This window comes from Paenisporosarcina sp. (genome assembly GCF_057785155.1).
On the sequence record NZ_JBYNRN010000035.1, the window covers coordinates 1 to 57,671 of the forward strand.

The 57,671-nt window shown below is 37.3% G+C and carries 56 protein-coding genes and 1 pseudogene; 25 read left to right on the top strand and 32 right to left on the bottom strand.

Features of this window, described 5'->3' with window-relative positions; translation table 11 throughout:
- Positions 1-235, bottom strand: a pseudogene (locus tag AC3EA5_RS12905) (reverse transcriptase domain-containing protein); the annotation flags it as partial.
- A 172-nt stretch (positions 236-407) separates the two neighbouring features.
- On the opposite strand from AC3EA5_RS12905, the gene AC3EA5_RS12910 reads away from it, so the two are divergent.
- The gene (locus tag AC3EA5_RS12910; RefSeq protein WP_488608708.1) at positions 408-575 is read left to right on the top strand and encodes a hypothetical protein; all 168 of its coding nucleotides are present in this window, start codon (positions 408-410) and stop codon (positions 573-575) included.
- Between the two features lie 395 nt (positions 576-970).
- Here AC3EA5_RS12910 and AC3EA5_RS12915 read toward each other — a convergent pair whose 3' ends face one another.
- The 4 genes from AC3EA5_RS12915 to AC3EA5_RS12930 form a co-directional block, all read right to left on the bottom strand.
- Positions 971-1,759 (bottom strand): alpha/beta fold hydrolase, encoded by a 789-nt coding sequence (locus tag AC3EA5_RS12915; protein WP_488608709.1) that lies wholly within the window; start codon positions 1,757-1,759, stop codon positions 971-973.
- Positions 1,760-2,020: 261 nt separating this feature from the next.
- Complete coding sequence (locus tag AC3EA5_RS12920) at positions 2,021-2,446, bottom strand: hypothetical protein (protein ID WP_394191420.1); 426 nt, start codon at positions 2,444-2,446, stop codon at positions 2,021-2,023.
- A 151-nt stretch (positions 2,447-2,597) separates the two neighbouring features.
- A complete protein-coding gene (locus tag AC3EA5_RS12925; protein WP_488608710.1) occupies positions 2,598-3,020 on the bottom strand; it encodes a protein-tyrosine phosphatase family protein in 423 nt (140 codons plus the stop codon).
- Positions 3,021-3,031: 11 nt separating this feature from the next.
- Entirely contained in the window at positions 3,032-5,149 is a 2,118-nt protein-coding gene (locus AC3EA5_RS12930) for a type IA DNA topoisomerase (protein WP_488608711.1), read from the bottom strand.
- 171 nt (positions 5,150-5,320) lie between these two features.
- On the opposite strand from AC3EA5_RS12930, the gene AC3EA5_RS12935 reads away from it, so the two are divergent.
- Positions 5,321-5,773 (top strand): DUF305 domain-containing protein, encoded by a 453-nt coding sequence (locus AC3EA5_RS12935; RefSeq protein ID WP_488608712.1) that lies wholly within the window; start codon positions 5,321-5,323, stop codon positions 5,771-5,773.
- Positions 5,774-5,867: 94 nt separating this feature from the next.
- Here the strand turns inward: AC3EA5_RS12935 and mbcS are convergent, their stop codons facing one another.
- The 3 genes from mbcS to AC3EA5_RS12950 form a co-directional block, all read right to left on the bottom strand.
- Positions 5,868-7,445, bottom strand: coding sequence for an acyl-CoA synthetase MbcS (mbcS, locus tag AC3EA5_RS12940; protein ID WP_488608713.1), 1,578 nt, complete (start codon positions 7,443-7,445; stop codon positions 5,868-5,870).
- 283 nt (positions 7,446-7,728) lie between these two features.
- Positions 7,729-10,101, bottom strand: a complete 2,373-nt coding sequence (locus tag AC3EA5_RS12945; RefSeq protein WP_488608714.1) for a PAS domain S-box protein — start codon at positions 10,099-10,101, stop codon at positions 7,729-7,731.
- Positions 10,102-10,208: 107 nt separating this feature from the next.
- Positions 10,209-11,417, bottom strand: a complete 1,209-nt coding sequence (locus AC3EA5_RS12950; protein ID WP_488608715.1) for an alanyl-tRNA editing protein — start codon at positions 11,415-11,417, stop codon at positions 10,209-10,211.
- A 241-nt stretch (positions 11,418-11,658) separates the two neighbouring features.
- Between AC3EA5_RS12950 and AC3EA5_RS12955 the strand changes: the two genes are divergently transcribed.
- From AC3EA5_RS12955 to AC3EA5_RS12970, 4 genes are read left to right on the top strand one after another with little or no spacing between them, the layout of a single operon-like run.
- The gene (locus AC3EA5_RS12955) at positions 11,659-12,120 is read left to right on the top strand and encodes a hypothetical protein (RefSeq protein ID WP_488608716.1); all 462 of its coding nucleotides are present in this window, start codon (positions 11,659-11,661) and stop codon (positions 12,118-12,120) included.
- A gap of 1 nt (position 12,121) precedes the next feature.
- Positions 12,122-12,433, top strand: coding sequence for a hypothetical protein (locus AC3EA5_RS12960; protein ID WP_488608717.1), 312 nt, complete (start codon positions 12,122-12,124; stop codon positions 12,431-12,433).
- Positions 12,430-13,719 carry a glutathionylspermidine synthase family protein gene (locus tag AC3EA5_RS12965; protein ID WP_488608718.1) on the top strand — a complete coding sequence of 430 codons (1,290 nt, stop codon included), beginning with the start codon at positions 12,430-12,432 and terminating at the stop codon, positions 13,717-13,719. The genes AC3EA5_RS12960 and AC3EA5_RS12965 overlap by 4 nt, the downstream gene beginning before the upstream one ends.
- 1 nt (position 13,720) lies before the next feature.
- The gene (locus AC3EA5_RS12970; RefSeq protein WP_488608719.1) at positions 13,721-14,134 is read left to right on the top strand and encodes a DUF350 domain-containing protein; all 414 of its coding nucleotides are present in this window, start codon (positions 13,721-13,723) and stop codon (positions 14,132-14,134) included.
- Positions 14,135-14,269: 135 nt separating this feature from the next.
- On the opposite strand, the gene AC3EA5_RS12975 is transcribed toward AC3EA5_RS12970, so the two are convergent.
- Positions 14,270-14,989 carry a 3-ketoacyl-ACP reductase gene (locus tag AC3EA5_RS12975; protein ID WP_488608720.1) on the bottom strand — a complete coding sequence of 240 codons (720 nt, stop codon included), beginning with the start codon at positions 14,987-14,989 and terminating at the stop codon, positions 14,270-14,272.
- A gap of 257 nt (positions 14,990-15,246) precedes the next feature.
- Between AC3EA5_RS12975 and AC3EA5_RS12980 the strand changes: the two genes are divergently transcribed.
- Positions 15,247-15,588: a P-II family nitrogen regulator gene (locus tag AC3EA5_RS12980; protein WP_488608721.1), complete on the top strand. Its 342-nt coding sequence runs from the start codon at positions 15,247-15,249 to the stop codon at positions 15,586-15,588.
- Positions 15,589-15,600: 12 nt separating this feature from the next.
- Positions 15,601-16,884: an ammonium transporter gene (locus tag AC3EA5_RS12985; protein ID WP_488608722.1), complete on the top strand. Its 1,284-nt coding sequence runs from the start codon at positions 15,601-15,603 to the stop codon at positions 16,882-16,884.
- Between the two features lie 74 nt (positions 16,885-16,958).
- Here AC3EA5_RS12985 and AC3EA5_RS12990 read toward each other — a convergent pair whose 3' ends face one another.
- From AC3EA5_RS12990 to AC3EA5_RS13005, 4 genes are all read right to left on the bottom strand, one after another.
- Complete coding sequence (locus tag AC3EA5_RS12990) at positions 16,959-17,783, bottom strand: squalene/phytoene synthase family protein (RefSeq protein WP_394191126.1); 825 nt, start codon at positions 17,781-17,783, stop codon at positions 16,959-16,961.
- Positions 17,784-17,925: 142 nt separating this feature from the next.
- On the bottom strand, positions 17,926-18,984 hold the full coding sequence (cax, locus tag AC3EA5_RS12995; protein WP_488608723.1) for a calcium/proton exchanger: 1,059 nt from the start codon (positions 18,982-18,984) through the stop codon (positions 17,926-17,928).
- 148 nt (positions 18,985-19,132) lie between these two features.
- The gene (locus AC3EA5_RS13000; RefSeq protein WP_488608724.1) at positions 19,133-19,678 is read right to left on the bottom strand and encodes a flavodoxin family protein; all 546 of its coding nucleotides are present in this window, start codon (positions 19,676-19,678) and stop codon (positions 19,133-19,135) included.
- Between the two features lie 424 nt (positions 19,679-20,102).
- A complete protein-coding gene (locus AC3EA5_RS13005; protein WP_488608725.1) occupies positions 20,103-21,032 on the bottom strand; it encodes a catalase family peroxidase in 930 nt (309 codons plus the stop codon).
- A 133-nt stretch (positions 21,033-21,165) separates the two neighbouring features.
- On the opposite strand from AC3EA5_RS13005, the gene AC3EA5_RS13010 reads away from it, so the two are divergent.
- The 4 genes from AC3EA5_RS13010 (at position 21,166) to AC3EA5_RS13025 (ending at position 23,769) form a co-directional block, all read left to right on the top strand.
- On the top strand, positions 21,166-21,513 hold the full coding sequence (locus AC3EA5_RS13010; protein WP_488608726.1) for an ASCH domain-containing protein: 348 nt from the start codon (positions 21,166-21,168) through the stop codon (positions 21,511-21,513).
- Positions 21,514-21,515: 2 nt separating this feature from the next.
- Positions 21,516-21,956, top strand: coding sequence for a DUF2269 family protein (locus AC3EA5_RS13015; RefSeq protein WP_488608727.1), 441 nt, complete (start codon positions 21,516-21,518; stop codon positions 21,954-21,956).
- A 44-nt stretch (positions 21,957-22,000) separates the two neighbouring features.
- The gene (locus tag AC3EA5_RS13020; protein ID WP_488608728.1) at positions 22,001-22,288 is read left to right on the top strand and encodes a hypothetical protein; all 288 of its coding nucleotides are present in this window, start codon (positions 22,001-22,003) and stop codon (positions 22,286-22,288) included.
- A gap of 101 nt (positions 22,289-22,389) precedes the next feature.
- Positions 22,390-23,769: a Glu/Leu/Phe/Val family dehydrogenase gene (locus AC3EA5_RS13025; RefSeq protein ID WP_488608729.1), complete on the top strand. Its 1,380-nt coding sequence runs from the start codon at positions 22,390-22,392 to the stop codon at positions 23,767-23,769.
- A 472-nt stretch (positions 23,770-24,241) separates the two neighbouring features.
- On the opposite strand, the gene AC3EA5_RS13030 is transcribed toward AC3EA5_RS13025, so the two are convergent.
- The 3 genes from AC3EA5_RS13030 to fumC all read right to left on the bottom strand — a co-directional run bounded on the left by AC3EA5_RS13030 (position 24,242) and on the right by fumC (position 27,068).
- A complete protein-coding gene (locus tag AC3EA5_RS13030) occupies positions 24,242-24,493 on the bottom strand; it encodes a hypothetical protein (RefSeq protein ID WP_488608730.1) in 252 nt (83 codons plus the stop codon).
- 161 nt (positions 24,494-24,654) lie between these two features.
- Positions 24,655-25,671, bottom strand: a complete 1,017-nt coding sequence (locus AC3EA5_RS13035) for an NADP-dependent oxidoreductase (RefSeq protein ID WP_488608731.1) — start codon at positions 25,669-25,671, stop codon at positions 24,655-24,657.
- Positions 25,672-25,688: 17 nt separating this feature from the next.
- On the bottom strand, positions 25,689-27,068 hold the full coding sequence (gene fumC / locus AC3EA5_RS13040; protein WP_488608732.1) for a class II fumarate hydratase: 1,380 nt from the start codon (positions 27,066-27,068) through the stop codon (positions 25,689-25,691).
- Positions 27,069-27,304: 236 nt separating this feature from the next.
- Here fumC and desA point away from each other — a divergent pair, with 236 nt between their 5' ends.
- The 4 genes from desA (at position 27,305) to AC3EA5_RS13060 (ending at position 30,561) form a co-directional block, all read left to right on the top strand.
- A complete protein-coding gene (gene desA, locus AC3EA5_RS13045) occupies positions 27,305-28,345 on the top strand; it encodes a Delta(5) desaturase DesA (RefSeq protein ID WP_394191104.1) in 1,041 nt (346 codons plus the stop codon).
- Between the two features lie 144 nt (positions 28,346-28,489).
- Positions 28,490-29,626, top strand: a complete 1,137-nt coding sequence (locus AC3EA5_RS13050) for a sensor histidine kinase (protein ID WP_488608733.1) — start codon at positions 28,490-28,492, stop codon at positions 29,624-29,626.
- Positions 29,623-30,225: a response regulator gene (locus tag AC3EA5_RS13055; protein ID WP_488608734.1), complete on the top strand. Its 603-nt coding sequence runs from the start codon at positions 29,623-29,625 to the stop codon at positions 30,223-30,225. The genes AC3EA5_RS13050 and AC3EA5_RS13055 overlap by 4 nt, the downstream gene beginning before the upstream one ends.
- Positions 30,226-30,267: 42 nt before the next feature.
- On the top strand, positions 30,268-30,561 hold the full coding sequence (locus tag AC3EA5_RS13060; protein ID WP_488608735.1) for a hypothetical protein: 294 nt from the start codon (positions 30,268-30,270) through the stop codon (positions 30,559-30,561).
- A gap of 102 nt (positions 30,562-30,663) precedes the next feature.
- Here the strand turns inward: AC3EA5_RS13060 and AC3EA5_RS13065 are convergent, their stop codons facing one another.
- A complete protein-coding gene (locus tag AC3EA5_RS13065; protein ID WP_488608736.1) occupies positions 30,664-31,902 on the bottom strand; it encodes a hypothetical protein in 1,239 nt (412 codons plus the stop codon).
- Positions 31,903-31,932: 30 nt separating this feature from the next.
- Positions 31,933-32,817, bottom strand: a complete 885-nt coding sequence (locus AC3EA5_RS13070) for a hypothetical protein (protein ID WP_488608737.1) — start codon at positions 32,815-32,817, stop codon at positions 31,933-31,935.
- 226 nt (positions 32,818-33,043) lie between these two features.
- Here AC3EA5_RS13070 and AC3EA5_RS13075 point away from each other — a divergent pair, with 226 nt between their 5' ends.
- A complete protein-coding gene (locus tag AC3EA5_RS13075; RefSeq protein WP_488608738.1) occupies positions 33,044-34,006 on the top strand; it encodes a calcium/sodium antiporter in 963 nt (320 codons plus the stop codon).
- 71 nt (positions 34,007-34,077) lie between these two features.
- Here the strand turns inward: AC3EA5_RS13075 and AC3EA5_RS13080 are convergent, their stop codons facing one another.
- The 4 genes from AC3EA5_RS13080 to AC3EA5_RS13095 form a co-directional block, all read right to left on the bottom strand.
- The gene (locus AC3EA5_RS13080) at positions 34,078-34,818 is read right to left on the bottom strand and encodes an amino acid ABC transporter ATP-binding protein (protein ID WP_488608739.1); all 741 of its coding nucleotides are present in this window, start codon (positions 34,816-34,818) and stop codon (positions 34,078-34,080) included.
- Between the two features lie 35 nt (positions 34,819-34,853).
- On the bottom strand, positions 34,854-35,555 hold the full coding sequence (locus AC3EA5_RS13085) for an amino acid ABC transporter permease (protein ID WP_488608740.1): 702 nt from the start codon (positions 35,553-35,555) through the stop codon (positions 34,854-34,856).
- Entirely contained in the window at positions 35,542-36,366 is an 825-nt protein-coding gene (locus AC3EA5_RS13090; protein ID WP_488608741.1) for a transporter substrate-binding domain-containing protein, read from the bottom strand. The genes AC3EA5_RS13085 and AC3EA5_RS13090 overlap by 14 nt, the downstream gene beginning before the upstream one ends.
- A gap of 189 nt (positions 36,367-36,555) precedes the next feature.
- Positions 36,556-38,193 carry an acyl-CoA dehydrogenase family protein gene (locus tag AC3EA5_RS13095; protein ID WP_488608742.1) on the bottom strand — a complete coding sequence of 546 codons (1,638 nt, stop codon included), beginning with the start codon at positions 38,191-38,193 and terminating at the stop codon, positions 36,556-36,558.
- A gap of 165 nt (positions 38,194-38,358) precedes the next feature.
- Between AC3EA5_RS13095 and pepF the strand changes: the two genes are divergently transcribed.
- Positions 38,359-40,179, top strand: coding sequence for an oligoendopeptidase F (gene pepF, locus AC3EA5_RS13100; protein ID WP_488608743.1), 1,821 nt, complete (start codon positions 38,359-38,361; stop codon positions 40,177-40,179).
- A 42-nt stretch (positions 40,180-40,221) separates the two neighbouring features.
- Here the strand turns inward: pepF and AC3EA5_RS13105 are convergent, their stop codons facing one another.
- Entirely contained in the window at positions 40,222-41,175 is a 954-nt protein-coding gene (locus tag AC3EA5_RS13105) for a DMT family transporter (RefSeq protein WP_488608744.1), read from the bottom strand.
- 188 nt (positions 41,176-41,363) lie between these two features.
- Here AC3EA5_RS13105 and AC3EA5_RS13110 point away from each other — a divergent pair, with 188 nt between their 5' ends.
- Positions 41,364-41,846: an Lrp/AsnC family transcriptional regulator gene (locus AC3EA5_RS13110; RefSeq protein ID WP_488608745.1), complete on the top strand. Its 483-nt coding sequence runs from the start codon at positions 41,364-41,366 to the stop codon at positions 41,844-41,846.
- A 160-nt stretch (positions 41,847-42,006) separates the two neighbouring features.
- Here the strand turns inward: AC3EA5_RS13110 and AC3EA5_RS13115 are convergent, their stop codons facing one another.
- The 4 genes from AC3EA5_RS13115 to AC3EA5_RS13130 all read right to left on the bottom strand — a co-directional run bounded on the left by AC3EA5_RS13115 (position 42,007) and on the right by AC3EA5_RS13130 (position 45,936).
- The gene (locus AC3EA5_RS13115) at positions 42,007-42,633 is read right to left on the bottom strand and encodes a protein kinase family protein (protein WP_488608746.1); all 627 of its coding nucleotides are present in this window, start codon (positions 42,631-42,633) and stop codon (positions 42,007-42,009) included.
- Between the two features lie 305 nt (positions 42,634-42,938).
- On the bottom strand, positions 42,939-43,211 hold the full coding sequence (locus tag AC3EA5_RS13120) for a hypothetical protein (protein WP_488608747.1): 273 nt from the start codon (positions 43,209-43,211) through the stop codon (positions 42,939-42,941).
- 269 nt (positions 43,212-43,480) lie between these two features.
- Positions 43,481-44,125 carry a YczE/YyaS/YitT family protein gene (locus AC3EA5_RS13125; RefSeq protein ID WP_488608748.1) on the bottom strand — a complete coding sequence of 215 codons (645 nt, stop codon included), beginning with the start codon at positions 44,123-44,125 and terminating at the stop codon, positions 43,481-43,483.
- Between the two features lie 149 nt (positions 44,126-44,274).
- Positions 44,275-45,936, bottom strand: a complete 1,662-nt coding sequence (locus AC3EA5_RS13130) for an FAD-binding dehydrogenase (RefSeq protein ID WP_488608749.1) — start codon at positions 45,934-45,936, stop codon at positions 44,275-44,277.
- A 229-nt stretch (positions 45,937-46,165) separates the two neighbouring features.
- Between AC3EA5_RS13130 and AC3EA5_RS13135 the strand changes: the two genes are divergently transcribed.
- On the top strand, positions 46,166-47,149 hold the full coding sequence (locus AC3EA5_RS13135) for an NAD(P)/FAD-dependent oxidoreductase (RefSeq protein WP_394191068.1): 984 nt from the start codon (positions 46,166-46,168) through the stop codon (positions 47,147-47,149).
- Between the two features lie 194 nt (positions 47,150-47,343).
- Here the strand turns inward: AC3EA5_RS13135 and AC3EA5_RS13140 are convergent, their stop codons facing one another.
- Both AC3EA5_RS13140 and AC3EA5_RS13145 read right to left on the bottom strand, forming a co-directional pair.
- Positions 47,344-48,003 carry a type 1 glutamine amidotransferase domain-containing protein gene (locus AC3EA5_RS13140; protein WP_488608750.1) on the bottom strand — a complete coding sequence of 220 codons (660 nt, stop codon included), beginning with the start codon at positions 48,001-48,003 and terminating at the stop codon, positions 47,344-47,346.
- A gap of 109 nt (positions 48,004-48,112) precedes the next feature.
- Positions 48,113-48,595 (bottom strand): hypothetical protein, encoded by a 483-nt coding sequence (locus AC3EA5_RS13145; protein ID WP_488608751.1) that lies wholly within the window; start codon positions 48,593-48,595, stop codon positions 48,113-48,115.
- A gap of 305 nt (positions 48,596-48,900) precedes the next feature.
- Here AC3EA5_RS13145 and AC3EA5_RS13150 point away from each other — a divergent pair, with 305 nt between their 5' ends.
- The 4 genes from AC3EA5_RS13150 (at position 48,901) to AC3EA5_RS13165 (ending at position 54,093) form a co-directional block, all read left to right on the top strand.
- A complete protein-coding gene (locus AC3EA5_RS13150) occupies positions 48,901-49,956 on the top strand; it encodes a YkvI family membrane protein (protein ID WP_488608752.1) in 1,056 nt (351 codons plus the stop codon).
- Between the two features lie 92 nt (positions 49,957-50,048).
- On the top strand, positions 50,049-51,023 hold the full coding sequence (trhO, locus tag AC3EA5_RS13155) for an oxygen-dependent tRNA uridine(34) hydroxylase TrhO (RefSeq protein WP_488608753.1): 975 nt from the start codon (positions 50,049-50,051) through the stop codon (positions 51,021-51,023).
- A gap of 301 nt (positions 51,024-51,324) precedes the next feature.
- Positions 51,325-52,614: an MFS transporter gene (locus AC3EA5_RS13160; protein WP_488608754.1), complete on the top strand. Its 1,290-nt coding sequence runs from the start codon at positions 51,325-51,327 to the stop codon at positions 52,612-52,614.
- Between the two features lie 151 nt (positions 52,615-52,765).
- Positions 52,766-54,093 (top strand): IS3 family transposase gene (locus AC3EA5_RS13165; RefSeq protein ID WP_488608755.1). Its coding sequence is split into 2 segments (ribosomal slippage): positions 52,766-53,165 and positions 53,165-54,093, totalling 1,329 coding nucleotides; the frame shifts between segments, so codons are not numbered across the junction.
- An 83-nt stretch (positions 54,094-54,176) separates the two neighbouring features.
- Here the strand turns inward: AC3EA5_RS13165 and AC3EA5_RS13170 are convergent.
- Positions 54,177-54,596 carry a universal stress protein gene (locus AC3EA5_RS13170; RefSeq protein WP_488608756.1) on the bottom strand — a complete coding sequence of 140 codons (420 nt, stop codon included), beginning with the start codon at positions 54,594-54,596 and terminating at the stop codon, positions 54,177-54,179.
- Between the two features lie 19 nt (positions 54,597-54,615).
- The gene (locus AC3EA5_RS13175; RefSeq protein ID WP_488608757.1) at positions 54,616-56,079 is read right to left on the bottom strand and encodes a SulP family inorganic anion transporter; all 1,464 of its coding nucleotides are present in this window, start codon (positions 56,077-56,079) and stop codon (positions 54,616-54,618) included.
- A 174-nt stretch (positions 56,080-56,253) separates the two neighbouring features.
- Between AC3EA5_RS13175 and AC3EA5_RS13180 the strand changes: the two genes are divergently transcribed.
- Entirely contained in the window at positions 56,254-56,796 is a 543-nt protein-coding gene (locus tag AC3EA5_RS13180; RefSeq protein WP_488608758.1) for a recombinase family protein, read from the top strand.
- 67 nt (positions 56,797-56,863) lie between these two features.
- Here AC3EA5_RS13180 and AC3EA5_RS13185 read toward each other — a convergent pair whose 3' ends face one another.
- The gene (locus AC3EA5_RS13185) at positions 56,864-57,283 is read right to left on the bottom strand and encodes a universal stress protein (RefSeq protein ID WP_488608759.1); all 420 of its coding nucleotides are present in this window, start codon (positions 57,281-57,283) and stop codon (positions 56,864-56,866) included.
- Positions 57,284-57,671: the final 388 nt, after the last annotated feature.

The following is a 57,671-nucleotide window of genomic DNA, read 5'->3' on the forward strand; positions in this document are numbered from 1 at the left end:
CCACTTTGCTCTTCTTACGGTTTATAGTCAAACCGAGCTTGCCCTCGACGAATTTTGTGGTTGTCTCAAACACTCTCTGTCCAGCACGTATACTCTTCACAAAGATGACGAAGTCATCTGCGTAACGGATGAAACGATGTCCTCTCTGTTCGAGTTCCCGGTCTAATCTGTTAAGATAAACATTAGCCAGGAGCGGAGAGAGTGGGCCTCCTTGCGGAGCACCCTCCGTCGTGTTCGTCAGTTCGAGAGTTTGCGTCAGACTTCCTTCAGATTCCTCCTCACGGAGGACACCCTTGTCTTTCGCTAACAGTTCCTACTGCCAAGCCTGTAGTGGACTTTCACCACCGAGTTATCGCCCATGCCGGGCACACAATAGAAAAACCTCCTATATATAAGGAGGTTTCGGAATGATGACAAATAAAAATGTTGATTTCCATTTTAGCGGACGCTTTCCGCGGGGCAAGGCTTTAGCCGCTTCCCTCGCGGTGCTCAGTCCAGGGTCTAAATCTCTTGCTGTTCCCTCTGTAGTCGCCGCCTCCATTCCATTCAACTGTAATCCCTATAACTATGTATGAGATATTCTTCATATTGTTCATATTGTTCATATAAAGGTATACGAATTTGGAAATACAGTTGTATATAGACCTGGTTAATCAAGTAAAAGCTATCATAACTACACTTCAAGAAAGTTGTAAAGGCACTATCATTTTCCACCTTAAATCAACACTCTTAATCGCTTATGAAAGCATAGACACTGCATACTTTTTTTTCCAAAAAAGCGGTCGACTATTTCTGAAGACTCCTACGGAAAACCGAAACACGCTAGACCCCACAGACTTGCGTTACGGCCGCGGAAAGCGAAAGAAATAGCCGACCACCTTGTTTTTTTATCAGAGGAAATAATATTAAAAAGTCGAATTTTATGCAGTCTGAAAACTCCTACATAAAAGGAGGTTTTTTCAAATAGATTTTATGATTTTAAAAAGTGTTGAATTTCAGATATTAGCGCTTCAGGTTTTTCCATCATACTCATGTGCCCTGCTCCTTTAATTAAAGCTTGAGAAATAGAGTCTTTACGGACAGAAAACGTCTTTTCCGGAGGAATGACTTGATCCTTTTCTCCAGCAATTAATAAAGCCGGAAGTCTACTGTTTTTTAAGACATGATTACGGTCTGGTCGCTCTTTCATCGCTTGTAACATGCCAATTGCGCCTTCTTCAGATGTACCATATCCAATTTCTTTGGTCTTTTGAACATCTGCAGCATTCGTTTCTAAATTTTCTTCAGCAAATAACTTTGGTATTAATCCATCAACGAATTCAGTAATTCCCTCTTTCTGCACTTTTTCAATTGAAGCAACTCGGCCATCCTTTGCTTCTTCTGAATCCGCATGAGCTGTTGAGTGAATTAGTGAAAATCCTAGCAAACGTTCTTCATATTTTTCTGCAAACGCTAAAGTTATATAACCACCTAATGAATGTCCAAATAATGTTACTTTTTCAATGCCTAACTTATCTAAAAGCTCTTTTAACGTATCCGCCATATACTCTAACTGGTAATTTCCTTTTGGAAATGTTGAGTCACCATGCCCTGGTAAATCAGGTACAATAACACGATTTTTCTTTGACAGAACCGGCATAACTTCATCCCAATAGGCGTGACTTCCACAAAAACCATGAAGTAAGACAACGACTTCTCCATCGCCTCGATCTTGATATGATAATGAAAGGTTAGATAATTCGATTTGACGTAGACTCATTCAAACAACTCCCGTATTCTTGATTTCTTAATGTTTACCCTTTTTTGACAAAAGATAAGCATGAATTCACGACTTGAGACAAAATGAACACAAAGTGAATGAAAACACACCAAACTATACTCCTTTTTCCCTAGAGCAGTAGAAAACATAGCTTAAAAATGGTGGAAGGTATGTTTCTTCTTATACTGATATCCCAAACCCGATACTTTTTAATCAGCACAAAAAAAGCATACGTAAAATTTCTACGTATGCTTTCGCTTATTATGAGAAGAATTTAATTAACTGGTTGCTTGATGGTTCTTGTAAAGGATATGACTCTTCAGGGTCAGCTTGACAAACCACATGAGGAGTTGGAGTTTCTTTTACGATAAACTTCCAATGGGAAGACTTAGAAGTACTTGCTGCTTTTAATTCCTCACGCATCATTTTCTTTCTGAAATTCGCAAGTTTGGCAATTAAGAAACGTTCTTTATAACGAATCAATAAATAACCATTGTGTGCAATACGGTTATATTTGTTCAAACTAACTTCTCGTAGGTCAAAAACATTTGTTTTGTTTTGGACAGAAGGAGAAAGAACAAAAAAGTCGCGTTTCTTAAAGATGGTTGTATTTAAATGTTGAATAAGCCCTAATTCATTTGTCAAAAAGTCCTTGTTAACGGCATTTGGTACTTGAGTATTTTCCATTCTTCACCTCTTCTTAAAAGTTCTCTTGTTTTAAGTATACTCCTATTTGACGAAAATTGCACTTTGTCAAAAAATGTCACTAGTATTGTTTAGTTCAAATGAAAAAAGGAAGCCACCTTTTCATAAGGTCGCTTCCTTTAGTTTATGCGGATTAGGCTTCGTATATTCGCTTTAATGCTTCTTTTAATTGAGGTTTTACATCAATTTCAGGGCGTATCATCTTCACTTTTGCTTCAGCTTCATCAATCGTATTTGCTAAACGGAGTTCCATTAAGGTTGCTACAGCCATAGTTCCTGCTCTTCCACGACCTGTATTGCAATGAAAGAAAACTTTTTTGCCATCTTGATAATCCTGCACAATTTGTTTGACACCAGTACGTATGGATTCATCTTGAAACTCACCATCATCCACAATCGGTTGATGCTTACTAATATCACTTGATGATGCAGAAACTTCCGCTCTCAAATCGTACACAACATCTATTTCTTCATTTTCAATTGCATTAGGAACATCTGTTACGCCACCAATAAAAATCCGATCATCGACCAATGACTGATATGTTTTTGTGCTCATGCGTTTTCCTCCTAAAGAAAATTTAATGTTATCTTACCATTTGTTAATTCCAATTTCACATTAAAGGTCTTTCCGGATTTTGCTACAAAACCGTTTAAAACGTCCGTTGAACCTTTCACACACAAGTCTTCTATATGCTTTGCACTTATCCTTTTCTTCAAAAAAATCGCAGGGAATGTTTGTTTACAGCCCGTTTTATAAGCTGAACATCCATAAAAATTCTTCCTTAAAATGATCGTACCTTTTTTACAAGTTGGACATGGAGCAACTTCTTTTCTTGTTACGGGATTTTCAATGGTCATGTGAAAGGTTTTTTCATTTAATTGAGTCGGCACATCTAGAATGAGTTGGTTTAAATACTTAGCAATACTTCCTAAAAAGAGCTCAGATGATCCTTGACCATTACCAATTTTCCGTAAATAGGTCTCCCACTTCGCAGTCATCACTGGACTAGCTAATAAATTGCCATCAATGGCTTCGCAAAGGACTCTTCCCTTTTCAGTAATATTCACAATATTTCTTTTCACTTCAATATAGCCGTGTCGTTTGATTGTTTCAATTATTCCGCTTCGTGTAGCTTCCGTGCCTAGTCCTTCCACCTCTTTTAATATGTCCGTATCTATTTGGTCTTCAACAAATTTCCCACAAGTTTTCATCATGGCAATCAGTTGCCCTTCGGTATATGGCTTCGGCGGGGAAGTTTTACCTTCTTGAATAGTTGCTTTACTTTTTACTTCTTCATGAAGTTTCAATTGAGGTAAAGTTGGTTCTTTAATTGATGCAGATTCCTTTTCATTTGAAAATAAAGATTTCCAGCCTTTATCAATTTCTGTTTTTCCAGTGGAATGAAAAGCCAGTCCATTTACGTCTGTTTGAACTGTTGTTTCTTGATATAAATAATTGGTATGGAACATCGCGAGAGTCGTTCGAACCACTTCTTCGTATAAATTACGTTCGTCAGGTGCCAATCCAGCTAAAACTTTGTCACTTGGAATTTTTTTGGTGGGGATAATGGCGTAATGTTCTTGAACTTTCGTATTGTCGACATATCTACTATTTGCTTTTCTCGATGCCACTTCAAATGGTTGTTGGATTAATTTTTGATAAGATTCTAATTGGTTTTCGAGATATGCAAACTCATTTAGTGTTATAAATTGTGTGTCAGTTCTCGGGTAAGTCACTAATTTCTTTTCATACAATTTTTGCATCGTTGAAAGAACTTTTGCTGGACTATACTTCCACTTGCGATTTGCCGTTGCCTGCAAAGTAGACAATGCATGCAATTTTGGTGGAAGTATTCTTTTATCTTCCGTTTTAAGTTTTGTAATCACACCAGGAATTGTTCCATCAATTACGTGTTTTGTTAATAGTTCTTGGGCTTCTTCCCGCGTCTTATACTTACCTTTGACTTTACCTTTAAATACACCGTGTTGGGCTTTAAAGACTCCCTCTAATTCAAAAAATGGCTCTGGATTAAAACGTTCGATTTCTAAGGCACGTTGATATATCAAATAAACAGTAGGTGATTGCACTCTTCCAATTGAAAAAACTTCCCGAATTCCTTTTTTCTGAATGAGCAGTGTATACAATCTCGACCCATTCATGCCAACTAGCCAATCGCTAATTTGTCGAGCTTTTGCTTCTTCATACATCAGTAAGTCTTTGTGGTTATCTTGCAGATTTAAAAAACCCTTGCGTACTTCATCTACTTCCAATGAATTAATCCACAATCTTTTAATGGTTTTATTACGAGCACGCGTATAATCGAAAATGCTGTAAAAAATATTCGACCCTTCACGATCCACGTCACAAGCATTTATGACCGTATCTGTTTCATGTATTAACTTTTTAATAATCCCATATTGCTTCGCTTTTCCTTTAGCGATTTGAAACTGAAATTCATCAGGAATAATCGGCAATGTCTGTAAAGACCATTTCGTCCACTTTGCGTTATGAGCCTTCGGATCTCGGAGCTCAACTAGATGCCCGATTCCCCAAGTAATAAAAGCTCCACTCGGAAAAATATCGCAAGGCTGCACGTCAAAAAAACCTTCCTGTTTCTTGACTTTGAAGGCGTCTGCATATGCTTTTGCTTGGCTCGGCTTTTCTGCAACAATTACTGGTTTCATGTGAACACCTCAATTATTTATCTTTATATTTTCGCACATACGTTCCCATTCTATCAACTTTAACAAGAAAAAATTAACTAAAATTAAATCTCATAAAAAAGAGAATAACGGTTTACAAGTAAGATTTTAGGTAAAAGTAATTATAGTACACAAAATCAAGGAGGTTTTCAAATGAACAATTATGCAAAATTTGGAGTAATGATTTTAACATCGACCGTTATTATGTTTGGACTTATGTACTTAAATACTTACCAAGTGAATCATCTATTCTTTAGTGAAACGCGTCTATATATGGCACTTATGATGGGCGCTGCAATGGCGATCATTATGTTGGCCTTCATGTTAAAAATGTACACAAACCGCAAAGTAAATATGGCTATATTCGCTGGAAGTGCTTTAGTATTCATCATTGCTATTTCACTAGTACGCAGTCAATCTACAATAGATGATACTTCATGGATGAAAGCAATGATTCCTCATCACTCTATAGCTATTCTAACTAGTGAACGTGCCAACATTTCCGATCCACGTGTTCGTGATTTAGCGGATAGTATAATCGAGGCTCAACGAAAAGAAATAAAAGAGATGAAGGCACTTATAGAAGAATTAGAGGAGAAAGAATAACCATTTAGATTAATAATTACTGATTGTAAGAAATGAAAAGCAGGCAAAAATCTTAATTGATTCTTGCCTGCTTTTATTCTATTTTCAAAAGCCTTTAAGCATTAAATTTTCGAAGCTCGACTCGACGAATTTTGCCTGAAGCTGTTTTTGGTAGCTCATCTAAAAATTCGATTATTCTAGGATATTTATATGGAGCTGTAATTTCTTTTGTATGATTTTGCAAATCCTTAATCAATGCTTCCTTATCTCCAAGAGCACTGGAATCACGTAACACAATATAAGCTTTGACTACATTCCCTCTAATTTCATCAGGAGCTGCTACAACTGCACATTCTTGAACCGCACTATGTTTCATTAGTGCATCTTCCACTTCAAATGGTCCAATCGTATAACCCGAACTGATGATAATATCATCGCTGCGGCCTTCAAACCAGAAGTAACCATCTTCATCTTTAGAAGCTTGGTCACCCGTTAAATACCAGTCTCCACGGAACGCCGCATTTGTACGTTCAGGGTCACGGTAATACTCTTTGAATAAAGCAGGACAGCTTCTGTGAACAGCGATGTCTCCAACTTCACCTACAGCAGTTGATACACCATCTTCATTAATAATATCGACCGGGTTTCCTGGCGTAGGTTTCCCCATTGAACCCGGCTTCACTTCCATGTCTTGAAGAGTTCCAACTAGTAATGTATTTTCTGTTTGACCATAGCCGTCTCGAACATTAATGTCAAATGCGTTTTGGAAAGCTTCAATTACTTGTCTATTTAGAGGTTCACCAGCAGACACAGCACTTCGCAGATCTTTTAATTCATACGAATTCAAGTTTTCCACTTTGGCAATAATTCGATATTCAGTTGGTGTACAACATAAAACATTCACTTTTTCTTCTTTTAAAATACTTAAATACTTAAGAGGATCGAATGCACCATTATAAACTAATGCAGTCGCGCCTAACGTTATGGTCGATAAGAAAGGACTCCAAATCCATTTTTGCCAACCAGGTGCTGCCGTTGCCCAAACGATATCTCCACTTTTAACACCTAACCATTGAGTGGCAGCTGTACGAACGTGAGCATAGCCCCATCCATGAACATGCACGGCGCCTTTAGGATTTCCAGTTGTGCCGGAGGTATAAGATAGAAATGCCATATCGTCGCGATGTGTGTCCACAGCTTCAAAAGATGTACTTTCGTGTTCCGCCAACTCTTCAAAAGATTGCCAACCGTCTTCTTTTCCTCCAACGATCAACTTATTATGTAAAGCTTCTACATCTTCATCAATAGAGTTCGTTTCAGTAGTCGTTTTGTAGTGAGCAACGATTCCTTTAGCTCCCGAATGATGCATGCGATATAGTAAATCTTTTTTTCGCAGCATTTCTGAACATGGAATAGCGACAATCCCTGCCCTTAAACAAGCTAGGTATGTCATGTATGCCTCTGGAATTCTTGGAAGAATGATCATTAAACGGTCACCTTTTTTAATTCCAAGTTTTAATAATGCTTGTGCATATTGATTCGTTTTTTCAATCAACTCTTTGTATGAAATGTCTCTTCTATTATTTGTATCATCAATCCAACGAATAGCTAGGCGTGTATCATCATTTTTGTACTGTTCTAATTCTGAAGTAATATTATATAGTTCGGGTGCTAGTAAATTTTCGAAAGTCAATTTCCATTCCTCCCAATGATTGTTTAAGAAGTCGGTGACAATAAACTCGACAATTTCCGCTTTGACTAAGCATTCGCTCAGTTATTGAATCCTATTACGAAATAACTCTTTGATTGTAAACGTTTACAAGTTTAGTAGTCAACTGAATTTTCTAATAATTACTCCTATTTGAGTCTTTTGAAGTAAAAAACGCCGAAAAAGATTTGATTTAAAGAAGGCTAATCCGTCTTAAATCTAAATTTTTTAGGCGTCTTTTCATGTATTTATTTTTCTAATAAAACATTCAACTGATGCTCATTCGATTTTTTCCTTGTTGTTTCGAATCATACATCGCCATGTCCGCGTGTTTTAAAATTTCAATATAATCGTTTCCAGTCTGCGGATAATAGGCTATCCCAATACTCGTAGATGTTTGAATTAAATGGCCTCTAACTTCCCACGGCTCATCAAACAACTCTAAAATTCGCTCAGCACAGACAACAGCATCATTTTCTTCATTAATATTTGGTATTAATAAAGTAAATTCATCTCCGCCTTGTCGAGCAATCGTGTCTGTTTTTCTTAAACAAGTTTGCACTTTTTCAGCAAATTGAATTAATACCTGATCACCAATCGCATGTCCATATTGGTCATTAATATCCTTAAACTTGTCCAAATCCATATATAACAACGCAAACATCTCATTGTTCTTTAAACTATGCTTTATGGTTTCTTCCACTTTATCTTGGAAGTACATTCGATTCGGTAAATCTGTCAATGCATCATGATAAGCCATATGATTTAGTTTTTCTTGTAATGCTTTTCTTTCCATTACATCCCGAGAAACGATAATAATCCGTCTCTCCGATGTTTTTTGATCCATAAATATTTTCCCTTTTGCCTCTACCCATATCCAGCTACCATCTGCATGCTTATGTCTAAATTCCGCAACTCGACTTTCATTGGAACGAAGAATTTGTTCAAACTCTGACAGCATATAGGGTAAGTCCTCAGGATGAACGACTTCAAAAGCACTCTTGCCTAAATAAAAATCGGGAGAGTGTCCAAGAACGGCCGCATGAGATGGTGAAGCATACCTCATAAGACCTGACTCATCAACAATTGAGACTAAGTCCGTCATGTTATCTGCCATCAATCGATAATTTTCTTCGCTTGCACGAAGAGCTTCCTCTGCCTGTTTACGATCCGTTATATCTCTAAAAATAACTTGTATGGCTGGTGAGCCAAAGAACTTAGTGACTGTAGCTGACACTTCAGTCGCAAATTCCGTACCATTTGCTCGAATCATTTGATGCTCAAATCGATCATCTTCATCAAATCCGTGGAGGAAGGCACGTTTCATACGTTCTTCTACCTTTTGACGCGAATCAGGATGATAATAATCTAAAATGGACTTACCAATTAACTCTTTTGGATGGTTAAAGCCCAATGCTTTTGCCCCTGCTTCGTTCATATATTTGATAATGCCTTCACACTGAACATAAATAGGTAATGGAGACATTTTCAATAATTCACTATAAGAATTTCGACTATCTTGTAAGTCTCTTTTCATTTTTTTATATTCAGTTACATCATGAAACATCGCTAAATAGGCTGTTTCATTGTCATAAGGTATTTTCATAGTCCCAATATTGGCGTAAAGATGTTCGCCATCTTTTCGAACTAACTTCAAATTAACAAACTCAATTGGAGAACCTTCTGCTATTCGAGATAATCGTAACTCAGTAAATTCTTGAAAACGCGGATGGATGTAATCGAAAATAGAACTTCCTACAGCATTGTCTACTGCAAATAATTTTTGTACCGCATCATTTGCATACAGAATTTCGTTATTGCGATGTACCACTATACCTGTTGGAGACAGTTCAACCAATTTCCGATATCGTTCTTCACTAATTTTTAATAAGCGTTCAAGATTTTTACGCTTGGAAATATCTCGAGTGATTCCTGAAAATCCTACAAGATCGCCGTTTTTATTATGTATAGGTGACAAAGTAAGACTAATTTCTAGTAATTCCTCATTCTTTTTTACACAAACAGTTTCATATTGAACGACAGAATCGCCTGCCTTAATTTGTTCAATTAAGCTTTTGGCTTCCAAAAATCTGTTTTGTGGAATAGTCGGCAAAAATTGACCCTTAATTTCATCAATAGACCATCCGTACAATCCCTCAAAAGCCGGATTGACATCTATCACATGTCCTTCTAAATCAAGAATTTCAATCGCATCCGCTGTGGACTCAAACAAGGCACTTAGTCGGTCAGTCGTTTCATTTAAAGTTTCCCTCATATTAACAAGCTCCGTTATATTTCGCGCGACACATAAAACACCTTTTACTTGTTCCTCTTCTATTAATGGATTTAGGGTTACTTGAATGTGAAACAAATTCCCATTTTTATGTTGGGCTTCTGCTTTAAACGTATTGCTAGTTCCTTGTAAAGCTAGCTCAATTTGTTTCATCACCATCTCCATGTGAGTGGGAAGTAACATATCCGAGTATTTTTTTGATTTCAACTCTTCTTTTGTGTAGCCAAACATATGAAAAACAGCTTGATTCATTTCAATTGCATCTCCGTTTAATGGGATTAATACAATTGCATCAGGACTATTTTCAATAAATGTTTGATACATGTCTAACGACACCATTTCCCACATGAAGTGGATGACCTCCTCCATTACTCAACTTCCGAACCGTTTACCTTTACACATTCATACCATATTTCATCGTATATTTCTATATTACTTTTTTGAACGTTTTCATTTTAATTAACTAGGTGATTCTTTATCAGATTGACGCACATATCTTCGAATAAAACGACGTCCATCTCATCAATTCCTCCACCTTGCACAAAGCTTTCCGAGCCTCCACCTTTTCCATTAATCAAAGGTAAAATTTCCGATAAAACCTCTTTCATATTCACATTCAAATTTTGACCCCGACCTAACACCACTTGTAGACGTTGCTCATTTCTCGCAATGAGTAAAACAATAACACTCGGAGACTCCGCTACCACAAGTTGAGCAAGCTTTTGCAGATCTTGAATGGTCCTATCATGATAATGTGCATGAATTAAAGGAAAAGCCTGTTGCTGTGATCCAACTAATTCACGTGATTCATATTCGATTAACAGCTGTTGTTTTTCTGCCAACTGTTTCTCAAGTATTTTTTTATGATTGAGCAGAACTTTAACCGTATCTCCCAATTTTTCTTCAGACGAACTTAATAAATGGACCATCTCTAAAATTGTTTTTTGTTTTTTGTGAAGTTGTTTTCGAATTCGATTTCCACACACAAAATGAATTCGTATTTGACCATTTTGTTTTTCAACTTTCAATATTTTTAACATGGCAATTTCAGCTGTATTTCGCGGATGCGTCCCGCCACATCCGTTGTAGTCAAATTCAGGTATAATCACTAGACGAATGTCTTGATCCACTTTTACTTTTTTACGAAGAGGATATTGCTCCAGTTGTTCCTTCGTCACCCACTTTGTCTCAATCGGTCTGTTTTCCATTATAATTCGATTAGCCAACTCTTCGGCAGCCAGTAATTGAGCGTCGTCAATTTCAGAACAATTCAAGTCAATCGTTACGGTTTCTTCGCCTAAGTGGAAACTGGTTGTCTGAATATCAAAAAGTTCAACAAAAGCTGCTGTTAGTACATGTTGTCCAGCATGCTGTTGCATAAAATCGTAGCGTCGACTCCAATCGATTTTCCCATTAATCTCATTATGATTGGTGAAAACTGGGTTTTGGATATAGTGTCGAATTTCGCCATCTACTTCTACAACGTTCGTAACCAATTCTTCATTTATAAATCCGATATCATGAGGTTGACCCCCACCTGTGGGATAGAAAGCTGTTTGCTCGAGCGTTACATACCAGTTCCCCTCTAAATCATGGTGCTGCTCTTTTACGCGTGAAGAAAAATGTTCGATGTATGCATCTTGATAGTATAATTTGTGTTCCATTTCCCAACTTCCTTCCGCTCGTCATTTCCTTATATTGTAATCTTTTTTTCGTATCATGTCAGAAAAATATATGAATTTAACTAAAATAATTAGATAATGAATTATGCTTGTTTTCGCCAAACCAATTCTTATAATCTTTTCTATCGTTTACTTAGAGAACTTGAAAAAGTGTGAATGTGATTGAAACCTTACAATACTTCAATCGTATTATATTTTGCGCGAATGAAAGGATGATATAGAGTTGGCAACAGCCTCATTAGAATACCGATTATACAAAGGTCTACACTCTTTTGAACCACTTTTTCATTACGATTCAATTGAACTCGATCAAATACTTACTCGTAGAGAATGCGAGTTCTTTGTTAAGGGTGGAATTACGTATCAACAAACTTCTTCAGCAATTGAAGGAAATCTACATTTGATTTATGTAAAGAAAGTAGAAGAATCCGAAAAAGAAAAAGAAGTATTTAATTTGAATGGTAGACTCACATTAGAAATTCGAGAATTTAATTTAAGAGAAAACCACCCAATCATTCAGAAACATGAGTTCGATCAGCATTTGGAGATTCTGAGCCAAATCGGAAGTGTTTACTTGTACATCGATCAGATGGAATGGGAACGTGACTCTGCAGAGATCGATGAGGATCGCCTTGTATATGTACTTTATATGATTAAAACTGGTTACAAATTGGAGGGATATTAAGATGAGTAAAACCAAGAAGCTAATGGCAGGAGTTGCCACATCTGTTTTAGCACTAGGCATGACTGGCTGCAGTCAAAATGAATCTTATCAAGACGAGCCAACAGGCTATGATTGCGATGACTGGGAATGGGATGATGACGAAGGAACGTACTATTGCGATGACACACGCTCTGCTCATTATGGAGGTTATTACTTCCTTGGTAATATGTTTAGCAGTAAAAGTGCATTTAAGAAATCGAGTGGGTACTCTAACCATATTTCAAGCTACAAATCCGGCATAGGAAGCGGCACTAAAGGAGGATTTGGAGGGTGATTAACTCTTCATTTTCTAAAGAAAGAAATCAAGTATATAGCGAAATCCCTTATTTTTATCCCGATTTAGAAAAAGAAGAATATGCTTTATTGGATATTCATGTGCAAACCAAAGAATATTGGGAGAATGTTCGACAGGCTGCAAGAGAAGTCGGACTTATTTTCGAAAAGATAGCACCTCTTCTTCGGACCCTTGAGGATTCAACGTTATTGCAATTAGGCTTTCCAAAGGAAACACTTGCCTATATCAAAGTGAAATCTATTCCTCAGGAATACATTATTGGAAGACTCGATTTCGTCATAAACGGGTCATCCATTAAGCTTCTTGAATTTAATGCAGATACTCCCACTTTCATAAAGGAAACGTTCCACGCAAATTCTTATATTTGCAGACATTTTGACTTAAAAAACCCAAATGAAGAATGTACGCAGCTTTTACATATGGAAATGAGAAAAGCCATTGCATCCAGTTGGGTAGCTTTAAATAAACCTGGGACACCTAAGATCGTCTTTACGTCGCATGATGATCACATTGAAGACAAATGGACGACCCGTTACCTGCAAGAACAATTAGATCTGCCTTCTGAATATGTAAGCTTGGACAATTTACGAATAGTCACTGAGGACGTAATGGAAGATGGCGATATTTTACAAGCGGGTTTGTATACACCACTCGGTGAGCGAATTGATATTTTGTATCGTCAAACATACCCAGTAGAACATTTGGTGAACGATAAGGATCCAATATTAGGTGATGATGTCGGTCAAGCTTTGATGAAATTAGTTGAGCAAGGACATCTGAGCATCCTTAACCCACCATCCGCTTTTCTACTTCAATCAAAAGCGGTTCAAGCACTAATTTGGGGATTACATGAAGAACAAAATTTTTTCACAGACTCTGAGCACGCTATTATACAACGTTATTTTCTCCCCACTTACTTAGAGCCTGATGTTTTTATTGAACGTCAAAAACCCTTTGTAAAAAAACCTTGTTTTGGCCGTGAGGGGGATACAGTAGAAATTTTCAATGGCTTAGGTGATTTAACGATGGAAGAAACGATGAAAACGTACAGTGATACTTTACCGATATTTCAAGAATTTTGTCCACTTCCCGTTTCCAATATAACAACCACTAAAGGAACGAAAGAAGCTCATCTCATGGTAGGGTGTTTCTTGATTAATAAATCAGCTGGTGCTATAGGAATACGAGCTGGAAGTGAAATCACAAACAACGAATCATATTTTTTACCAGTAGGAATTCAACGAAAAGATAGAGAGGATGATTAATATGTCAATATTGACATTAGATGCAATAGGTAGTTTTTTAGCACACTTTGGTACTGGAATTGGGTTAATGTTTTTGGGGTTAACAGCTTTTGCATTTACAACAAAATTTTCTGAGCTTAAATTAATTCAAGAAGGAAACATTGCGGTCGCTTTAAAACTTTGGGGTAAAGCGATTGGTTTAGCAATTGTTATCTATACTGTTTGGGCAGATAGCGTGAATTTATTAGATGCCTTTCTTTGGGGATTGGTCGGAATAGCTACTCAGGTAATAGCTTACTGGATCATCGAATTTGTATTAACACCAAAAATGCAATTAGCTGATGAAGTTGAAAAAGGAAACAAAGCTATTGGTTTTAGCCTTTTCTCAGCTGCAATAGTTGTCGGAATTTTAGTGGCAGCTAGCTTAACATACTAATAATAAAAGAATCTCGTGTTTCGTGGCTTCTACTATTAACAGTTTAGTTCAGCACACCCCAGTAATTAGTAAAGCCGTATCCTTTAGGAATTAACCTAAAAGGATACGGCTTTTTTGTTGACTACTTATTTAAATCTACGGGTTTGTTGACCATAGTCCCGCTTCTTTGATGAAAATACGTTTGTTTAATTTCAATTGCGACACGATAAATTCAGCAATGTCTTCCGGTTGCATCACTTTATCAGGATTACCATCAGTTAAATTATTATCAATGGCTAAATCGGTTGCGACAGTACTTGGTGTCAACGCAGTTACTCGAATATTATGCTTACGCACTTCCATTGCTAACGATTCTGTAATACCAAGGACACCAAATTTCGAAGCACTGTATGCACTCGTAATAGGTGCACCTTTTTGGCCAGCTGAAGAAGAAATATTAATAATATCTCCAGACTTTTGTTCAATCATCCCAGGCAAAATAGCACGAGTTACATAATAAACCCCCATTAAGTTTACTTGAATGATTTTTTCCCACTCATCAATCTCTAAATCCATGAAATTTCCGAATTTTGCAATTCCGGCATTATTAATGAGTATATCGATTGCACCCAGTTCATTTGTTATGAATTCAGTTGCCTTTGTCACTTCCTCATTTTTGGAAACATCTGCAACTGCGAAAGCAGCCTTCACACCTAACGCTTCAACTTCTTTACCGACTTTTTCCAATTGTTCTTTTGAGCGAGCGACAAGTCCCACATTTACGCCTTCTTTAGCTAATGCAATAGCAACGGCATAGCCAATCCCTCGTCCTGCTCCCGTAATGATCGCGTTTTTTCCTTTTAATGATGTAGCCAAATGTATCGCCTCCTCTTCCAATAAAAACAAATATATTGCTATGAAAATGTTACGTAAACCCCTTAAAAACCTCCTTAGTATAACCGATGAAAAATATTCTTAAAAGAAAATTGCTTCTGTCTAAAATCACTGCGGAAACCTTCATGTCAGAAAAACTTACACGAATTTTAAAAATAGTTTGATTTATTTCTATTTTTGAATTATCATGTTAGGAAACCTAACATATACTAAAAGTAAAAGAGGGGGAGCTTAAAAAAATGAAGAAAATTGAAGCAATTATTCGTCCAGATGCGTTTGCAGATGTTCGTAGAGCATTAGCTCTAGAAGGAATTGATGGATTATCTGTTACCGAAATTGCTGGATGCGGTAGACAAGAGGGCCGCACAGGTCTTTTTCGTGGGAATGTATACGAAATGGAGTTTTCTGCAAAATTGAAATTGGAAATGGTTGTAGACAATCATTTGGTGGAGCCGATTGTTGATGCAATTTTGGAATATGCAGCAACCGGTGAGGTTGGTGATGGGAAAATCTTTATTTTACCCGTAGATGAAGCGATACGTATTCGAACAAAGGAACGCGGCGTTGTCGCCGTATATTGAGGAGGAAAACGAATGGAATCAATCGAAGCTGTACAAAGTTCTGTCGACATGATTTGGATGATGATAGGAGCTATTTTAGTATTTTTTATGCACGCAGGTTTTGCCATGGTTGAAACTGGATTCACTCGATCAAAAAACACCGTTAATATCCTAATGAAAAATTTATTAACTGTCTCGATTGGTTCAGTGCTTTACTTTATTGTTGGTTTTGCATTCATGTTCGGCCCATCTACTTTTGGACTCATAGGAACGGAAGGGTTTGCATTATTAGGTCGTGAAGATATTGGCTTCTTTGTTTTCCAAGCAGTTTTTGCAGCAACATGCGCAACCATTATTTCAGGAGCTGTCGCTGAACGCATGAAATTATCTTCCTACCTTCTCCTTGTTATTGCCATGACAGGATTCATTTACCCAGTAGTTGGACATTGGGTTTGGGGAGGCGGTTGGCTTACAGAACTTGGCTTCATTGACTTCGCCGGATCTTCCGTCGTTCATTTAACAGGAGCTGTCGGCGCATTAGTTGCCGCGTGGATGATTGGTCCACGCCTCGGAAAATATTCCGGTAAAACCGTTCATGTTATCCCTGGACACAGCATCCCACTTGGAGCATTAGGTGTCTTCATTCTATGGTTAGGTTGGTTTGGTTTTAATGGAGGAAGTACTTTAGCAGCTGATTCAACTCTAGTACCACTCGTTATTGCAAACACACTTCTCGCAGGCTCTGCTGCCGTATTATCTACCGCCCTGCATACAAAGCTTAGATACAAACAAATTGATGGATCTTTAACTTTAAACGGTGCGTTAAGTGGGCTTGTCGGAATTACAGCCGGATGTGCAAATGTTTCATTATTAGGCGCAATTGCAATCGGATTAATTGCGGGAGTTATCATGACTGAAAGTATTCGCTTTTTTGATGTCAAACTTAAAATTGATGACCCTGTAGGCGCTATTTCTGTCCATGGTATCGGTGGGATTTGGGGTACGCTTGCCGTAGGTTTATTTGACACAACAAACGGAACCTTGTATGGAGGTGGACTCAGCATTCTTGGCATTCAACTAATTGGTATAGCGACCATTGTTGTTTGGACTGCGCTTACAGTTGGAGGCAGCCTATATGTCATACGACTATTCACTTCACTACGTGTTTCAAAAGAAGAAGAAAAGATGGGACTAGATTATGCTGAACACGGGACAAACGCTTATGAAATACATGATGTATTAAGAGGCGCTCCAAGTCGTTCAGAAGATTTCGCTTCACGTCTTACACAGCTCGGTAAATCAATTCAAGTCCGTTAATCTTCAACAAAAAATGCCAGAAATTAATTTAAAGGAGTTTTAAAAACCCTCTAAATAAAATCTCTGGCATTATCTTATGAATGTTGGCTTTCTAATTCAGCAACAATCGATTCAACTTCATTTCTCGAAATTTTTTCACGACCGATTTTCATCGCTTTTAATGTACTATTCGCAAGAGCGAGTGGGACTTTACAAAACATTGTAATTCCACGGTTATTAATATCTTTTACATAATCGCTACCCATCGATAAATTTTGCTTCGCGTAACTGAACAGATCATCTCGATCCCAGCCATCTGGTAAGAAACGAACCCCACGCTCGAAATCTTCATCCTGATTTCGAAGAATATTCACCGCTTGCAAGCCTCGTCCAAATGCAATTGCTTTTTCTCGATCAGTCTCTGTATTATCATGCCATTTCCATAAATCCGATAGCATGCAACCCACTAATCCCGCTACATAATACGTATAGTCGTCTAAATCTTCTTTTGTACGAATTTTCCACTCTTGGTCTACCCACTTAGCCATACCTTCGGCCATAATGCCAGTCGATTCTTTCACTTTACCTACAACCTCTGGTGGACAAAGTAAAATCCAATCTGCAAGCCTTTGGGTAACATCAGGCAGAATGTGGCGATAAGGTTGAATTAATGCGCGATACACCTCAGGATCAAATGTAGTTTTTAAGCTTGTACTAATAGATGTAAGTAAGTGCCGTTTTGTCTCCGCTAACATACTAGGATGATCTTCAATTTCATCAATCGCACGCATACACAGATAGGCTGACGCCACTGTTTTACGCAGAGTAGGTTCTAAGAAATTGATTGGAATAAAAAACGTTCTGCTTGTTTGCTTTAACATGTCCATTGCTTCTCGATGTAAGACAACCGCTTCGTTCATATTCTTTTCCTCCCGTTCAGCTCTCAGTGTACATGTATTACCACTTTTTGTTCTTCTATCATACATCAAGTTTCAATTGTAAAACGACAAAAAATAGAAAATTCACTAAACTAGGGACTTATGACATATGAGACGTCTATAATTACAATAAATAAAACCCAATCCCCATAATTAGGTACGCAGCTAGTAATGTTAACCCTTCAAACCAGTTGGATTCTCCATCATTCGAAACACTAATGGTTAGTAAAACCGCTGTTGCCATGGCCACTAATTCTGGAACTGTGAAAACCAAAGGCATCGCTGTTGGCATGAATAAAGAAATAAGAACCAAAACAGGTGCTACAAACATCGCAATTTGCAAAGTTGATCCAATTGCAATTTCAACTGCAACATCCATTTTGTTTTTCATCGCCATTAATATGGCTGATGAATGTTCCGCAGCATTACCTACGATGGCTACAATAATGACACCAATAAATAACTCGGACCAACCAAACTGTTCCCCAACCGCTTCAAACGTATGAACTAAGTTTTCAGATACATATGCAACAGCCAGTGTAGATAGAAGTAAAATTCCTAAAGCTTTCTTTTTAGACCACTCCGGTTCCTCATGTTCGCCATCCGGTGTTGGTTCATCATGCGCATAAACGCCACGGTGCGTAACCAGTTTGAAAAATAACCCAGCTAAGTATAAGACAATCATGATAATTGAAATTCCCACACTCATTTGTAACGTCTTCTCTTCATTCATGGACATCGAAAAAATTTCCGGAATGACAAATGCTACGATCACAGCAAAAACTAATAGACCTGAATTGTGTCGCGCATCATGAATACTGAACTTTTGACGTTTAAACTTAACGCCACCCAAGAAGAAAGACAAGCCTCCAACTAAAAGTAAGTTCCCAAGGACAGAACCTGTTAACGAAGCTAACACGACCCCAATTAGACCTGCTTGCAAAGCAAAAATAGAAATAATTAGTTCGACTGCGTTACCAAATGTCGCGTTTAATAATCCACCAATTCTCGGTCCACTAACAATGGCTAACGATTCAGTTGCTCGTCCCATAAAACTAGATATCGCAATGATCGTGACAGAACAAATAACAAACATCGTGATACTGGACCAATGCATGAGAGAAGCTACAACTGTTAATGGAACTCCTACAAAAACCAGAATCGTAAATATTCGATTGATCATATACATTCATCTCCTTTTGAAAAACCTTTAGAAAAAAATAATTTTATTCAATAATACTCCTTTTCATTCAAAGAAGAAATTTTGAGTGAATGTGACATCTAAAAACACCAAGTGCCCAGCGGATATTCTCCGAAGCACTTGGTGCTGATTATTGATCTTTTAATTTCAAGTTTAGATCGGTTGCCGTAGCAAATGCCACTTGGTCGACTAAAATATCGCCTGGCCGACTAGCTTTTCCTAAAACATAACCTTCGAATGAAATGCCCATAAACTCAAAAATGTAATTGAACTGCTGAATCAACGGCAATCCTTTTAAGCGAGGATTATCTCCACCAACGGCAATTACATATGCTTTTTTTGTTCCTAACTGTTCCTTGAAATTCGGGAAATTTGAATCGCGCATCGTTTGTGACCAGCGATCCACGAAGTTTTTCATTGTCCCACTCATGCTATACCAATAAACAGGTGTCGCGAAAATCAGTGTGTCATGTTTCATCATTCGTTCTATTAAACTGTTGTAGTCATCCTCAATCGGCGTGAATCCGCCCTCCTCATGGCGTTGGTCATGAATCGGTTTTATTTCGTAGTTCCGCAACACGATCTTTTCAACATCCAAATCCTGAATGACGATTTCCGTTAATTCTTCTGTATTTCCATTTTCACGTGTACTTCCATATATAACAGCAATACTCATATTTTAATCTCCTTTACGCAAATGATAAAAATACATATGCCAATTGCTAGTATATGCCAAATAGATGACATTTAGTTTTTTCTTTATTTAGCATATGGTAACAAAGGAATTAGTAGAATTAAACCCAGACTGTTTAAAGAATATTCTCTTGTTCCGCTACAAGTGGACGCTTTCCGCGGGCGGTCCGTGAGCCTCCTCATTCGCAACGCTCACTGCGGGGTCTCACCTGGACGCGCTATTCCCGCCGGAGTCGCCACTTTCCGCTACACTCAACAAAATCTCAAATTAAATAGCGACTACAACTGATAAATTTAAAATTACAAAAAAGTATATTTAAGAAAGCACATTTTTATCAATACATTTTGTTAGGAATCCACTCATAGCAGAAGCCATGAATGCTTCAATAGACGTCCATTTTATAGTATTACTCTCCTTTACTTCTTCTTTCATGAGATACAGCATAAGCATGTTTTCGGAATAATAGAATCTCATCATCCGAACACTCGATTCCATTAGGTACTACCGTTGGATTAAATATGATATCATCGCTAACTTCAGTCGCGACTCTTTTAATCGATAAAATCCCTGCATGTATTCTTTTACGATCCTTCGGCCACTCCCTTGTTGGATCATCGGTTAAGTCACCCGGTTCACCTAATACAATTTCCAATCGAAACTTCACTTGTTCATTTTCCAGTCGGTTTTCTAATTCTTTTTCTAAATAGTCTTTCGGTAAACCAACCATTTCTTTTACAGTCAACGTCTCGATCCCAGCTTCAGGAATCCATTCGAATTTTACGGGTACACGATTCCCTTCTTTATTAACCAAATAAAATGCATGCATCGCATAATAGGCAGCTGTTGCATAACTTTTTGTGTTTTCCAGTTTGCGAATCATTTGTATTGCTGCTCGACTTTCCGGGTAGGATGCAAATAGTTTTACCATGTCTCTAAAATGAGGCTTTCCCTCTTTAAAAGAATTAACTGTATTTAAAATCTTAAAAAATGTTTGTGGTGATTTGGTTACAAAAATCGGAATCGTAACACCTACTAAATTAGCTATTTCTCCAGAAGGTAAGCGAAACTGGACAGACATTCCTTTAATGATGGATAACTGATCTGGTGTCGATGGATTAGGTGAAGCATTGGAAAAGCGAACAATAGCCTTCACATTAGTGTTTTGTAAATGTTCAGCTGTAGTAAACGAAGCAGCTGCTCCAGAAGGTGAAAATTCAGCTTCATAGATTTCACCTTTTGCATGTGCACGTCGATACCCTGGGTAAGTCCCTGCTATTTCTTCTATTCGATTGACCGTTTGTTTTGCCAAAACGGTCTCATTTGTGTTTTCAATCATGGAAATTCCCCTTTTCTAGATAAGCGCTATTTGGTTCTGCTTCTTTTCACGTGTACAATATGTAATAACATGCTTTTTAACAAGATACCCATGAATGCACGTTAACTAACTACAATTAAAGGTGGAAAAACACATGACAAATCAGCACGATACACATTTACCAGCAAAAACATGTTCAATCGAAAAATTAGTGACAATGAAATCTGATGTTGAAAAAGTATTAAAAGGCGAAAAAACAGCCACACGCCGAAATGGTCGATATGCTGATGTGGGCGAGATTATGGTGTTAGATGGCCATTCGTTTAGAGTGGATCAAGTCTACCATCAATCACTCGGAGAACTAACAGATGTACATGCACAACAAGAAGGTTATGATTCCGTAGAAGCTTACAAACAATCCATTTTGTCTTATCATCCAGGAATGCCTTGGTTACCTACTATGAAAGTATGGGTTCATGAATTCAGTCAGGTTAAAGAATAATTATGAACAAGATTTATGTTTCAATTATTTTCATTCACGTTTTGAGTGCCGTTGTTTCAATTGGTCCTCTATTTGTTTTATTTTCACTAATAAGTAAAATGCATCATTCTAATGATCACACTGACAAAGCATACATTTCGATTTTTCGTTCTATCGTACGTTTAATTAAACATGCCGGTCATGTGCTCGTTGGATCAGGCATTCTATTGGTTATAATGGGTCCATGGAGTTGGAAAACCCCTTGGATTATTTCAACCATTGCGTTAATGGTCATTTCGATTTTCTTTTTAGCCCGTGCATTTTCGCCAAAACTAAAGAAAATGGAAGAATCGAATTCAGATAAACACATGTTGCTTAAACAATTGAAAACGTCGACATGGACTTATATTGGTCTACTTGCACTAATGTTAGCTCTAATGGTAATCAAACCTACACTATGGTAAAAATAAAGTACAAAGCTACATACAACAGAAAGAGGTGTTTGAATATGCAAGAAGTACCTAAAGAACTGGACGGTGGATTAGTCATCAAACATACCGTAAGTCCTGAAGATCAAAAGCTAGGCATGATGTTTTTTGAAGAAAAGGATGGATCAACAACAGAAGTAACAATTATGAGTTTAGCGATTGTTCATTATGAAGAAGAAAACGACTATTATGTTTTCATGTGTGATCAAAATTGGGATGTTCAAGATGATTACAAAGTGGATTCCGTAGACGATGGCATCGCTTGGGCAGAAAAGAATTTTGATGTTGAAGAGAAGCAATGGGTTTAAAAAGAGTTTAAAATGCTTAGATTTGATAAAGATCATTGGTTATTGAAGTCTTCTTTGGGTATAGATAGAAGAGAACTTACTTTAGCGGAGGTGCTTCACTAGTGGAAGAACAAACAAGATCGATTATTCAACAATCTTTGGATGCATTAATGGATAATAAACTGTTTTTACCTGATTTAAAAGAGGACATGAGAGTCAAAGCTTTCAAATCCTTAAACGCCATTCTATCGACACCTAACCAAATACATAAATCGTTTTTAAGGTTGCCTTTAGAAAATGGCGAAGTCGTACGAATTCCTTCTTATCGCGTTCATCACAATGACGCTTTAGGACCTTATAAAGGCGGGATTCGTTTTCACGAGAGCGTTAACGAAGAAGAAGTGACGAACTTAGCATTTCTGATGACGTTAAAAAATGCGCTTCATAATGTTCCTTTCGGTGGTGGTAAAGGTGGAATCGTGGTTGATCCTAAATCTTTCTCAGATAAGGAATTGCATCGAATTTGTGTTAAATATGTCCGATACTTTAATCATGTAATCGGACCTGATAAAGACATCCCCGCTCCAGACGTTGGTTCAGGTGAACGTGAAATGGATTGGATGATGGCAGAATACAAAAAAATAAATCACGGAAAACCTTATTTAGGTAGCTTTACCGGCAAGAGTGTCGCAAACGGCGGATCTCTTGGACGTCGCGAAGCAACTGGTAAAGGGGTATATTTCACATTCCGTTATTTAATGCATGACTATTTGAATGCGAATGCAAATAATTTATCTGTATCGACAAATCCATTTGCTAAAACAGCACTTTCATATGCTAATCGCCCGTTAACTGTAGCTGTTCAAGGGTTTGGTAATGTAGGTTCTGTCACAGCACTAGAAGCTTATAATTGCGATTATATAAAAAATAAAGTGGTTGCGGTGAGTGATCGGAATGCAACTTTATATAATGCGGAAGGACTTGATATTCCAGCATTAGTTGCGTTCACAGCTTCAAACCGTGGCGATCTACCAAGCACAGAAGAACAATTGAAATCATCCGGTATCATAGCGACTATTCAGCCTCGTGAAGATATCTTAACGATGGATATTGATGTTTTATTCTTAGCTGCATTAGAAAATCAATTACACGATGGAAATAAAGCCGATATTAAAGCGGGAATTATAGTCGAAGGGGCAAATGCTCCAACAACTGAAGAAGCCGATAACTATTTAAGCCAAAAAGGTGTCGTCATCTTACCAGATATCCTTGCAAATGCCGGTGGTGTAATTGTTTCTTATCTAGAATGGCTTCAAGGTCGTGAAACGCAGTTCTACAGCGAAGAAGAAGTTCATAATCAACTAATCGCGAAAATGAAACATACGATGGATACGATTTTGCCACAATATTTTGGGGATCCATTCCCACTTCGTCAAAATTGTTTCATCCATTCGGTCATGCGTCTATCGACGGTGCTTTATCGTCAAGGTAAGCTTTATTAAAAGTGCTCTGTTATATATTTCGCATAAAACAACTGCACAAGAACGTAACCAAAAAGGGGCTGTATCAAGATTCACTTTTCGTGACTCTTGGGACAGCTCTTTTTCTAACTAGAGGAACTGGCTGATTTCCATTTCAGCGGACGCTTTCCGCGGGCAAGACTTCAGCCGCTTCCTTCGCGTGGCTCAGTCCAGGGTCTTCAGTTCTTGCTAATTCCGCTGGAGTCGCCGCCTTCATTTCAATCAACAATACAAATACAATCACTTTGGTACATCTTTAAAATCTCTAACCTCTTCAGTAGAATGATTCTGCAAGCTTTTTTAGCAAGAAAGTGGTTTTCTGAAGACTCCTGTGAAAAAACCAAATACGCTAGACCCCACATGCTCAACTGTCGTAGACAGATGAGTCGAGGAGACTAGCGTTTCGTCCGCGGAAAGCGAAAGAAGTAACGAACCACCTTCGTTATCCATTATTTTAAATTGCTTTTTCCTTTTGAAGTTCTATCAAAATAGGATCTGTTGTATGTGCATAATCTATTTGCATCTTTTGAAGTTCAAGTCGCATTTTTTCTGTTTCGGCGATGAAGTTTTGCTGTTTTACTTTTTCCAATTCGAGTTCTGTAGCAAGCATCTTAGCCTTTTGCTTCGTATTTGATTTTAAGTGATCGCTCACTATCGCAATAATTGGTATTGAAAAAACCATGATAACTGCAATTGTACCTGTCATCTCTCCACCCCACTTTTATTATGTAAGTCTATCTTCATGATTAAGTATTTACTATCTATTCTCTTCTTCATACGCATGCTCCTGCAAAAAGGTTTCAAAACTACAAATTATTCGGTAAAAAAACCGCTCGGATATTAATCCGAAGCGGTTAGGTTTCATGTCTATTTATCTATATTGGAAACTTTCACAAGTGACTTCCCAATATTCGCACCTTCAAATAAAGCTAAGAATGCGTCAATTGTTTGATCGAATCCTTCTGTTATCGTTTCTTCATATTTGAGCTTACCTTCTTGCAACCATGTCGCTAAATCTTTCGCCCCTTCACTATATCGAGACGAGTAGTTACCAATTGTAAATCCTTGCATCAATGAACTCGTTTTTATTAAATAACCTTGAACGCGAGGACCAACGTCTAATTGTTCATTGTTATAAGAAGAAATAGCACCGCAAACTGGAATTCGCGCGAAATTATTGAGTAGCGGGAAGACTGCGTCTGAAATTTCTCCCCCCACATTTTCGAAGTACACGTCTATTCCATTAGGACATGCATCCTTTAAAGCTTCTTTCACATTTTGAGTTTTATAATTAATTGCCTCATCAAAACCTAAATCATTAAGCAAGAACTTCACTTTTTCATCTGAACCTGCAATTCCTACTACTTGTGCACCTTTAATTTTGGCTATTTGCCCTACGATAGAGCCTACTGCACCTGCAGCTCCAGAAACAACCACCGTTTCACCTGCTTGTGGTTTTCCAATATCTAATAATCCGAAGTATGCTGTTAAGCCTGTCATACCCAACACACTTAAATATGTTGAAGCAGGTGCTATTGTATGATCAATTTTTCTAACAGATTTTTCATTTGCGATTGAGTATTCTTGCCATCCGAGTGCCCCTAAGACAACATCACCCTTTTCAAAGAAGGATGACTTGGATTCTACAACTTGCCCAACAACTCCACTAGTTAGAACTTCGTTCAATTGAAATGGTGGAATATATGATTTTGCATCGTTCATTCGACCTCTTAAATATGGATCAACTGAAATGTAGACTGTTTTAATTAGGACTTCTCCCGCTTCTGGTTGCGCGATTGGCACATTAACTACTTCAAAATCATTATGTGTCGGCGTTCCTTCAGGTCTATTTTTTAATAAAATCTGTTTTTGCATTGGATTCATCCTTTCTCCCTTAAGTATTACTTCACCATTTTCGACGGATCTACAAATTGATCGAATTCTTCTTCTGTTAAATACCCAGTTTCCATTGCGGCTTCTTTTAACGTTAAGCCTTTTTCATGTGCAAGTTTCGCGATTTTTGCAGCTTTTTCATACCCTACATGAGGATTTAGAGCTGTAACGAGCATTAAAGAATTATTCATATGCTGTTCTAGTTGCTCCTTGTTTGGCTCAATCCCTACCACACAATGATCATGGAAACTACCGATGGAATCGCTCAGTAAGCGAACGGATTGCATGAAATTATAAAAAATGACTGGTTTGAATACGTTCAGCTCAAAGTTCCCCTGGCTTGCAGCTATTCCTATCGTCACATCATTGCCCATAACTTGAGTTGCAACCATTGTGATCGCTTCACTTTGAGTTGGATTCACTTTACCAGGCATGATGGAGCTACCTGGTTCATTTGCAGGAATCGTAATTTCTCCAATTCCACTACGCGGCCCACTCGCTAGCCAGCGTACATCATTCGCAATTTTCATGACGTCAGCAGCCAAGGCTTTCATTGCCCCATGAACATAGACCAATTGGTCATGACTCGTCAGTGCATGAAATTTGTTTTCTGAGGAGGTAAATGGATAGCCTGTTTGCTGGCTAATCTCTTTAGCTACGCGCTCACCGAACTCTGGATGTGCATTAATTCCCGTCCCAACCGCCGTTCCACCTATGGCAAGTTCCTGTACATGAACAAGACTTTCCTGAATCATTTGTTCACATTTCGCAATCATATGTTTCCAGCCACTCACTTCTTGTCCAAGTGTTAAAGGAGTTGCATCTTGCAGATGAGTTCGGCCGATTTTAACGATGGATTCAAAAGCTTTCTCTTGATTAGAAAGCGTGTCATGTAAAACTTTTATTTTTGGCAATAAATTCTCATTAACCGATATGACACCTGCAATATGCATGGCTGTTGGAAACGAATCGTTTGAGCTTTGTGATTGGTTGACATCATCATTAGGATGTAAACGTTCGTCACTATCATTTTCAACTAAGAACTGATTACCCCGATTAGCAATGACTTCGTTCACATTCATATTGGTTTGTGTACCACTTCCAGTTTGCCAAACAACAAGAGGAAAATGATCATTCCATTTACCTTCAATAATTTCATTAGCCGCTTTAGATATGGCATCTTTTTTACTAGCTGATAAGTTGCCGAGCTGATGATTAACGATTGCGGCAGCTTTTTTCAAAATGGCATAGGCAGAAATCAATTCCATCGGCATTTTTTCAGACCCTATCGCAAAATTTTCTTTACTTCGTTGCGTTTGGGCACCCCAAAGTTTATCTGCAGGTACTTGAATCTCTCCAATAGAATCTCTTTCAGTTCTGAATTTCATGAATAAAAACTCCTTCCTTTATCTACGTATTTTCTATTTAAAAGCCACACATCTTAAGTAAAATCATACGCCACTATACTGAATTATTAAAACCATCCGACTCCGTACCTATATGACACTTGTCATACTCTTCACTTGACGTTTGTGTCTTTTATTAGCTGCTCCTAATGCCTATTATTAAGGAACAGGATTTATTTATGAAAATTCAAACATTACAGATATTCAAGGAGGACGCTATGAGTAAAGAAAAAACAATGCAATTACGCAAACAAGTAGCTCAATTTGAAAAGTCAGATACGGCTGCTAGTGTTAAGCAAATTATTAACACGATTCCACCGTTCTTCATTTTATGGTTTTTGGCTTACCAAGCTTTAGACATCTCCATTTTCTTAACAATTGCTTTAGCGATTGTAGCATCAGGTTTCGTCGTTCGTGTATTCATCATTTTCCACGATTGCACGCACGGTTCCTTCTTTAAAAACAAAAAAGCAAACGCTATTTTAGGCACAATCACAGGGATTATGACCCTGTTTGCATATGAAAAGTGGAAACGTGATCACTCTATTCACCATGCAACTAGTAGTAACTTAGACAAACGCGGAACAGGCGATGTATGGGTTATGACAGTTGATGAATATATCGAAGCATCACCAGGCAGACGTTTTGCTTACCGTTTATACAGAAATCCTATCGTTATGTTTGGTCTTGGGCCGTTATTTTTATACTTAGTGTCTAACCGTTTCAACCGCAAGGATGCTCGTCCTAAAGAACGTAACAACACATATTTCATTAATGCAGCAATCGTTGCATTATATGGCGGTATGATTTGGTGGATCGGCTTGCCAGCATTCGCGATTATCCAAGGTACTATTTTAATCGTAGCTGGTTCATTTGGAATTTGGTTGTTCTACGTTCAACATCAATTCGAAGATTCGTATTTCGAAGATGAAGATCAATGGGATTATGTGAAAGCAGCAGTTGATGGTAGCTCATTCTACAAGTTACCAAAAGTTCTTCAATGGTTAACTGGAAACATTGGCTATCACCACGTGCATCATTTAAGCCCACGAGTGCCAAATTACAACTTAGAACAAGCTCATGAACTAACACCACCTCTTCACCAAGCAACAACCATAACGCTTAAAACAAGTTTGAAGTCAATTCGATTCCGTCTATACGATGAAACGAAAAAAACATTCGTTGGATTTAAAGAAATTCAACATTTACTGAACAACACGAAAACAACACTTCAACGCTCTAGCGTTCAAGAAAAATAAGAGTTTAGAAAACCATTCCGCTCATGGAATGGTTTTTCTGTCTGTTATACTATTTAGAAAAGCAGAATGTGACTGTAACAACAAGATTAATTCTTGAAATTCTTTCATAATCAATTCAACCATTTTCATGTCCTGGAGGTTCCTATGCAAAAGTGGTATCACATTTTCCCTAAAAATCCTTACATCAGTATTTACGTATGGATTATTTTTTGTATTTTGCCCTTATTTTATATATTCAAGTCTTATTCACCATTAGAAAGTTTACTGGGACTTTTACTCGTTGTAGGTTTCTTTCTTTCTTATAGACAATCTTTTATTTCCAAAGGATGGCGCATGTATGTCTGGGTTGCCTTTCAAATTGTAATTAGCATCACCCTCATCATTCTTTTCGGATACTTTTTCTTTTCATTATTCTTAGCCTTTTTCATTGGAAACATTCGAAACAGAGCTGGTTTTATTACGATGTTTGTTATTCATCTCGTGACGACAATGATTTCAGTGAGCATTGGGTTTTTCACGCAATATGAACTTTTCGTTACGCAATTTCCTTTCATTCTAATCGGAGTGATTGGTGTGATTTTGTTGCCCTTTAATTCTCACAATCAAATTAAAACAGAGAAACTAGAAGGTCAATTAGAGGATGCGAATAAAAAGATTTCACAGCTTCTAGTTATTCAAGAAAGGCAGCGTATTGCGAGAGATCTTCATGATACATTAGGACAAAAACTTTCATTAATCGGTTTAAAAAGTGACCTAGCAAGAAGAGTAATCGATCAAGATCCCCTTAAAGCAAAAAATGAACTTTTAGATATAAATCACACCGCACGGATTGCTTTAAAAGAGGTTAGAGACCTCGTTTCCAACATTCAAGTTGGAAAGTTAGAAGACGAATTGGTTCGGGTTCAACAAATTCTTAAAGCCGCTGAAATAGATTTCCGCGTTAAGGGAAATCCAGTATTAAAAGATACCCCTTTACTCGTTGAAAATGTCTTAAGCATGTGTTTAAAGGAAGCCATCAACAACGTCGTCAAGCACAGCCAAGCAACATTCTGTCACGTCTTAATCAAACAGTCTTCCACTGAGTTATTTCTTCAAGTTCAGGATAACGGAGTTGGACTAAGTAGAGATAATGCCAATACAGACGGCAATGGAATAAGAGGTATGAGAGAAAGACTAGAATTTGTAAATGGTATTCTTTATGTGTCTGAAACTGAAGGAACGACGGTCAACATTCGTATTCCTCATGTAATCCTGCAATCTGAAATGGAGGAACTGTCATGATTCGAATAATTATCGCTGAAGATCAACGGATGATGCTTGGAGCATTAGGATCTCTTTTAGATTTAGAAGAAGATTTAGAAGTTGTAGGCCAAGCACCAAACGGAGCCGAGGCCATTGAATTGGTTAAACAGTTAAATCCTGATGTTTTTATTACTGATATTGAAATGCCAGTAAAGAGCGGCCTTGATGCAGCTGAGGAATTAAAAGACCATCCTTGTAAAATCATTATCCTTACAACCTTTGCACGATCAGGATACTTTGAACGTGCGAGAAAAGCAGGTGTAAGTGGCTATTTATTAAAAGACAGTCCGAGTGAGGATTTAGCCAACTCCATTCGATTGATAATGGACGGACGACGCATCTATGCACCGGAGCTTGTTGACTTAGCTTATAGCGGTGAAGACAATCCTTTAACAGAACGTGAGCATCAAGTTCTTGAATTAATTGCAACGGGCAAAAACACAAAAGAAATAGCTAGTGAACTATACATCACAACCGGCACAGTTCGAAATTACATTTCAGTTATTTTAGATAAGCTCGATGTGACAAATCGCATTGAAGCGATTTCCCGTTTTAAAGAAAAAGGCTGGTTTAAATAAAGAGCCAAAAGTTTCACAACTTTCCGAAACGAGGATTCTCCCATGGACCAAAAAATGATGACCGAGTATATCATTCAAAAATATCAAGAAGATGAACAAATTATGATTCAACTATTTGTTCAATGGTGCCAAAATCACGAGATCGATCCTTTTGCACTTTACCAAAAAGCTTATCCCACTCAAGGTACGAACGAAGCCATGAAAGTTATTATCGATCAAAACGAACCACTTGAATTAGAAATCGATACTGGAACGTTAATTGAAGTTCTTCAGCTGTTTGGCAATGATGACTTAGCGTTTGTGGTTTCTAAAGAGGCAGAGAGATTAATAAAATGATTGCTGTTTTGTGGAGAAAATGATGTTGTAGTGGTTATTAATCCAAATCATATAAAACGGAACCCCTTCTTGCATGGGGTTCCGTTTTTTCTTTAAGTAATATTATTGATTGAATGATTGTGACATCGCTGCTAATCCAAGACCAAGATCTAGTCCAAGTTCGCTTGATTCATTCTCATCATTCGATTGTATCCATAAACCAGCAGTTGCATTTAACATTGAAGTAAAAGAATTTTCTTCTTCAGAATCTAAACCAACCATAGATGCAACATCTACTTCAGTTCCTAAACGTGAAGAATTTTCTGTGCTTTGTGCTTCAATTAATGCCGCTACAGCTGCCATAACTTTTGCAGATCCTTCGTTATCAGCTTCTTCAGAGCTTAGACCTAAGTTTGTTAAAGACTCAGTTCCAAGTGCAAAAGATGATGAATCATTTTCTTCATTAGATTCAATAACATTTGTGATTGTTGTGTTGTTGTCAGCCCCTAAAATTGATGTTGAATCATCACTCTCAAGCATTGCATTTAGGTTTCCACCGACATTACCTTCAGTTGTTGAAGTCGTAGAATTATTTTCTTCATTGACAACAGTTTCGTTGATAAGATCAGCGTTACCATCAGCGTTTACTGCTGCTGATTCGTCTTCGCTTTCAACTACTGCATCAACTGATCCTTCTGCAGCCGCTTCTGCTGTTGAAGAAACCGTATCGTGTTCTCCATCAATGACTGTTTCATTCATAACACCAGCATTGCCGTCAGCGTTTACTGCTGCTGATTCGTTTTCGCCTTCAACTACTGCTCCAACTGAACCTTCTGTAGCCGCTTCTGTTGTTGAAGAAACCGTATCGTTTTCTTCATCAATAACTGTTTCATTCATGACATCAGCATTGCCGTCAGCGTTTACTGCTACTGATTCGTCTTCACTTTCAACTACTGTTCCAACTGAACCTTCTGTAGCCGCTTCTGTTGTTGAAGAAACCATGTCGTTTTCTTCATCAATGACTGTTTCATTCATAACACCAGCATTGCCGTCATCGTTTACTGCTGCTGATTCGTCTTCGCCTTCAACTACTGCATCAACTGATCCTTCTGTTGTTCCATCAACTGTAGTGTCAAGTGAATCATCAGTAGTCTCAACTTTCACATCTGAACTACTATTGTTTTGTGAATCAATCACTAAATTATTGTCATCATTTGAATCGAAAATGTTCAAGTTCTCTACTAAACCATCATTTAAGTTTAATAAAGAATCATTTTCTGCCGCAGATGTTGTACCTGCTCCGATTAATAGACTTGCTGCTAATCCACCTGTAATTGTTAAAGTTCTGAATACGTTTTTCATTTATAATTCTCTCCTTTTAAAATAAGTTTTTTAAATTCGACTTATCGTAAAAAGAGAAGATTGAGGTGGTTGTGACGGTGGTGCATTTAACCATTGATCAAAAAATAATCGTTCTTTTCCAAAGTATGAAAAAGTCTTATACGATTGATCAACTTCAAACGTGTTAAAAATTCCTAATGTTAGCCCAGCATTTGTCGAACTCGGACTATTTTGTGTGCTAGGACCTGAAGGAATAGTGGGAATCACCTTGATTTGTTCAATGTTTTCCATACCTCTAAACGGAACAACTGGTTGTTCATTTAGCAAATCAAACTCTTCAGTTTTAGTGTCTTCTGAACTCAATTGAATATCGTCTGTTTCTGCTTCCTCAAAAATATCAACGGACTCAGGCTTTACATTTGGTTCTACTAACGTGACTTTTTTAGTCTCTACCCTATCACTAACTTCTGCTTTTTCAATCACGTTAGTTGAAGTTTCTATGATTGGTTCCACTTTTACATCCGTTGGAACATCAACTTGAACAGGTTCAGAAACTTTAATTTCTGCAACCGGTGTTTCCACCTTCACTACTGGTTTAGTTGAAACTTCAGACTCAATTACGGGTGTATTAACTTTAATTGTTGGTTTGTCTGATAATTCCACTTCTACTAGTGGCTTTTCATCGATGACAGTTTCCGTAACACTTTGAGTGGTTTCATTTACCGTTTCTACCAATGCCGATACAGGCTCATTCGTTTCAACAGGTAACACTTCGTCCACTTTAGAAGTAGTTTCAACAACTTGATTCGTTGTCGTCTCCACAATATCAGTCGTGGTAGTTAACGTATTCTTAAGCAATCCGCCTTCTGCTGAAGCAAATGATGGAATACTGAGAACACCAAAAAGAATTACCGTCTGCCATATTCGTTTTTGCACGTCGTCATTCACCTCCTTTCAATGCATTTGATAGGCTAACGAAATTGAAGATTGTTTAAATCACTTTTATTTAAAAACATTACTTTTTTACCATTTGTTTTATAGTTTTCTTACAAATAAATACATCACTACTATAAAAAACTACACCATTTTGTTTACCCAATTCCTAATGCTCGTAACCCTTATTTTTATTTGTTACTATAAAAAATAAAAACGAGGTCTAGCAATGACTTATCTCTTATTGATTGTCGGGTTTGTTTTACTTATGATTGGTGCCAATTATTTCGTCAAAGGTGCCTCGAATATTTCTGCATTACTTAAAGTTCCACCTATATTGGTCGGTCTAACCATTGTTTCATTTGGAACAAGCTCTCCTGAAGCAACCGTTAGTATCATTGCTGCATTAAATGGAAATGACGATGTTTCTTTAGGTAATGTAGTAGGAAGTAATATGTTCAATACGTTATTAGTTTTGGGTGCTACTGCATTTATTGCCCCGTTGGTAGTAAATAGCCAAACAATCCGTAAAGAAATCCCTTTTTCTTTTTTAGCCACTATTACATTGCTTGTTTTAATGGCTGATATCTTTTTACAAGACTTCACTGGAAATGCATTGACTCGCAGTGATGGTTTAGTTCTCTTACTTATATTTGCGGTCTTCCTATACTATATTTTTGAAGTAGCTCGAAAAAGTCGCAATAACTTTGAAGAACCTGAAACAGTCTTGGAAGAAAAAGATAAAGGGTGGATCAAAAATGTAGTCTACACTATTGGGGGACTTGCTGCTATTGTGTTTGGCGGAGATTTCGTGGTAAAAAACAGCACTGAAATCGCATTGTCTCTAGGTATGAGTGAAGCACTTGTTGGGCTCACCATTGTCGCTGTAGGTACATCGCTTCCAGAACTCGTTACGTCAATTGTTGCGGCCTTGAAAAAAGAAAGTGAAATCGCACTTGGCAATATTATCGGAAGTAACATTTTCAATATTCTTTTTGTATTAGGGGCTTCTGCTACCATTTCTCCAATCGGAGTAAATGCCTCCTTATTTACGGACGTCATTGTTTTACTGGCCTTTACCGTGATCGTTCTTATCTTTGCATTAACACATTACAAAATAGGTAAAAGAGAAGGATTATTTCTAGCTTTGTCTTATATCGTGTACATGATTTATATAATTTTGCGCAACTAATTGGTGGGAAATTTTCAAAAACAAAAAGGGCTCCCAGTAAGTCAGTCTTCACTGACTTTTGGGTAGCCCTTTTAATGTACTTGTATAAGATTTAAAAATTGACGCGTGCGTTCTTCTTTAGGTTGTGTAAACATTTCATTGGGTTCGCTTCGTTCGATAATCTTTCCTTGGTCCATAAAAATAACTTCGTCAGCAACATCTTTCGCAAAGCGCATTTCATGTGTGACAACGACCATCGTGATACCTTCATCCGCTAAATCCTTCATGACTTGTAACACTTCTCCAACTAATTCAGGGTCTAGAGCAGAGGTAGGTTCATCAAATAACATGACTTTTGGTTCCAGAGCTAAGGCACGTGCAATGCCTACACGTTGCTGTTGACCACCAGATAGTTGATGAGGGAAGAAGTCGAGTTTATCACCCAGACCCACTTTAACTAATAAATTCTCAGCCCTTTTACGTGCTTCCACTTTCGAAAGTTTCTTCACGATAATCGGTCCTTCCATGACGTTTTGAAGAACAGTCATGTGTGGAAATAAATTATAATGTTGAAAAACCATCGCAGATTTTTTTCTTAAAGCATCAACTGATTTTTTGGGTACCTTCGTTGAAAAGTCAGTTGTTTGATCGTCGATTGTAATACTCCCCGACGTTGGTACCTCTAATATATTCAGGCATCTAAGTAAGGTTGTTTTACCGGATCCAGATGGTCCGATTACAACGACTACTTGCCCCTTATTAATTTTCAGATCAATTCCCTTTAGCACTTCTAATTGTCCAAACTGCTTGTGTAATCCATTTATTGTAATCATAATGTACTCCTTTCTTTTTCATCTGTTCAATTCAGTTATCTTGTTACGTATCGATCAAATCGATGTTCTAATCTGCCTTGAATGATAGAAAGGAAGAAACAAATGATCCAGTAAATGGCCGCTGCTTCAACATAAAGAAGTAAGAACTCATAATTAGTTGCTGCAATTTCTTGAGCACGTCGAAACATTTCCGTAACAAGAATTAACGAAGCTAATGACGTGTCTTTCACCAATCCAATAAACGAGTTAGATAACGGCGGGATAGACACACGTGTAGCTTGCGGTAAAATGACACGTTGTAACGATTGGGAATATGTCATTCCAATCATTTGAGCTGCTTCCCACTGACCTTTCGGTATGGAAAGAATAGCGGCACGTATAATTTCAGAAGCATAAGCACCGACATTCAATGAAAATCCTATGACCGCTGCTGGAAAAGGATCGATGACGATTCCTAATGTAGGAAGTCCGTAAAATAAAATAAATAATTGAACTAATAAGGGTGTTCCTCGAATAATCGACACATAAAATCGTGCAATCCATTGAAATATTTTAACGGTTGAAATACGAGCTAATGCTGTGAAGACAGCAAGAATTAATCCAAGAATAAACGCAATAATACTTAAAGGAAGCGTAAAGACAACTAGACCCTCCAGCAAAGGCTGGAGGGAAGTTTGAGCGATATCTATATATCGCTCCATTTTATCGGGCTCTATGTTAAAACTATTCCAAAACATTTTCGCCAAACCATTTTTCAGAAATTTCGTCGTACGTTCCATCTTCAATCATTTCTTTTAACGCTTCATTTACCGCTTCCACTAATGTGTCGTTCCCTTGGCGGAACATTAATCCACTTTGTGCTGCATCGTCTGCTTCTGCTACGATTTTAATTTTCGCATCAGGTTTTTGCTTCTGGAAATCCAATACAGAAAGTTTATCGTTAATTGTTACATCTACGCGTTTTGAATTTAGAAGCTCAATTGCTTGGTTAAAGCCTTCCACGCCAACTAATTCCGCGCCGTTTGTTTTTGCAATTTCTCCATAGTTACTTGTTAGTGACTGCGCTGCTTTCAAGCCTTTAATATCTTCAAAACTTTTTACGTCTTCATTATCTGAGTGTGTGACCAATACAGCTGCAGATGAAATATATGGCTCAGAAAAAGCATATTTTTCAAGGCGATCTTCACGAATACCTACTTGGTTCGCAATCATGTCAAATCGTTCAGAATCAAGTCCTGCAAACATAGCGTCCCATTGTGTTTCCATGAATTTCGGTTCAACACCTAAACGTGCAGCAATTTCTTCGGCAATCTCAACATCAAAGCCTGTTAACTTCCCACTCTCATCATGATAAGTAAAAGGAGGGTAAGTTCCTTCTGTTCCAATTAACAATTCGCCATCTTCTTTAACTTTTGCCAGTAAATCAGTTGTTTCTTCTTTTGAACCTATATCTTTATTGTCACTTGCATCCTCATTCTCAGAAGTTCCACATGCCGATAACATCAGGACTCCAATTAATAAAACTAACCATATTTTAAACTTTTTCATTTGTATTCCTCCTAATTCAGATAAACTTACTTGGTATTAGTTATCTTATCCGAAGTATATGCTTGCGTCAAAATAAATTGCTTATTCCTTTAATACGCGAACTATTAAGAATACTTTCATTAATTTGACGATTACTTTTAGAGTGTGTAATACAGAAAAAGTTATGATTTTTCTTTAGAAATAATTATTCTAAAGAAACAGTTTTAAACTCTTTGCTTCTGCTCCAAATTCTCGTAGATTCCATGTGTTTTCTAAGTAAATGTCAGCGAACAATTCATATCTACTACCCAATTTATGTGCTACCTCGATTGCAACTAAACTCTCATACATCCAAGCCATTTGCTTAGCAATTATTTTCGCCTCAAGGGTTTGAGTATTTTCATCCAACAACGCAAATTTTACTAGTTTTTCGTTTAAGTGAGCTAACTCCTTTTGAACAATTTCAAATCTGCTATCCTGTGTTTTAATATGTGAAAGTCTTTGTTCAACAAATTTCACGAATAACAAATGCGCATCAAATTTCCGCACTAGACGAACAAGTTCAAGCCCTAGAATATTTGCAGTTCCTTCCCAAACAGTTAGCACTTGTGCATCTCGAAGCAATCTTGGTGTGACGAAATCTTCGATATATCCGTTACCTCCGTGCAGCTCAATGGCTTCATGAGCAAAATGAATCGCTTGCTCTGCTGACTCTTTTTTCATTATGGCAATAAACAATCGATTTAGAATGATTTCCTCTGACGTTCCATTTCCAGCAACCACACGATCATACAATTTGATTAAGTCAAAAACCGTTAATAATTCAATTTCATGCTTTGCCGTTAACTGTCCAATCGTGTCTTGAACCATAGGAAAATTAATCAGTTTTTGACCAAACGCATCACGATTTTCAGTATATTCCTGCGCTTCAGTTAATGCTCTTCGCATAATTCCTAGAGAGGCAACAGCATTACATATACGTGACAAATTCAATGCTTCCATCATATATTTCAGTCCATTTGCAGGATCACCAACTACATAAGCAATTGCTCCATCAAACTCGACTTCCCCACTTGGAACAGCACGTACTCCTAGCTTATCTTTTAATCGTCGGATGGATATCCCATTCAAACTTCCGGTTTCATTACGCCATGGAACCGCAAATAGTGTTAATCCTTTTGAACCTGAAGTAGCCCCTTCAATTCGAGCTAACACCATTGCAACTCCAGCCATTCCTGCATTTGATGCAAAATACTTTTCACCATATAATCGATAGTCTTCGCCGTCCTTTACAGCGCGAACGATATTCGCTCCTACATCAGATCCCCCTTGTCGTTCTGTTAAAAAGGTGGCTCCTTCAAAAAGCTCAACATCTCCTGTGGCACAAACATGCGGAAGAAATTTCTCTTTTAACTGGTCACTTGCATAATGATCTAGCAAAAAAGCAGTGGCCATCGTCAACGTGACCGGACAATAAAACCCGGCTTCCGCCTGAGACAATACATAGCCTTGTGCAAAACTGTATAAATAATTCCCTTGGCTCTTAAGCTCAGGTATTTCTTTGTGGACATAGCCAACTATTCCCGTCTCATACGTTTCTTTGACCGTCTGTAGATAACCCTCGTTCACCCAAACAGTCGAAGAATCATCTCCGAATTTATCGTATTTAATTAATTTTGGTTCTCCCATGCGGTCGGTATGCTTTGCTCGTTCATCGATTTCATTCGCCACTTGCTCACCAAAAGCTTTTAATTCTTTATCTGCAAATTGAAAAAAAGGTGTATCCAATTCGCTGCGCAAAATATGTTGAAGTGTTTGATCTGTTAAATAAAAATTACGTCTCACCATTTCCCCTCCATTCGTTTTTTCTAAGTCTAGATTCTATGTAAATCACCTATCTACTATTATTTTACACTTTCGAAAATAAAATAATTTAATTTTCACACATTTGATATAGAAACCTTTATACTATTAATTAGTTCGTATTTCGTAACATTAAGGGGAGATGAGCAAATGGTTAAAGGTTTACCTGCACGTTCTGAAGTAACAGTTGAAGAAACTTGGAATTTAGAGGATTTGTTTTCTTCAGAGAAAGAATATCAAGATGCAATTTCTGAGCTAGTTCAGTTAGTAGATTCATTTCACTCGAATTTCAAAGGGAAGATTACAGACAGTGATTCTGCAATAGAAGCCCTAACAGGGTATGCTGCTGTTTATGAAAAATTCACACCTATTGGTGCTTATGCAAGTCTAGCTTTCAGCACTGACCAAACAGATAACGAAGCACAAATGCGTTCAGGCAAATTTAGTTCAATCGCTGCATCCATAAGCAGTAAATTATCTTTTGTAGACAGTGAATTACTTGAGTTGTCAATGGATGAGTTGAATGAAGCGATGAATAAATCTGAGGAATACGCTCATTATTTGAAAGAATTAATTCGACAAAAACCACATCAGTTGCACCCTGAGGTTGAAAAGACATTAGCTGCCTATTCTTCATCTTTCTCAGCACCATATGGTTTGTACAATACAACTAAAATGGTCGATTTATCTTTTGAAGACTTCGAAGTGAATGGCAAGAAATACCCCTTAAGTTATGTTTCATTTGAAGGGGATTGGGAAGCTGAAACCGATACAGAAATTAGACGTGCTGCTTTTGATTCCTTTTCAAAACAAATAAAAAACTATCAACACACAACTGCTAAAACGTATGATATGAAGTTGCAAATAGAAAAAACCACGTCGGATTTACGTGGATATGACAACATTTTCGACTATTTATTATTCGATCAAGAAGTCGATCAATCACTTTACAATCGTCAAATTGATTTAATTACAAGTGAGCTTGCACCTCACATGAGAAAATATGCTAAACTTCTGCAAGATGTTCATGGCCTTGATAAAATGACTTTTGCCGATTTGAAAATCCCATTGGATCCGTCTTATGAACCGAAAATTACGATTGAAGAATCTAAAAAATACATGAATGATGCTTTAGCAATTATGGGAGACGATTATTTAGATATGGTCAATCGTTCGTTTGATGAGCGATGGATTGATTTTGCTCAAAACACTGGGAAATCTACAGGTGCATTTTGTTCAAGTCCATATGGGTCACATCCGTACATTTTAATCTCATGGTCTAGTCGTATGAACGAAGTATTTGTTTTGGCACACGAACTCGGACATGCTGGTCATTTCTATAATGCACATAAGAAACAAAACGTTTTCAACTCTCGTCCATCTTTATATTTCATTGAAGCACCTTCAACGATGAACGAAATGTTAATGGCGAATCATTTACTAGAAAACTCGGATGACCCGAAATTCAAACGCTGGGTTATCTCCTCTATTGTTGCTCGCACGTACTATCACAATTTTGTGACGCATCTATTAGAGGCAGCCTATCAACGTAAAGTTTATGAGCGTGTGAATGCAGGTGAAAACGTAAATGCTGGCATTTTGAATGAAATCAAAAGAGGTGTGTTAGAAGAATTCTGGGGAGATGCGGTTGAGATCACTCCTGGAGCAGAATTAACTTGGATGCGTCAACCTCATTACTACATGGGATTATATCCATACACATATAGTGCAGGTCTTACAATCTCAACTCAAGTATCAAAACGCATTTTATCTGAAGGCGAGTCGGCTGTAGCGGATTGGTTAGAAGTACTTCAAGCAGGAGGAACTAAAACACCTGTTGAGTTAGCACAAATGGCTGGAGTCGATGTAACAACTGAACAACCGCTTCGTGATACGATAGCTTATATCGGAGAATTGGTTGATGAATTAATTAAGCTTACAGAAGAAATTGAAGGCGTAGCAACTAAATAGACAAAAGCCGATTGCCCTCTTTAATGGGACAATCGGCTTTTATTATTCTTTCTTCAGGGCTAATGACGCCGATGAATCAGCGAGAGGAATGCGTTTCCACTCGAACCTCTTTAGCAATCGAAGATGATTTGATTTAACCATCGTAAACATAATACTACCTAAAATAACGGTTAAGCTTCCGATACCTTGTACCACCGTCATACTTTCACCTAAAAACACAAAAGCAAGAATTGCGGTGAAAACAGGATTGAAATTCAAGAAAATACCGGATGTTGTTGCTCCTAGTTTTTGAACACCAATATTCCATAATAGCATGCAAACGACTGTCGAAATTACTCCAGTATATAGAATCGATTGAACAAAAGATCCATCGATTTTTTCGATTGTAAAATCACGAAGATGAAACGGGATTAACATGATTACACCAAATATGCCGGAGTACATGGTTGCCATCAAAGGAGTGGTGTAGGACATTGCCCACTTACTACATACAGCATATAAACCCCAAACAGCTACAGCTGCCATCATGAATAAATCTCCTCTATTAAATTGAAAAGTTAGTAATGTTTCGAGATGCCCATTTGTCAAAACTAATAGAACACCACCTAGAGAAACCAACATGGCAATTAATTGAAACAAGTTGATTTTCTCTTTCAAAAACAAATAGGAACTTAAGGCAATGGAAAACATATTTAAAGTCGAAATCAGTCCAACATTTGTGGCTGAGGTAAAATCAAGTGCAACAAATTGAAATAAATTAAACATTACAACGCCCGTACCCCCCATTAAAACTAAAGGAACAATCGCTTTTTTGTTTGGCCTTAATGATTTTTCTTTCCACCATACAATTGGAATTAGACAGGCAACCGCAATGAGCCAACGTAATAAGGTTAATGTAGACGGTGAAGCATGTTCAACAAGTGATTTGCCTACAACAAAATTCCCACCCCAAAGTAAGCTCGTAAATAATAACAACAAATAATAGATATACGGCATGATGATTGCTCCTTCGTCATTCTTACGATAGAATAATTCTAGCATCAAAGGATAAATAACCATATATCATTTCGTTAATGTGAATAAATTCGAAACAAACGAATGTAATTTCGATAATAACTTAATTTTATTCTGAATAAATATTATTTTAAGCAGATTTACAGAAGAATTAAAAAGGAGTTTTCCCAATGGAACCAACGAGTGACAAAAATTTAGACAATCTAGATTTATTTATACTTGATATCTTGCAACGTTCATCAGATATTAGTAATGCCGAACTTGGAAGACGCGTTAATCTGTCACCCCCTGCAACGCATGCGCGTATTAAACGTTTAGTAAGCGAAGGGTATATCAATCGGCAAGTCGCTATTTTAGATCAAGAAAAACTCGGGTTTGATTTACTCAGTTTCGTATTTATAAGTACTGACATTCACCATGCTGAAAAACTGGAGGTTCTTGAACAGAATTTAGTGGATATGCCCGAAGTGTTGGAATGCCAATGTTTGACTGGAGAATTCGATTACATTCTAAAAGTCGCGAACAAAGATCGACGGGATCTTGAAACATTTATTCGCAAACTAAATAAATTAGGTATCTCGAGAATTCAAACTACTTTAGCCCTCCGAGAAGTGAAACAATCAACGATTTTACCTATTATCAATTCGAGATGAATACATGTAAAAAGACATCAACAAAAGTCAGTAAGTACATGACTTTTGTCGATGTCTCCTTTATAGATTTGTTTGATAAATATGCTTGTGGAATTCTCGGAAAGCCGCTTCGCCTTCTTTTGGCTTTTTCGTAGTTCCCCCATATATTGTCAGACTTCACTTACTTGGCTTTTGCACTGTTAAACGCTTTTGTAATGATTGGTTTTCTATAAAAATAAGCGAATATATTTAAGATCATAGTGGGAATTTTTTTCGGAAACATTCTCTTTGAATAAAAGCGATAATACACATACTTTAAATCGTCCCACTGACTACAATTTTTCGTTTGATTAAATCGAGCCACATCAATCAACTTAACTTCATCATTTGTCGTAATAAACAAATTCCTCAAATGTATATCCGATGGATTCAAACCTCTTTCAGCAGCCAATGCAAGAGCATAATCAATTTCCCGAACATGAGATCCCTTAATAGCTACCCCATCATTTACACATTCAAATAGAGTACGTCCTTGAATGTAATCCATAACGATATAATTTTCTCCAAAAGCGTAGATTGTAGGAAAATAGGATATCCCCTTTAATTTCAGGTAAATTTCTGTTTCTTCTTTTGCAATATGTCTAAATTCGGGGAAAAAGATTTTAATTGCTTGATCAGATTCTTTTATTCGAAAAACATACGCACTTCTGCCAGTCCCTATTAACGTAAGAGAATCGTCATAGGACAGAAGCCGATTGTTTTTATTAGATATATTTACTGTACTAGCTAGTTGTTGATAGGCATCCATATGGTAACCCCCTATTCATCATAATGCAAAGTAAAAAGACGTTAGAACCAAATAACCGGTTTTAACGTCTCAAAATAAATAAAAGACCTCACCAAATATGCGGTAAGGTCTCGCAAACAACTTACGTTGCCAACAAAGCCGAGGATTCCCATCCCGTATTGACGACTTTGCTGTATAGCTACTCCCCTTAAAGGAAGTTAAATTTGTAGTTTTGTATTGCAAGTATATAAGCTGGTCCATACGTAGTCAATTATTATGCATTAGTTAGGTAAAACTGTAGTTCATTAGGAACAACCTTCTATCAACTAGGCATTGAAATTTCTACCTTGTTTATTCGCTATGTCAGTTGCAGGATTATTCAAATCGGTTTCTTGTTTTGAAGATTGTTGTTGATTATTTTGATCGACTTCAAAGGAATTCGTCGTTTTAAAATCATTTTCTTGTTGTTCAAATTCATGATTATGTGTCTTTTCGTTTTCATGCTTCTCATGCTCGTCGATTTTCTCTTTCTGATTCTCACGTTCTTCTTTCTTCACATGGTCAGGTTCAAATTCGGGAAAATTATCTTTTTTCGTCAATGAAATCTCCTCCTCAAATTGAATGTACTTCTTTTAGTATTCCCTAAACATACTAAATAAAAACGTTTGAAGTACATCATTAATCGACTGTTCCTTTCTCCACTGGTACGCAAGCTTCGAAACAACAAGGTTCTTTGTAAAGAAAATCACAAATTCATTAATAGAACCATTAGAGAAGAAAAGCCACCCTTTCTCGATGAATTGAGATAGAGAGGCTTAGGAAAACTAAGTGTACTTTTTAAATTGTCTTAAAAAATTTCATACGTTTTTTAGTAATTAGATGCTTCTGGTTTTCCTACTTTATCTGTGCAAAGATAGGTTCTAAACCTTGTAATTGGTCCGATAAATAATTGAATTAGAGGTCCAATTGAAAACGTGACGATAAATGTCCCAATGCCAATAGGTCCACCAAGAAGTAAAGCAATAATTAAAACCGTAACTTCCATAACCGTTTTTGAAAAAGCTAAACTTCTTCCCGTTCGATATTGGATAGCCATCATTAGTGTATCCATAGGATTGCGTGCAAAATTTGATTGCAAATAGCTTGAAATCCCAAGTGCAATAATGAGAATCGCGCCGATAAACATTAAAACACGTAGAGCAAAACCTTCTGGTGAAAATGATGCAAATACAACAATTAACCAAAAATCAATCAGAGAGCCAATAATCAAGATCGTGATGACTGATAAAAATTCAGGCATTTTTTTTAAAATCAAACTGTTTAATAGGATAAGAAAAATACCAATCAGCAAAATCCATGTGCCGACCGATAAGCCAGTGTGATCAGACAGCCCAACATACATAGCATCCCAAGCACCAGCGCCTAGGTCTGCTAAAATCATGACACTAATGCCTAAAGCTAAAAAACTTAATCCGATTATATAAAATAAACCGATAATCATTTTATTTTTCATAAGGTAAATCGACTCCGTTCAAAATCTAATTTCACCATCTTAACACGAAATCGACTTGAACTCTTATTTTTTCAATTCATTGAAAAGGAGCAAAAAAGAATTTAGTCTCATAAACGAGACTAAATCCTTTCTAAAATGATGCTTATCTATCACTCAGTTGATACTTTTATATTCGCTATCGCTCTTCCAGCTTCTCTTCCAGAAAACAAGCATCCGCCTAAAAAAGTCCCTTCCAAAGAACGATAACCATGTACTCCACCCCCACCAAATCCAGCTACTTCACCAGCTGCATACAGTCCTGGAATGTATTCTCCCGAAGCATTAAGGACTCGTCCGGATAAATCAGTTTGCAACCCACCAAGTGTTTTGCGACTAATGATGTTTAACCGGACTGCAATTAAAGGTCCATTTTCCGAATCAAGAAATTTATGCGGAGATGCTACCCGAATCAGTTTATCCCCTATGTAATTTCGAGCTCCTCTTAGTGCTGTTATTTGAAGATCTTTCGTAAATTTATGAGTTATCTCTCGATCACGAGCGAGGATTTGTCTTTTTAAATCCTCATGATTAATTAAGTTGTCGCCCGTAAGTTGATTCATTCCATCAACGAGCTCTTCAAGTGTGTTAGCCACTACAAAGTCTTCTCCCTTATCCATAAATGCCTTAACCGGGGCAGTGGGACCAGGCAAAATGCGGGAAAGCACTTGTTTTATGCTTTTGCCTGTTAAATCTGGATTCTGTTCAGATCCAGATAACGCAAACTCCTTCTCAATGACTTTTTGTGTCAGAACAAACCAGGAATAATCATATTCCGTTGCTTGAATGGTTTCGAGTGTACCTAGCGTATCAAAGCCGGGAAAATTCGGCGCTTTAAATCTTTGGCCATTCGCATCAAACCACATAGAGGACGGGCCCGGTAATATACGAATCCCGTGCTTTTCCCATACTGGATTCCAGTTTTGAATTCCTTCTGTGTAATGCCACATTCGATCACGGTTAACAATTCTTCCTCCTGCACGCTCTGTAATTCCAAGCATTCGTCCATCAACATGCGCTGGAACGCCAGAAATCATTCTTTTTGGTGGTGTACCTAATCGCTCTGGCCAATTTTTCCTAATTAAATCAAAATTCGCTCCAATTCCGCCACTCGTCACTAAAATCGATGAAGCTGTAAATTCAAATTCCCCTGTTACTTCTCGGGAACTTGCTTCACCTCGTTTCGCTTCACTTGCAATGAGAATACTACCTTTCACACCTACTACTCGCCCATCTTGCATTATTAAATCATCCACTCGATGTCTTGGTCGATAATCAACTAAGCCTTTTGCAATTCCTTCTCGAAGTCGGTCTTCAAAAGGCTTAATAATCGCAGGTCCCGTACCCCACACAATATGGAATCTAGGAACTGAATTACCATGCCCTTCAGCCAAGTATCCGCCACGTTCGGCCCATCCTATGACAGGGAAAAAACGAATTCCTAAACTATGTAGCCATTCTCTCTTTTCATATGTCGCAAAATCCAAGTAGGCTTTTGCCCATTTTCTTCCCCATTTATCCTCATCTTCTCGATCGAATCCAGCTGAACCTAACCAATCTTGCAAAGCGAGATCATGTGAATCATGTATTCCTAGACGGTGTTGTTCCGGTGTATCTACTAAAAACAATCCTCCGAAAGACCACCAAGCCTGTCCTCCTAATGAAGCTTCAGGTTCTTGATCCAATAACATCACTTTACGTCCAGCTGCTACTAATTCTGCCACCGCCACTAAACCCGCCAAGCCTGCACCAACCACCACCACATCGGCTTTCACTGAATGCACCTCATTCATTTCTATGTATTTTTTTCCTATTGAATGTATTCTAGAAGGAGTAAATAGATTCCTTTTATTTAAATAGGAATGTGATGTATTATAGGATAGTAGATATAATATTTTGAACCTTTCTCATTCTTTTGACTGAAATCAAACAAATTTTTACTTATGTTTGATTGACAAGTGGTAAACTCATATTAGTCTGATTTTAAATTAGGAGTGAATATACTTGAAAATTTATGATGTAACGATAGTCGGAGCAGGTCCTGCGGGATTATTTACTGCATTTTATGGTGGCATGCGACAAATGTCAGTAAAAATTATTGAAAGCTTACCAAACATCGGTGGGCAATTAACAGCGCTTTATCCAGAAAAGTATATATACGATGTAGCTGGTTTCCCAAAAATCCGAGCGAAAGATTTAGTAGACAATTTGTCTGAACAACTTTCTATTTTCGCACCAACTATTGTAACCGGGGAATCTGTTGAAGATTTAGCGAAACTGGAAGATGGAACTTGGCAATTAACAACGAACGAAGGCCAACATCTTTCGAAGACAGTCATTTTCACAAACGGTAACGGTGCATTCGAGCCGAAGCGTTTAGAATTAGAAGAAGCTGAAAAATATGAAGGAAAGCAACTTCATTATTTTGTTGACGATATGGGTACTTTCGCAGGAAAAGACGTTGTTCTATTTGGTGGCGGAGATTCTGCAGTAGACTGGGCATTAATGCTTGAGCCAATCGCGAAAAGCGTAACCCTTGTTCATCGCAGAGATTCATTCCGCGCGCATGAACATAGCTTAGAACTACTTCGTCAGTCTTCAGTAGTAGTGAAAACACCATATGTTGTCGATCATTTTGAGCCTAAAGACGAAGCATTCACTCATGTAGCTATTCGTAGCTCTGAAGGGGAAGTTGAATTGTTACCTGCTGATCACGTAATCGTCAATTACGGTTTCCGTTCTTCGATTGGGAAAATGAAAGAGTGGGGCATGGAGATGGAGCGTCAGTCAATCGTTGTCAATTCGATGATGGAGACGACACTTCCTGGTGTCTACGCTGTAGGTGACAGTAACACTTATGCTGGTAAAGTAAAATTAATTGCATGTGGATTTGGTGAAGCACCAATCGCAATTAATTCAGCCAAGCATTTCGTTGAACCTGAAACAAAGAAACATGTAAAACATTCAACAGATTTATTTTCACATTAAAAAACACAGGGGAGTCCAGTAAGTCATATAAGATGGCTTACTGGACTCCCCTTTTCTATGTCATATGCTTGTCGATGATACAGCTTATCCACTTCTCTTGCTCCTGCGTTTACTTGTCACAAACACAAAAACCATTCGCTATTAAGCTTTGGTGTTAAAAAAGCGCTAGATTCCCAAGAATCTAGCGTTTAACATTAACCTAATTTTTTAATTAATTCTTTTACAACTAACGGTGTTGATTGTGGGTTTTGGCCTGTTATTAGTTTGCCATCCACTACAGATTGCTCTGACCAATTTGGACCAGTCTCAACTGTAGCACCAAGTTCACGTAATTTACTTTCCAATAAAAACGGCATTAACGCATCAAACGTAGTATCTCGTTCCTCCGCATCTGTAAATGCACTCACTTTTTTCCCCTTAACAAGAGGTTCGCCATTTGATAACGTTGCTCCTACTAATCCTGCAGGACCGTGACATACTGACACGACATAGCGGTCTGCCTCGTAAAACTCACGGAGTAATTTTTGAAGCTTTTTATTTCCAGGGAAATCAAACATTGTTCCATGACCACCTGGTAAAAATAGAACATCATAATCATCCATATTTACATCTTTCACAGAAACTGTATCTGCTAAATACTTCTCAGCATCCAACGTTTCTTTAGGTGTATTTTCATCAATACTACCTGGATCGACCGGTGCTTTTCCACCTTTAATACTACTTATCGTTACATCGTAGCCTTCTTTAATAAAAGCTAAATAGGCATCCGAGAATTCAGATAACCATGTACCTGTCGGTTTGTTATCACCCATTGTATCTGCACTTGTTAATACCATTAATATTTTCTTTGTCATGTTTATTCCTCCTTAAAATTCCTGATGACCAATTACATTCAGTAAATTTCACACATCCTCTATTTACCCTTGTCACAACCAAACAAACTTTTATGAGCACATCGCATATTTACATCGTCGGATTATTATTAAAAGGTTTGTTTCGAATGAGGTTCCAAACCGCCATTCCATCGCTTGGATTCTCCCCATGCCAAATCGGAAATAGAGAAAAAAAGATAAAGTAAAAAGAAAAATAGACATACTGATATAAGAAAATGCTAGGTTCTATTTCTCTGATTAGAATCAATCCATTCAATAGTAAAATTCCCGCTAAATTAAATAGTGATCCTCCTAAATAAACGAGTATTAATTTCCATCTCTTTCGGTGTTTTGTTAATGAAATATACTCACACCAACCATCATAAAAATATAGTCGACGAATATGCAGGGGGCCAATTTTCGTTAAAATCTTCCCTGACCCTATATGCATATTGACTTTCCCCCCAAATAAACGCGCAAAAAACATATGCCCTAATTGATGAAGAATCGTTACTAAAGGTAAAACAAGGAAAAAGGAAAAGAAAAACTTCCATATATCATTAAAACCAAACATGATCTCCCCTTCTTTCTTGGTATTCTAGAATACGTCATTGTACGAAAATCAATTATGAAATACAAACAATCTCCATCCAAATCTACTGTTCATTATTTCCAAGTGGTAAATAGTTGTATACGAATGAATGAAAAGTAGGAGTACATTTTTAATATGTGTGAATAAAGGAGCAATCTTCATTCCGAAATCCACCTGTTCATTGAATTAACGGTGGATTGTTGATACCTTTTTACAAGGCTCATATTCTAATTTTAGAAATTTGTGCGTATTTTCTATCAAAGAGAATGACATCTAGGGAGGACATCATGAAGAAAAGTTTACAAATGGCAAGTGCCTTTATTGGCATCATTGTCGGAGCGGGTTTTGCTTCAGGACAAGAAATACTTCAGTACTTTACGAGCTTTGGAATCATGGGGTTTGTCGCAGCATTTATTTCGACCATCGCCTTTGGCTATCTCGGTATGCATTTGACTAGCCTTGGCAGTAGAATGAGGACCACTTCTCATAAAGAGGTCGTTTATCGTATTAGTGGAAAATTCTTTGGAAGGATTGTCGATGGGATAATCATCCTAACGCTATATGGAGTAGGCGTTGTTATGATTGCTGGAGCAGGATCCATTTTCTCTCAACAGTTTGATCTATCCGCAACACTAGGTAGTACCATCATGGCTATCGCTGTCATTTTCACAATCATGTTAAATGTGCAAAAAGTGATTGCCATTATTGGTGGAGTGACACCATTCCTTGCGTTAGTCATTGTTGGATTAGCTGTTTATAGTTTTATGACAATGGATACGAGTTTTGAAGAATTACATACAATCGCAATTGATCAACCCACTACTTTGCCTAACTGGTGGATGTCAGCAATTAACTATGTCTCGTTCAACATTGCGGTTGGTGCTTCTATGGCAATTGTAATGGGCGGTACAGAGAAAGACACAAAAATCGCCTCTCTAGGAGGCTTTATTGGCGGACTTGGTCTTGGGGTATTGATCATGATGAGTCATTTCACCATCTTTTCAAAAATTGATGATGTAGCTGGCGTTGACATGCCTATGCTCAAAATTATGGATGATATTCATCCATTCCTAGGGATTTTCATGTCCTTTGTTTTATTTGGAATGATTTACAATACAGCAGTTGGTATGCTTTTCTCCTTTTCTGCTCGATTTGTTAAAATGGGTACTCGAAAGTTCAAGATGTTTGTAGCCATTGTCGGAATTTCTGCTTACATTGCGAGCTTTGTTGGATTTACACAGTTAGTAAGCTTGTTTTATCCAATAGTCGGCTACCTCGGCTTATTTTTAGTTGGCGCAATCATCTTGGCTTCAATTAAACATAAAAAAGTAACAGCAAAATAACCATTTTAACCACACGGGGTATGTTGATTTTAATTGTGACTTATGCTATATTTATTGATTGAATTAGCATAAATGTAAGGTGGTTAAATAAAATGGAAAACAAAGCATATCAAGTGTTGTTATATTATAAATACGTTTTAATAGATGAACCTGTATTATTTGCTCAAAATCATTTGGCTGCGTGCAAAGAAATTGGTTTACTTGGTCGTATTCTAGTCTCCCATGAAGGCATCAACGGTACAGTTTCAGGAACATTGGAGCAAACCCAAGCGTATATGGATATGATGAAGAGCGACGAGCGATTTGCCGACATGATGTGGAAAATCGATGCAGCAGATGGGCATGCTTTCAAAAAAATGCATGTGCGTGCAAAAAGAGAAGTTGTACACCTTGGATTAGGCGAAGATGATATTGACCCAAACGAAATTACAGGGCAATATCTAACTCCGACAGAATTCTACGAAAAAATGCAACAAGATGACACAATTGTCATCGATGCGCGCAACGATTACGAATTTGACTTAGGTCATTTCCGTGGTGCCGTTCGCCCGGACATCAAAAACTTCCGTGACTTGCCAGCATGGATGCGCGAAAACAAAGAACAGTTTGAAGGTAAAAAGATATTAACATACTGTACTGGCGGTATTCGCTGTGAAAAATTCTCTGGTTGGTTAGTTAAAGAAGGCTATGAAGATGTAGGTCAACTCCACGGTGGTATTCACAATTATGGAACGGACCCTGAAGTAAAAGGTCAACTTTGGGATGGTCAAATGTACGTGTTCGATCAACGTATTGCAGTTCCAATCAATAAAGTTGAGCACGTAATTGTTGGTAAAGACCATTTTGACGGCACACCATGTGAACGCTATGTAAACTGCGCTAATCCTGAATGTAACGACAAAATTTTGTGCTCAGAAGAAAACGAACACATTTATATGCGCAGCTGTTCTGACGAATGTCGCACACATCCCCGCAACCGTTACATCGTAGAACATGGATTATCAGAAGAAGAAGTTCTTGAAAGATTTGATACGATTAACGAAATGAGAACGAATGTTATCGCATAAATAAAAAAGATTCCACGAGAGGAGAACTTCTCGTGGAATCTTTTTTTTGAAGAGATTTTCATGTGGCAACTCCAAGAAACGTTAGGAGTATCCTTGTTGCAGATAACATGCTGTCATGTGCCTATAGATTGATAAAATTAACTGTTTACATTTCTATATATTATTCAAAAGGTATTAATGAAAACGACACTCCTACACTAAATAATAGCGATACTTTGAATGAAAACAACCTAATTATAAGGTATAATTAGGGACACTAAGTAAGTTGGCTATAACCTTAATGAAACGAGATGTTAATTAAATGAAACTCATTACAGATAATCAAACAACACCTTTAAAATCATCATTTTTTTATGGGTGGTATATTGTATTTATTGGCGCACTAGGTGTGTTTTTTTCTGGTCCTGGACAAACATATTTTATTTCTGTATTTATTGATCAGTACATAAAAGATTTCGATTGGAGCCGTTCTTTAGTTTCCACAGTTTATTCAGCGGCTACACTTGTATCTGCGGTTTGTATGTTTTTTATGGGAAGATTAATAGATCGATTTGGTCATCGTTATATGATTGTATTCGTATCCATCATGTTGGCAATTGCTTGTTTTTATAATAGCTTTGTTACCAATATTACGATGTTGTTCATCGGGATTCTAATGTTGAGGTTATTTGGGCAAGGTTCAATGACTCTTATTCCTAACACATTAATTCCTCAATGGTTTCTGTTAAAAAGAGGACAAGCTCTCAGTTATATGGCGATTGGAGGGTTTGCTAGTTCTGCAATTTTCCCACCAATGAATGTATGGTTAGTCAATCAAATTGGATGGCAGAATACTTGGGTTTTGTGGGGAGCCTCTATTTTAATAGTCTTTACGCCACTCGCTTTTTTCTTAGTTAGAAATAATCCCGAGCAGGTTGGTTTAGAGCCAGATGGCTTGATCACACAGAGAAGCTATAAAGAAAATGTCAAAAAGGAAATATCGAAAAACAAAGAAAGTAATTGGACTTTTAAAGAAGCCATTCGTACAAGAGCATTTTGGTTAATATTATCTTGTGTGGGAATCCCGGCTTTAGTTAATACGGCCATTACTTTTCATTTGATATCTATTTTTGATCAAAACGGTCTTGGAACAGGAGTCTCTGCAATGGTTTTAGGGGGAATGGCTCTTGTTGGATTCCCCGTCACTCTCGTAGCAGGGAGGGTAATGGACCGTGTGAAAGTAAATGTCGTGTTAGCTGGAATATTCGCTTTGGAAATTGTCTTGTTGTTGATGTTACAAATCACGAATACCTTTTTTATAGCCGTTTTATTTACTTTAGTTTGGGGTTTAAGCAATGGATTTGAGCGGATTGCACTATCGTATGTATGGCCAAGTTATTTCGGGCGAGCTGCACTGGGGAGTATTCAAGGACTGGCGACATCAGTAATGGTGTTTGGCTCAGCAATTGGTCCGCTTCCATTTGGAGTTGCTTATGATATTTATGGTAGTTATACAGAAATCATTTGGATTTCTTTAGTTTTTCCGATTATCGGAATCGTGAGTTCACTTCTTGCTAAAAAGCCTAAGAAAAAATTGCCTACATTAACATAGAAAACTAATATTTTCATAAAAAAGAGCGAGTCGCTTATTGAACTGAACCCCGAATGGTGGACACTTTAAAAAAAGTGACCCCATTCGGGGTTTTTTCTATTTTCATGCCCAGTTATACTTAAAGATAACAAGTGAGACGGGAGACTTTCTAATGAGTAAAATTATTTTTAATGAACATCAAATAAGACTGTTGGAATCCAATCCGAATGTGGCATCAGTTTCTGATCGTTCGATTCAATACACACCGGAATTTAAAATTCGTGCAGTTAACGAGAACCTTACTGGTAAAGGACCGGCACAAATCTTTGAAGAAAACGGTTTTGACCTTAACCTAATAGGCATCAGAAAAGCTCAGTCCTCTTTGAGCCGCTGGAGAACAACGTTTAAGGAACTCGGTGAAGAAGGATTTCTGTTGGAACGTCGTGGAAAAGGAAGTTTAGGACGTCCTTCAAACAAAGATATCTCAGCAGAAAAGAAATTAGAGAAGGCAGAAGCACGCATTAAGTACTTGGAGGCGGAACTGAAACTTCTAAAAAAGCTGGAGGAGCTTGAAAGGCAGGCGAAGAAACGGCGCTAGAACCTCATGAAAAGTATTCCGTCATTCATGAAGTCATTCTGAAATATCAATTGAAGAATAAAACAAGATACTTGTGCGAATTAGCTGGTGTCTGTCGGAGTGGTTATTATGCGTGGCGCAATAATTTTGAGAAGCATGCCATCAGAGAAGAACGGGATTTCCAAGACTACATCCTATTAAAAAGCATCTACGATGCAAGAAATGGGAGAGCAGGTTATCGTGATTTGTACATGGCTGTGACTGACGTTTTGGAAACACCAATGAACCATAAGAAGATACTTCGTTTGATGCGCAAATTCAATTTTTCTGCGACAGTGAGACGGGCGAATCCTTATAAGAATATGGCGAAGGCAACACATGCGCACCGTACGATTCCAAATCATCTAAATCGTGAGTTTGATCAGGATGAACCTGGTAAAGTGCTCTTAACAGATATCACTTACATGTCTTACAAAGGTGGTCAGCGAGCTTATCTCTCTTGCGTGAAGGACGTGGCTACCCGAGAAATTCTAGCCTATGAATTATCGACTAGTTTGAGTATGCGTATTGTTTTTCGCACCTTAGATAAACTGGATGAAAAGATGGATGGAAACGTTCTTCCCGAAGCCATGATTCATTCAGATCAAGGCTTCCATTACACACATCCAGACTACCAACATCAAATAAAAGCTATGGGAATAACTCAATCAATGTCCAGACGCGGAAACTGCTTGGACAACGCTCCAATGGAGTCATTCTTTGGACACTTTAAAGACGAAGTTGATTTTCATGAAGCCCAAAGTCTTTCTGAACTGAAGGAAATGATCGATGACTATATGTTCTATTACAATTCCACACGTAAGCAGTGGAATTTAAAAAAGATGACTCCGGAACAATACCGGAGTCATCTGATTGCAATATAAGCTGCAAGGTCTGCTTTTATTAAACTGTCCATTAAATAGGGCTCAGTTCATATATACGACTCGCTCTTCTTTCTTCTTTTTTTCTATTTTACAATTAGCACAGGACAATCTGCACGTTTAACGACTTTATGACTGACGCTTCCAAGAACCATTTCTTGTAGTGAATTCAATCCTCGGCTACCTATGACTAAAAGTTCGTAATTTTGTTTATTTGCGTACTCTACTATGGACGGTCCTGGTACACCATGAAGAATCTCCACTCGATAGTTAATGTTTTCTTTTCGCAGAAGTTCTTCTACAGGGAGTAATTTTTTTCTACGGCTCATATCTAAATCCACGGAACTGCCGCTGTGAAGGACATCACTCTTAGCTTGCGAATAATCTGCTACTAAAACAACTGTTACAGTTGCGTTATCAGTTAATGAGGCGATTTTAACAACTTCACTCGCTGCACGAATTGAATGATTAGATCCATCAGCTGCTAATAAGATTTTTTTATACATTTAATATTCCCCCTTGTATTTAGTGTACGGATAACTTGGCATCTTTATTATTATAAATGGCTAATTTATCAACAAGTTGTTGACTTGTTGCATTTAAACCTTTTAAAGTCACTTGGTTGTGATTATCATAAAATTTGAGTACAACTTTATCGATAGCCCCAACTCCCGAATCATCCCAAACGTGAGTGTTAGAGAAATCAATGATGATTTCCTCTTTTTGTGCAGAGAAATCAAAGTCTTCTAAGAAACTTTCAACTGAAGCAAAGAATAGTTGTCCTTCAACTGTATAAATAATCTTATCATCTATCATTTTTTTCATCACAGATACTTTAGAAATTTTTGCTACGAAGAAAATCGCACTTAAAATAACACCTGCAATAACCCCTTTGGATAGATCATGCGTCATCACAACGATTAACACAGTTGCAACCATAACAATTGAATCCGTAATTGGTGCCTTTTTTAAATATTTAAAGGATGACCAATCAAACGTTCCTACTGCTACCATTATCATAATACCTACTAAAACAGGCATTGGGATTTGAATAACCAAGTCTCCTAGAACAAGAATCAGGAACATTAAGAAGGCTCCTGCCACCAATGTGGATAATCGTCCTCTTCCGCCTGATTTTACATTAATTACTGATTGCCCAATCATGGCACATCCAGCCATCCCACCAAAGAAACCAGTAACAAAATTCGCAATCCCTTGACCACGAGATTCTTTGTTTTTATTACTTTCAGTACCTGTCATATCATCCACGATTGTCGCAGTTAATAGTGATTCCAGTAGACCAACAATAGCTAAAGCCAAAGAGTACGGGAAAATAATCATTAAAGTTTCAATTGAAAAAGGCACTTCAGGAATAAAGAAGGAAGGAAGTGACTGAGTAATCGTCCCTAAATCCCCAACCGTTCTCAAATCGAAATTAGTGAAAATAGCAACTGCGGTTAAAGCTATTATCGCTATTAATGGTGCAGGTATAGATTTTAAAAACCTTGGTAAAATGTATACAATTAAGAGTGTTACAGCAACAAAAATATATGTCATATTTGAAATCCCTAAAAAGTGAGGCACTTGTGCCATAAAGATTAAAATAGCAAGTGCATTTACAAATCCAATCATTACTGCACGTGGAATAAACTTCATCACTTTTGCTACTTTAAATACACCAAATAATATTTGAATGACACCTGTTAAAATCGTAGCAGCAAGTAAATACTCAACACCATGATCCTTTACTAGTGGTACCATCAACAAAGCCATTGCCCCTGTAGCGGCCGAAATCATACCTGGACGTCCTCCGACAAACGCAATAATTACCGCGATGGTGAACGAAGCGTATAGACCCACCATAGGATTAACCCCTGCAATTATTGAAAAGGCGATAGCCTCGGGAATAAGTGCTAATGCAACGACAATTCCTGCCAAAATGTCTCCACGAATATTTGAAAACCAATCTAATTTTATTTTTTCAATCAACATCTTCATCCCTATCTTAAATTTTTTTTAATCAAGCCATTTCTACCGATCTAGCTTATCAGACATAAAAAATAGTATATCATGAAAAGTCCCAAAAAGGAACGATTAAAAGGAAACCTAATAAATTCATGTGATATAATAAATAGTACTAAATTTGTGGAGGTTCGAATTATAGTGAAGTATGGGTATATACGCTCTTTCGCTGATAGCGAAATAAATAATAAACAAAATGACGAACTTAATAAAATTGAACATTTGACTATTTTTCACGAAGATTTTTCTGATTCAAAGAAACGCCCTCAATTAGAAAATTTACTTAATACAGTCCGTGAAGGGGATCAAATATTTGTTTATAACTTGTATGCACTGGCTGATTCGACTCGTCATCTCTTAGAAATTTTACAATCTCTTAAGAAAAACAATGTATCTGTTCATTTTTCATCCAATTCTCTTGATACATCTGAATCTTCTACTTTTCCTTTTCTTTTTATTTTAGAAGAGCTCGCACAATTCCAATCTGAAGTTATAAGTGAGAAAACGAAAATTGGATTGCTAGAAGCTCAAAAGAAAGGAAATATTGCCGGGCGACCTAAAAAATCTATGTTAAGTGTTAATCAAGCGATTGAAATGTACCATTCAAAGAAATATTCTCTTGAGGAAATTAAGGCTAAAACAGGGATTAGTAAATCAACTTTATACCGTAATTTAGAAAACTAAAAATCCTATTTCTTAAGAAATAGGATTTTTATCAAAGTTATATTAGTTTACATATTAAAAACCATCATTACTTCACAACCAAAACTGGACATTTCGCACACTTCATCACTTTGTGGCTAACGCTACCTAATACCATTTCTTGCAAACCACTTAATCCTCTACTTCCCATAATTAACATATCATGTGGATTATGATTAGAATATTTTATAATTTCTGTTTCCGGATCTCCTTCAAGTATTTTCACTTCATATTCTACACCTTTACGAATAAATAATTGCTCTGTTTCCTGAAGTTTCTCTTCTCTTTTTTGAAGAAGAAAACTTTCTTCAAACTTAGAATTTCCAGCGACTTTCTTAAATTTATTCGGGTCAATAATATACAGCATCGTAATTTTCGTGAAATTCTCCGTTACAAGTTTTAAGGCTGACTCTGCAGCACGGACTGCATGATTTGATCCATCTGAAGCTAATAAAATTTTCGAATACATTGTTCTTGCCCCCTTAAATTGAAATCGCTTTCATTTAACAGAATTATCTTACTATTTATTGTACTATTAATCATTTAAAATTATCCAATAAAATATTAGGTGTCTCTCAATTTTTATCAGTGTTATTCAATCAGTATTGGAAGAGTGATTTTAGCTGAAGTGTCTGTAGAAGGATTGAGATGAGTTATTTTTACTATTTTTTCTAATTCCCCATTAAAATATACGTAGTTCCAAGTTTTTATCATTTAATTTTCATCATTTACCTTTTATGAAAAGTACCTTATTCTTCACACAATATATAAGTCCGGAGTCAATCCAAAAAATCCTCTGACAAAAATGGACATGACGATATATCTTTGTGTAAAACTAATTCAATATAAAGGGCATG

Coding starts and splice junctions, on each gene's coding strand:
- AC3EA5_RS12910 (WP_488608708.1), top strand. CDS start 408: ATGATGACAAATAAAAATGTTGATTTCCATTTTAGCGGACGCTTTCCG.
- AC3EA5_RS12915 (WP_488608709.1), bottom strand. CDS start 1,759: ATGAGTCTACGTCAAATCGAATTATCTAACCTTTCATTATCATATCAA.
- AC3EA5_RS12920 (WP_394191420.1), bottom strand. CDS start 2,446: ATGGAAAATACTCAAGTACCAAATGCCGTTAACAAGGACTTTTTGACA.
- AC3EA5_RS12925 (WP_488608710.1), bottom strand. CDS start 3,020: ATGAGCACAAAAACATATCAGTCATTGGTCGATGATCGGATTTTTATT.
- AC3EA5_RS12930 (WP_488608711.1), bottom strand. CDS start 5,149: ATGAAACCAGTAATTGTTGCAGAAAAGCCGAGCCAAGCAAAAGCATAT.
- AC3EA5_RS12935 (WP_488608712.1), top strand. CDS start 5,321: ATGAACAATTATGCAAAATTTGGAGTAATGATTTTAACATCGACCGTT.
- AC3EA5_RS12945 (WP_488608714.1), bottom strand. CDS start 10,101: ATGTGGGAAATGGTGTCGTTAGACATGTATCAAACATTTATTGAAAAT.
- AC3EA5_RS12950 (WP_488608715.1), bottom strand. CDS start 11,417: ATGGAACACAAATTATACTATCAAGATGCATACATCGAACATTTTTCT.
- AC3EA5_RS12960 (WP_488608717.1), top strand. CDS start 12,122: ATGAGTAAAACCAAGAAGCTAATGGCAGGAGTTGCCACATCTGTTTTA.
- AC3EA5_RS12970 (WP_488608719.1), top strand. CDS start 13,721: ATGTCAATATTGACATTAGATGCAATAGGTAGTTTTTTAGCACACTTT.
- AC3EA5_RS12980 (WP_488608721.1), top strand. CDS start 15,247: ATGAAGAAAATTGAAGCAATTATTCGTCCAGATGCGTTTGCAGATGTT.
- AC3EA5_RS12985 (WP_488608722.1), top strand. CDS start 15,601: ATGGAATCAATCGAAGCTGTACAAAGTTCTGTCGACATGATTTGGATG.
- AC3EA5_RS12990 (WP_394191126.1), bottom strand. CDS start 17,783: ATGAACGAAGCGGTTGTCTTACATCGAGAAGCAATGGACATGTTAAAG.
- cax (WP_488608723.1), bottom strand. CDS start 18,984: ATGATCAATCGAATATTTACGATTCTGGTTTTTGTAGGAGTTCCATTA.
- AC3EA5_RS13000 (WP_488608724.1), bottom strand. CDS start 19,678: ATGAGTATTGCTGTTATATATGGAAGTACACGTGAAAATGGAAATACA.
- AC3EA5_RS13005 (WP_488608725.1), bottom strand. CDS start 21,032: ATGATTGAAAACACAAATGAGACCGTTTTGGCAAAACAAACGGTCAAT.
- AC3EA5_RS13010 (WP_488608726.1), top strand. CDS start 21,166: ATGACAAATCAGCACGATACACATTTACCAGCAAAAACATGTTCAATC.
- AC3EA5_RS13015 (WP_488608727.1), top strand. CDS start 21,516: ATGAACAAGATTTATGTTTCAATTATTTTCATTCACGTTTTGAGTGCC.
- AC3EA5_RS13020 (WP_488608728.1), top strand. CDS start 22,001: ATGCAAGAAGTACCTAAAGAACTGGACGGTGGATTAGTCATCAAACAT.
- AC3EA5_RS13030 (WP_488608730.1), bottom strand. CDS start 24,493: ATGACAGGTACAATTGCAGTTATCATGGTTTTTTCAATACCAATTATT.
- AC3EA5_RS13035 (WP_488608731.1), bottom strand. CDS start 25,671: ATGAATCCAATGCAAAAACAGATTTTATTAAAAAATAGACCTGAAGGA.
- fumC (WP_488608732.1), bottom strand. CDS start 27,068: ATGAAATTCAGAACTGAAAGAGATTCTATTGGAGAGATTCAAGTACCT.
- desA (WP_394191104.1), top strand. CDS start 27,305: ATGAGTAAAGAAAAAACAATGCAATTACGCAAACAAGTAGCTCAATTT.
- AC3EA5_RS13050 (WP_488608733.1), top strand. CDS start 28,490: ATGCAAAAGTGGTATCACATTTTCCCTAAAAATCCTTACATCAGTATT.
- AC3EA5_RS13055 (WP_488608734.1), top strand. CDS start 29,623: ATGATTCGAATAATTATCGCTGAAGATCAACGGATGATGCTTGGAGCA.
- AC3EA5_RS13060 (WP_488608735.1), top strand. CDS start 30,268: ATGGACCAAAAAATGATGACCGAGTATATCATTCAAAAATATCAAGAA.
- AC3EA5_RS13065 (WP_488608736.1), bottom strand. CDS start 31,902: ATGAAAAACGTATTCAGAACTTTAACAATTACAGGTGGATTAGCAGCA.
- AC3EA5_RS13075 (WP_488608738.1), top strand. CDS start 33,044: ATGACTTATCTCTTATTGATTGTCGGGTTTGTTTTACTTATGATTGGT.
- AC3EA5_RS13080 (WP_488608739.1), bottom strand. CDS start 34,818: ATGATTACAATAAATGGATTACACAAGCAGTTTGGACAATTAGAAGTG.
- AC3EA5_RS13085 (WP_488608740.1), bottom strand. CDS start 35,555: ATGTTTTGGAATAGTTTTAACATAGAGCCCGATAAAATGGAGCGATAT.
- AC3EA5_RS13090 (WP_488608741.1), bottom strand. CDS start 36,366: ATGAAAAAGTTTAAAATATGGTTAGTTTTATTAATTGGAGTCCTGATG.
- AC3EA5_RS13095 (WP_488608742.1), bottom strand. CDS start 38,193: ATGGTGAGACGTAATTTTTATTTAACAGATCAAACACTTCAACATATT.
- pepF (WP_488608743.1), top strand. CDS start 38,359: ATGGTTAAAGGTTTACCTGCACGTTCTGAAGTAACAGTTGAAGAAACT.
- AC3EA5_RS13105 (WP_488608744.1), bottom strand. CDS start 41,175: ATGCCGTATATCTATTATTTGTTGTTATTATTTACGAGCTTACTTTGG.
- AC3EA5_RS13110 (WP_488608745.1), top strand. CDS start 41,364: ATGGAACCAACGAGTGACAAAAATTTAGACAATCTAGATTTATTTATA.
- AC3EA5_RS13115 (WP_488608746.1), bottom strand. CDS start 42,633: ATGGATGCCTATCAACAACTAGCTAGTACAGTAAATATATCTAATAAA.
- AC3EA5_RS13125 (WP_488608748.1), bottom strand. CDS start 44,125: ATGAAAAATAAAATGATTATCGGTTTATTTTATATAATCGGATTAAGT.
- AC3EA5_RS13140 (WP_488608750.1), bottom strand. CDS start 48,003: ATGACAAAGAAAATATTAATGGTATTAACAAGTGCAGATACAATGGGT.
- AC3EA5_RS13145 (WP_488608751.1), bottom strand. CDS start 48,595: ATGTTTGGTTTTAATGATATATGGAAGTTTTTCTTTTCCTTTTTCCTT.
- AC3EA5_RS13150 (WP_488608752.1), top strand. CDS start 48,901: ATGAAGAAAAGTTTACAAATGGCAAGTGCCTTTATTGGCATCATTGTC.
- trhO (WP_488608753.1), top strand. CDS start 50,049: ATGGAAAACAAAGCATATCAAGTGTTGTTATATTATAAATACGTTTTA.
- AC3EA5_RS13160 (WP_488608754.1), top strand. CDS start 51,325: ATGAAACTCATTACAGATAATCAAACAACACCTTTAAAATCATCATTT.
- AC3EA5_RS13170 (WP_488608756.1), bottom strand. CDS start 54,596: ATGTATAAAAAAATCTTATTAGCAGCTGATGGATCTAATCATTCAATT.
- AC3EA5_RS13185 (WP_488608759.1), bottom strand. CDS start 57,283: ATGTATTCGAAAATTTTATTAGCTTCAGATGGATCAAATCATGCAGTC.